Below are 57,534 nucleotides of genomic sequence, written 5' to 3'. Positions count from 1 at the left end.
CCAGCGCTACGCTCAGCCAGCCGATGGCCAGCAGCCCGTAACGCAACATCAGGGAGCGGTTGCCTATGGGGTTGTCCATAGGCAAAACCTTAGTGGTGACGTGGCTTGAGGATCGCCGGTTTTTCGTCTGGCGCGTTGCACAGCAGGTACAGCGCGGTCAGGGCTTCCGGGATCTGCACGATCATGTCGTCCATCAGGTTGGCGTCGGCGGCGATGTCGGAGAACTCAGGCTGTTCATCGAACAGACCCGAACCGACCATGATCGGCAGCAGCATTTCGCTGACTTCGTCTTCGGCTGTTTCGAACCAGGCCGCTTCGCGCAGGAACACGCCTTCCATGAAGCCGATGCACCAGCCACGCAGGTCGGAATCGTCCGGGTCTTCGCCAAGGTCCAGTTCGCACGGCAGCTCGAACTCTTCATCGGACGCCAGTTGGCGGGCGATGTGAGCCTTGAGGGCCAGCAGGGTGGATTCGATGGCTTCACGCTCGGTGTCGTCGGCGTAATGCGGCTCTTCGGCGAAGAGGGCGTCGATCCATTCACGGTCGGGAACGCTTTCGGAACAGATCGACAGCGCGGTGAGGTAGCCGTGGGCGGCCACGTAGTCCAGCGCCTCGTCATGCAGTTCATCGGCGTCGAGGAAGACTTGCAGGCGGGTTAGTTGCTCAGCGAAGGACATTAAAGGGCTACCTTGGGAATTAACAGATGCGGGAATTCTAGGCCTTCTTGAGCACTCAGGCCAGCCGCGCGGCATATTTGCACAGAACACCGCATTCCTTGTAGGAGCGAGACCGGCTTGCCGGCGATGGCGGCCTGACAGCCGACCATTTTCGTTCAGGTGTACATATCCGTTGCTGCGGTCACGGCGGCTATTGGTTTCGCCCTTACGGCGAGTCACTTGGAAGAGCCCCAAGTAACCAAGGGCTCTTTCCCCTTTCGTTCGGTGGCTCGCTAATGCTCGCCATGCCCTCGCTCCGGTCCTGCTCCGTGGGCCCGCCGCCATCGGCCATCCATGGCCGGGGGCGGCTAACCCGGCATCCATGCCGGGTTGCCCACTGCGCAGAACCTGCGCTCGGCCTCTCGAGGGGGCGCTCAGATCAAAAGCGGAAGGCGAGCTAACGCTCGGCCTGATGAGTGGTGGAAATCAAAAGCAAACGCGATTCCCTGTAGGAGCGAGGCTTGCCCGCGAAAAACGACCGGACAACGCGTTCATTCAGACAGCCCGCGTTATCGTTGGCGTCCATCGCCGGCAAGCCAGCTCCTACAATTTTTAATCGTGTGAACCCAATCCTCGTGTAGGAGCCGGCTTGCTGGCGATAGCGGTGTGTCAGTCGACGCATTTATCGCTTGAACAGACGCTATCGCCAGCAAGCCGGCTCCTACAGGGGATTGGTGTACATGTCCGGAATGAGTGAACACAGCAGAGAAGGACAACGGGGACAACTGAAGAGCCAGGTCGGCCCGCAGGCCGCCTCGGCGGCTGTGGCGGTGGTCGCCCCCTCGAGAGGCCGAGTGGAGGTTCTGCGCAGTGGGCAACCCGGCATGGATGCCGGGTTAGCCGCCCCCGGCCAGGGATGGCCGATGGCGGCGGGCCCACGGAGCAGGACCGGAGCGAGGGGACCCTGAGCTTTAGCGAAGGGCCGAACGAAAGGGGCAAGAGCGCTTGGTTACTTGGCGCTTTTCCAAGTGACTCGCCGTAAGGGCGAAACCAATAGCAGCCGTTACCGCAGAAACGGATATGTACACAACCCAATACCCCGAGCCTGAAAACCCCGGATCGCGGTGCAACATGAAATATCCCACGGACTTTACATCGTGATCCTCTTCTAAGCGGCGCCCTTTGCAAGGAAGCCCTCGGGTATACTCCCGCGTTTTGTGATGCCCTGCTGGCGTCGCGGCTGAAATGTGAAGCGTCATGCAATGCGCACTTACGATTTGTCAGTGCAGCCTGCGTGGTTCTGAACCAGCCTTGCAGGGATGTTTCGGTGATTTTTGGAGTTTTTATGCTCGAACAGGCTCAACGCGTCCTCAAGGACATCTTCGGCTACGACAGTTTCCGTGGCCGTCAGGGTGCAATCATTGAGCGCGTGGCCAGTGGCGGCGACGCCCTGGTGCTGATGCCTACCGGTGGCGGTAAATCCCTGTGCTTCCAGGTGCCGGCGCTGTTGCGCGAAGGGCTGGCGGTGGTGGTGTCGCCGCTGATCGCGCTGATGGACGACCAGGTCGCAACCCTCGAAGAACTGGGCGTCGCCGCCGCTGCGTTGAACTCCACGCTAAGCGCCGAGCAGCAGCGGGATCTCGCCGCGCGGATCAAGCGCGGTGAAGTGAAGATGCTCTACCTCGCGCCGGAACGCTTGGTCCAGCCACGCATGCTGGCCTTCCTGCAAAGCCTTGAAATTGCCCTGTTCGCCATCGACGAAGCCCACTGCGTGTCCCAATGGGGCCACGACTTCCGCCGCGAGTATCTGCAACTGGGCCAGTTGGCGGAACTGTTTCCCAATGTTCCACGCATCGCCCTGACCGCGACGGCGGACAAGCGTACACGCGAAGAAATTGTCGATCGTTTGCACTTGCAGGATGCCGAGCGCTTCCTCTCCAGTTTCGACCGCCCGAACATTTTTTACCGCATCGTGCCCAAGGAACAGCCGCGCAAGCAGTTGTTGGCGTTCCTCGCGGAGCGACGCAGCGATGCCGGCATTGTCTATTGCCTGTCACGCAAGAAAGTCGACGAAGTGGCGGTGTTCCTCAGCGAGCAGGGTTTCCCGGCGCTGCCGTACCACGCCGGCCTGCCTAACGAAACACGAGCGCTGCATCAGAAGCGCTTCCTCAACGAGGAAGGCCTGATCATGGTTGCCACCGTGGCGTTCGGCATGGGCATCGACAAACCCAACGTACGTTTTGTTGCTCACCTCGATTTGCCGAAATCCCTTGAGGCTTACTATCAGGAAACCGGTCGCGGTGGCCGTGACGGTCTGCCGGCGGATGCCTGGATGGCTTACGGCCTGCAAGACGTAGTGATGCTCAAGCAGATGTTGCAGAACTCCGAAGGTGACGAGCGCCACAAGCGTCTGGAGCAGCACAAGCTCGACGCCATGCTCTCGCTCTGCGAAGAAACCCGCTGCCGTCGTCAAACCTTGCTGGCCTACTTCGACGAAGACATGCCCGAGCCCTGCGGTCACTGCGACAACTGCGTTGACGGCGTGCAGACCTGGGACGCTACCGAACCGGCCCGTCAGGCGCTCTCGGCGATTTATCGCACCGGCCAGCGTTACGGCGTCGGGCATCTGGTGGATGTGTTGCTGGGCAAGGACAACGAAAAGGTCCGCAGCTTCGGCCATCAGCACTTGTCGGTATACGGTGTCGGCAAGGCGATGGGCGAGAGTGAGTGGCGCTCCCTGTTTCGCCAATTGGTGGCTCGCGGTCTGGCCGACATCGATCTCGAAGGCTATGGCGGCCTGCGCCTGAGTGACACCTGCCGACCGCTACTCAAGGGCGAAGTGACCCTGGAACTGCGTCGCGACCTCAAGCCGCAAACCACGGCGAAAAGCAGCAAGAGCCAAGCGAGCCAACTGGTTCGCGGCGAAGAACGCGAACAGTGGGAAGCCTTGCGCGCCTTGCGCCGCAAGCTCGCCGAGGAGCATGGGGTGCCGCCGTACGTCATCTTCCCCGACTCGACCTTGCTGGAAATGCTCCGCAGCCAGCCGACCTCGCTGTCGGAAATGGCCACGGTCAGCGGTGTCGGTGCGCGCAAACTGGAGCGTTATGGCGAGGCCTTCCTCGAAGTCCTCGGCGGCCAGGTCGAGGCACCAAAAGTGGTGGCCGACGTTCGCCACGAATTGATAACGCTCGCGCGGGCCGGCATGACGCCGCTGCAAATCGCCGGTCAGCTGCAGTGTTCGGAAAAGAATGTCTACACCATGCTCGCCGAGGCCATTGGCAAGCAGCAGTTGTCGCTGGAACAGGCGCTGGATCTGCCCGAAGACTTGATGGGGGAAGTGCAGGACGCGTTCCTCGACGGCGAGGGTGAGTTGCCGCCGGTGGCGGAGATTGCTGCGCTGTTCGCCGGTCGTGTGCCGGAAGGTGTTTTGTACTGCGTACGTGCCGCACTGCAATCGGAATTCGAGATCTGACGCTCAAATCCTGAAACGGTTGTATTGATGTAACGATTCAGTACAGAGCAAACCTTGCCTCCAGCCGAGGGTCATGCTTAGCTGACTAATAATTAGTATTTCTCTATTTCAGTCTAACCATGAGTGTTTTATGCCGTTAACCGATCAACACCGCTTTGGCATGCAATTGGCCCAGATGTCGCGCGGCTGGCGTGCCGAACTGGACCGCCGTCTGGCCGGCCTGGGTTTGTCTCAGGCGCGCTGGCTGGTGCTGTTGCACCTCGCACGTTTTGACGACGCCCCGACCCAACGTGAATTGGCGCAAAGCGTCGGCGTCGAAGGGCCTACCTTGGCACGACTGCTCGACAGCCTGGAAAGCCAGGGCCTGGTTCAGCGCCAGGCAGTGCTGGAAGATCGCCGGGCAAAAAAAATCGTCCTCTGTGCACCGGCCCTTCCCCTGATCGAACAAATTGAAACCATTGCCACTCAACTGCGCCACGAGTTGTTCGACGGCGTCGATGAGGCGGATTTGAAGGTCTGCATGCGAGTTCACGGGCACATTCTGGCCAACCTGGAAAAATCTTGAGGCATAAGCAAGCGCCGGCTTTTTGAGATACCCCGTTGGGCAGACTATAAAGAACTACCAGGCAATATCGTGTTCGTAACGGATGTGCGAACACGCACTGGTTGGTTCTGGTTATCTAAGGGATGCTCATGCTCGAGAGTTGGCACGTTGTATTGCGGTGTTTCGCCAGGCTGCTGCTGGCCGGTGGGGCTGTCACCTACTCGGCATGGGCGCCTGCACTGGGCCTGGGTGAGATCACCCTGCATTCGGCGCTCAATCAACCATTGCGTGCCGACATCGCCCTGGTGGATGCCGCCGGTCTGGAGGAGGGCGAGCTGTCGGTCAGCCTGGCGACGGCAGACGAGTTCAGCCGTGCCGGTGTCGAACGGCTTTTCTTTCTCAATGACCTGAAGTTCACACCGATCCTGCGGGGCAACCGCAGCCTGATCCGGGTGAGCTCCAACAAAGCGGTCAACGAACCCTTCCTGAATTTTCTCGTGCAGCTGAATCAGCCGAACGGCCGTGTGCTGCGCGAATACACCGTGCTGATCGATCCTCCGGGAACGCCGGGGATTACTCCGGTCACTGACGAACCCGCTGCCAGTTCACCGAACTCTCCATTCCCGAGCGTTACACCTGCCGTTGCGCCTCCACCCGCGACGAAGAAAACCGCCCAGACGAAGGTTGAGCCACCGGCCGCTGTACCGGTGATTGATCCTGTCGCAGAACAGCTGGCTGCCAGCGTGCTGCAAAATCAGCAGCTGCAAAAAACCGTCGATGAGTTGAATGCGAAGCTGCAGGCTCAGGACGAACAGATCGCCGGCCAAAAAAAACAGATCATCGAATTGCAAACCCGCCTGGCGGAGGTCCAGCAAGCGCCGCCGGTCACGCCGCAAGCCGTGGCGCCCGCCCCGGTCGTGGCACAAGAGCCCGAGGCGTTCAACTGGCCGCTGATTATCGGGTTGCTGGTGCTGCTGGGGCTGGTGCTGGGGCTGATAGTTCGTCGGCAACGACAGCAGATTCAGGCATTGCCCGAAGATCTCCCGGTTTTACCGTCACGGCATGAGCCGGTGCTTGATCGAGCCGTAGCGCCGGTTGTGAAGGCCACCCCTGTCCATCATGAAGAAACGCCATCTGGCGATGTGCTGGAGGGTGTGGGCATTTACCTGACGTATGGCCGTTTTTCCGAAGCGGCGGCGTTGTTGCGAGAAGCCCTGGTCAAGGAACCACAACGAACGGATCTGGCGGTGCAACTGCTGGAAGTCCTCGGTAAGCAAGGGGATGTGCCAGCCTATGATGTGCAGGAGAGCAGCTTGCGAGACGCCGGGTTCGATTCCCGGCAACTTCAGGAAATCCGTTCCCGCTACCCGAAGCTGAACAGCGCGGTGCCCGAGGCTGCGACCAGCGTTATCACGACACCGGTAAAATCCGAAGAAGCGCCGGGCGATGAGTTCCAGTTGAACCTGGATGACCTGTCGATGGATTCGAGTTGGGACCTGGTCAGTCCATTCGAAAACCCTAAGCCCTCGGACGAATCGCCCAAACCCGAAGAACCGATCCTGGGCGAGCCCGAGCTGGAATGGATCGCCGAACCGGACTCACAGTCTCTGGACGACGATTTTCTCAACGAATTCGCTGATGCAGGTCAATCGCTTGAGCTTGAACCGCTGAGACCGGAACCGGGGGCACCGACCAACGCAGGCAAACTGGAACAGGCTCAGACCTGCATCGATGATGGCGATCTGGACAGCGCCATCGAACTGCTGAACGAGTTGCTCAAGGACGGTGATGAGCCACTCAAACAGACTGCGCGGACGTTGTTGGCCGGTATCCGCTGAGGCTCTATCATGGCGGTGCCCCTTGGCTCAGGAGTTTCGCCCGTCATGACAGCGCTTAAACCGGAAATCGTCATCACTTACTGCACGCAATGCCAATGGCTGTTGCGTGCGGCGTGGTTGGCGCAAGAACTGCTCAGTACCTTTGGCGACGATTTGGGCAAGGTGTCGCTGGTGCCTGGCACCGGTGGCGTGTTCCACATTTTCTGTAACGATGTACAGATCTGGGAGCGCAAGGCTGACGGCGGTTTTCCGGAGGCCAAGGTACTCAAGCAGCGGGTCCGCGATCAGATTGATCCGGACCGCGACCTGGGACACAACGACCGCACTCAGTGAGACGCGGCTTCGGCAGCGACCGCTTTCTTGCTTGAACCGCCGGAGAGCCTGCTGGATACGACAATCGCGACGATGATCAACGCGCCGCCGATCAGCATGCGCAGCGTCGGGTTTTCATTGAACAACAACCACGCCATGGTGATGCCGTACACCGGCTCCAGCGCAAATACCACGGCGGCGGTTCGTGCCTTGATCACCGCGAGGCTGGCGACGAACAGACTGTGAGCGACGCCGGTGCAGAATATCCCCAGCAGGCCGATCCACAGCCAGTCAATGGTGCGCACTTCGCTCAGTTGCGGTGCCGCCACCGGTAGCAAACACAACGCGACCACTACGTTCTGACACAGCGCAGCCTGCACCGGCGGGATTCGTCCGGAACTGGCGCGGTTGGTCAGCGACAGCAACGCGAACAGCAGGCCTGAACCTACCGCCCACAACAGTCCGGTGGTGGCGCCGCTGGCCAGGTCGAAGTCTGGCGTGACCAGCACCAGCCCGACACTCACCAGCACCACCAGCAGGATCTCGTTGGCGCGAATCCGCTCGCGGAAGATCAACCCTTCCAGGATCACGGTGAACGCCGGGAAACTGGCGAAACCGAGGGTCGCGATCGCCACGCCCGCCACCTTCACCGCAATGAAGAAACTCACCCAGTGCCCGGCCAGCAACAAACCGCTGAGCAGCAGTCGGCGCCAGTCCACGGCGTCGAGTTTTTGCCAGCGGGTGTGGCTGGCGAATCGCGCGAAAAGGGCCAGGGCGAGCACGGCAAAGGCCGCACGACCGAAGACGATAACGGCGGGGGAGGCGGCGGCGAGTTTGCCGAACACACCGGTCAGGCCAAACATCAATGCGCCGATATGCAGTGCGCCCAGGGCGGTACGGGGAGTCATTGCGATCCTTGATAAACATAACCAACAGAGGTGCAGTCTAGAGGGCTGTCGGCGTGCCTGTCTGTCGTCAGGCTCGCATCATTTGTCGCCAGCCTCGCGCCGCAATTTGCCGGGTGAGACACCAAACTCCCGCAGCACCGCCGCTGAAAATGCACTTTGAGAGCTGTAGCCGACCCGACTCGCAATCTCGCCAACGGGCAATGCTGAATCGCGCAACATACTCACGGCCATGTGCAAGCGACGGCTACGGATGTAGTCCATCGGCGTCTGCCCGCATTCAGCGACAAATCGCGCATGCAACCGAGCGCTGGACAGCCCTGCAATGCGCGCCAGATCGGCCACTTGCAACGGATAGGCCGCGTATTGATCGATGTGCGCATTCAATGCGGCGTACGGCAGACGCCGACCGCCCACCACTTCGCTTTTGGCATTGTTGAGGCTGGCCAGCAACAGCACCGCGCCTTGTTGCGCGATCAGCGGGTCGCTGACCTGACTGCCCGCCAGCCAACTGACCAATTGGCTTTGTCCGGCATCCAGCGGCAGGCGCCCGGCGTTGTCGAGCAAGCGGCGGCTGGCATCGGCGTGCTCGCCAAGGGACTGAACCACCCATTGATCGCTCGGCACATCCAGCACCAGGCAGCGGCTGCCATTGGCGCTGCCGCACGCATGATGGAAGCCGGACGGGACGACCACGAAACTCTGCTGAACCACCTGGCTGCCATGCCCGTCGACCTCGAAATCCAGCGCACCCGACAACCCGAACACCAGTTGCGCGTGGTCGTGGCTGTGGACGATCAGGTCGTGAGTGTATTGGCGGAGCGTGAGGATCGGTCTCATCGCAGGTCTCCCGATTAAGGCCGCCAGTTTACACCGCGGGCACTCATGTGCGTTGTCACAGGACTGACTTGTCCCTGTCATGGGCAATTAACCCGACCGGCGCAAGCTTGCGCAAACAATCGCAGAGGGTTGCCCATGACCAGCGCCGAACTCGCCAAACCCAGTCGTAAGCAACGTGTTCGGACCTTGTGGATTTCCGATGTGCATCTGGGCACCCGGGATTGCCAGGCCGAGCACTTGTCGCAGTTTCTCAAGGGCTACCACGCGGACAAGATCTACCTGGTCGGCGACATCATCGATGGCTGGAAGCTGCGCGGCGGCATGTACTGGCCTCAGGCACACACCAACGTGATCCGTCGTCTGTTGACCATGAGCAAGCGCGGTACCGAGGTGATTTATGTCACCGGCAACCACGACGAATTCCTGCGCCGTTACTCGAAGCTGATTCTGGGCAACATTCAGTTGGTGGATGAAGCCGTGCACGTGACCGCCGACGGCCGTCATTTGCTGGTGATTCACGGCGACCAGTTTGACGTGATCACCCGCTATCACCGCTGGCTGGCGTTCCTCGGCGACTCGGCCTACGAATTCACCCTGACCCTCAACCGCTGGCTCAACCATTGGCGCGCCCGGTATGGCTACGGCTACTGGTCACTGTCGGCGTACCTCAAGCACAAAGTGAAAACCGCGGTCAGCTTCATCAGCGACTTCGAAGAAGCCATCGCCCACGAATGCGTCAAACGCGAATTGCACGGCGTGGTGTGCGGGCACATTCACCATGCCGAGATTCGCAAGGTCGGCGAGGTGGATTACCTCAATTGCGGGGATTGGGTGGAGTCGTGTACGGCGCTGATCGAACATTGGGATGGCTCGATCGAGTTGTATCGATTGGCGGATGCCCAGGCGCGGGAGGCGGAGTTGAAGGCAATTAAAGTCGCGGAGCCCGCGTAGGCAGGTCAGACACCTTCGCGGGCAAGCCTCGCTCCTACAGGTTTGCGCGAACCTTGTAGGAGCGAGGCTTGCCCGCGAAGGGGCCAGTCCTGACACCGCAGATCTGTCAGGCCGGCGCGTGCTCTTCCATCGCCGCCCTGTAAATCGAGTTCTTCGGATGAGCAAACAATCGCTCCATCATCGGTTCGAAGAAACTCAGCGGTAACGTCTCGTAAGCCGGATCAAACGCCGCCGCATCATACTTCGCGCAAAACTCGATGGTCGCCTGATACTGCGGATGCCCGCTGAATTGCTCGCGTAAATGCCGGTCCATCCCCAAGTGATGGAAAAAGTAGTACCCCTGGAAAATCCCGTGTTTCTCCACAATCCACACATTCTCGGCGCTGACAAATGGCTTGAGGATCGCGGCCGCGATGTCCGGGTGGTTGTAGGAGCCCAACGTGTCACCGATGTCGTGAAGCAGCGCGCACACCACGTATTCCTCGTCACGGCCATCGCGCCAGGCGCGGCTGGCGGTTTGCAGGGAGTGGGTCAAGCGATCCACCGGGAAGCCGCCAAAATCACCCTCCAGCAGTTTCAGGTGCGCCATGATCCGTTTCGGTAATTGCCTCGCGTAGGCACTGAAGTCGGCGGCGATGATCGCCCAGTCTTCCTGCGTGCCGTCCTGCATGTGGGTGAAGCGGGCATTGGCATTCATCGGCTAGTCTCTCTTTGCTTTTCTATAGCGGCTGCGCCTAGAACGGTACGCGGCCCAGAATCATGTCGCGAAACATCACAAAATCGCCGAGCAGGCTGTAAAACGGATGTTGAAAGGTTGCAGGACGATTCTTTTCAAAGAAGAAATGCCCGACCCAGGCGAAGCTGTAGCCCGCCAGCGGAATGGCCAGCAGCATCGACCAGGCACCTTTGCCGATGGTCAGCGCCAGAATACAAATAACCAGCGTCGTGCCAATGAAGTGCAATCGTCGGCAGGTACTGTTGCTGTGTTCGCTGAGGTAATACGGGTAAAACTCAGCGAAGCTGTTGAAACGTCTGATATTTTCCACGACTGCGATCTCTGTGGTTATTGTTCTGACTGCAAGTTGTTCTGCGGGTAGCTTATTTGAGTCTAGAGTGATCATTGGCATCAGCCAGTGACAATGGGCGCCACTTTAGTATCCTTCGGAAATTGGCCGTAGCATGCGGCTCATCATGTAAGTAAACGCCATGAGCGAACGAACGACTTCTGCAAGCTGGGCGATGGGGATTGTCAAAGCACTGGAGATGGACGGCCTGGATTGCCGGGTTCTGTTCAAGCAGCTGGGGCTCGACTACGCGTCACTGGACGATCCGGATGCGCGCTTCCCGCAAGATTCCATGACACGCCTGTGGCAGCGCGCGGTCGAGCTGTCCGGCAACCCGGCGATTGGCCTGAACATGGGCAAGGTCGTGCGACCGGCGTCATTCCACGTGGCTGGGTATGCCTTGATGTCCAGTCAGACCCTGGCCGAAGGCTTCCAACGGCTGGTGCGTTATCAGCGGATCATCGCCGAAAGTGCCGACCTGAGTTTCCGTCTGCTGGATGAAGGGTATGCCCTGATTCTGACGGTCCACGGCGACCATCTGCCGCCGACCCGACAAAGTGCCGAAGCCTCGCTGGCCTGCGCGCTGGCGCTGTGCGGCTGGCTGACCGGGCGCACCCTGCAACCGCGCAAGGTGTTGGTGCAGGGCGAACAGCCCGTCGATCTCGAACCGTATAAACAAGCCTTCCATGCGCCGCTGGTGTTCAACGCAGCTTATGACGCGCTGATTTTCGAGCGCGCCGACATGGAAGCACCGCTGCCAACCGCCAATGAGGCCATGGCGCTGCTGCATGACCGCTTTGCCGGGGAATACCTGGCGCGGTTTTCCGAAAGCCGCGTGACCCACAAGGCCCGTCAGGTGTTGTGCCGTTTACTGCCTCAGGGCGAGCCCAAGCGCGATACCGTGGCGCAGACGCTGCACTTGTCGCAACGGACGTTGCAGCGGCGCTTGCAGGAAGAGGGCACGAGTTTTCAGACGCTGCTCGACGACACGCGGCGCGAACTCGCCGAGCAGTATCTGGCACAACCGAGCATGACCCTGCTGGAAATTGCCTACCTGTTGGGGTTCGCCGATCCGAGCAATTTCTTCCGCGCCTTCCGACGCTGGTTCGATGCCACCCCCGGCGAGTACCGGGTGCGGTTGATGGATGCGCCGAACCAGGTCAGTGACGCCAGAACGCCGGAATACACAGAACAAACACCGTAATGATCTCCAGTCGGCCGAGCAGCATGCCGAACGACAGAATCCACTTGGCGGCATCCGGAAGGGTGGCGAAGTTGCCCGCCGGGCCAATGGTTTCGCCCAGTCCCGGGCCGACACCGGAAACGGTACTGGCGGCACCGGTCAGCGCCGTCATCCAGTCGACGCCGAGCAGCGACAGCAGCAGGGCGATGACACAGATGGTAATGGCGAAGAAGAACGAAAAGGTCAGGATCGAACGCACGATCTCTTCGTCGAGACGATGGCCGTTGTACTTCTGCTTGATCACCGCGCGCGGGTGAATCAACTGGTTAAGGTTGGCCTTGAGCAGAATGTAGGCGACCTGGAAACGGAAAATCTTGATACCGCCTGCAGTCGATCCCGAGCAACCGCCGACGAACCCCAGATAAAAGAACAGCATCAGCGAGAAATTGCCCCACAGGCTGTAGTCCCCGAGTGCGAAACCCGTGGTGGTCACCACCGACGTCACGTTCAGCGCCACATGCCGTAGCGCGTCCAGCCAATGCAACTGAGTGGTCCACCAGTACCAGGTGGTGAGCACCAGCCACGTTACCAGCAACATGCCGAGCAAACCTTGAACCTGTTCATCCTTGATCAGCGCCTTGCGGTTGCCACGCAACGTTGCCACGTACAGGGTGAACGGCAAGCTGCCGAGAATCATGATGACGATCGCCACCCAGTGCACCGCCGGTTGCGTCCACTTGGCCAGTGACTGGTCGGAGGTGGAGAAACCTCCGGTGGAAATCGCCGACATCGCGTGGTTGATCGCATCGAACGGACTCATCCCGGCCCACCAGAACGCCAGGCTGCCGAAAATGGTGATGCCGACGTAGGCCGCCACGATCAAACGCGCCACCATGTGCGAACGGGGCATGACTTTTTCGGAACGGTCCGACGACTCGGTCTGAAACAGCCGCATGCCACCGATACGCAGCAACGGCAGAATCGCGACGGCCATGCCGATAAAGCCGATGCCACCGATCCAGTGCAGCAACGAGCGCCACATCAGGATGCCGGGGGACATGTCATCGAGATGATTGAGCACCGTTGAGCCGGTGGCCGTGATCCCGGACATGCTTTCGAAGAATGAGTCGGTGTAGCTGATGTGCTGGGTCAACAGGAATGGCAACGCCGCGAAGATGCACACCACCAGCCAGCTGCTGACGGTCAGCAGGTACATGTCCCGCGGGCGCAAGTGCACGTGCTCGGGGCGGCCGGGGATCACCAGCGCCAGGCCGGCGACAAAGGTGATCATGCTGGCCCAGAGGAACGACGGCAGGTCGCCGGTGCGATCGAAAATCACCAGGGTGGCCATGGGCACGACCATGGAGATAGCCAGCGTGATCAGGAAGAGGCCGATGATGAAACCAATGAGACGTAAAGTCGGCAACGCCATGAAGTCCGCTCGGGCTGAAAGTAGGAAGGGCGCCATTCTACCCGTGGGGCAGGGCATGTAAACCGGCATCCCCGAGGCACTTGCAGCTAGAATAGCTGGACATTTTTTTCAGGAGGTGGCCGATGCAGGCTCTCGACGCTTTGCTCAACCGTGTTTCCGTTCCACGACTGATCGACCCGGCCCCTACCGCCGAGCAGCGCGAAGTGCTGTTTAACGCCGCGATGCGTGCGCCGGACCACGGCCACTTGCAGCCTTGGCGCTTCCTGACAGTCGAAGGCGCAGCGCGCGAGCAAATGGGCGAGTTGCTGGCCGAAGCCGCGAAACTGCAGGACAGCGAAGCGTCCGAAGCGGTGCTGGACAAGGCCCGCAATGGTCCGCTGCGCGCACCGTTGGTGGTCGTGGTGATCGCGCGGTTGCAGGATCACGTCAAGTATCCGAAGTCCGAGCAGTTGCTGGCGGCTGGCTGCGCGGCGCACGGGATTCTGCTGGCAGCCTATGCGCAAGGTATTGGCGCGGTCTGGCGCACCGGTGACCTGGCGTATTCGGCGCATGTGGCCAAGGGCTTGGGGTTGGCTGAAGGGGAAGAGGTGATTGCTTTCCTGTACCTGGGAACGCCGCTGAAAGAACCGCGCGTGGCGGAGAAAGCAGACCTCGCTGAATTCGTCAGCGCGTGGCCCGGCAAAGCCTGACACCACAAATCAAATGTGGGAGCGGGCTTGCTCGCGAAAGCGGTCTGTCAGCCAACATCTTAGTTGTCTGACAGACCGCTTTCGCGAGCAAGCCCGCTCCCACAGGGGATTACGGTTGGACCAGGGCTCCGGGTACCAATGGTAATTCCAGGCTGGCAATGAACCCGCCATCTGGATGATTAGCCAGCACCAGACTCCCGCCATGCCGCTCCGCCGCTCTGCGTGCAATGGCCAATCCCAAACCATGCCCGGCGGCTGTTTGCCCCGGCGCCCGATAAAACGGCTCACCCAACTGGCTCAAATGCTCGGCGTCGACCCCCGGCCCATGGTCACGCACGCTCACCACAATCCGCTCACCCTGACGCACAGCCTGCATTTCAATCGATTGCCCCACCGGGTTGAAGCGCTGGGCGTTGCGCAGCAGATTGTCCAGGGCGCGCTCGATCATCGTCGGCCAGCCTTTGAGATTCAGTTGCAGTTCCGCATCGAGGCGAACGTTCTGCTCCGGCGAACCCAGTTGCGCATCCTTTTGCAGCGAGTTGAGTAGCGCATTCAGATCAACGTCTTCTGCGCTGGCGTTATCGGCATCGACCCGCGCCAGCACGAGGATTTCGCTGATCAGCGCTTCGAGTCGGTCGCACTCGCGGGTCAGGCGTGGCCAGAGTTTTTCCCGTTCCTCTGGGTTGGCTCGTTCGGCCAGTGCCAACGCAATGCGCAACCGGGCAAGCGGTGAGCGCAACTCGTGGGACACATCGCGCAGCAATTGGCGCTGACTGCCGATCAGGCTTTGCAGCCGTGAGCCCATGCGGTTGAAATCGTTGGCCAGCACGCCGAACTCATCGCGACGGTTGGCCAGTTTCACCAGGCTGTTCTGCTGATAGGTGGTTTGCCCCAGGTCATGCACCGCGCCGCGCAAACGGCTTAGCGGTCGGGTGATGGACAGGGTCACGAACAGGCTGAACAGGGTCAGCACCACGAGCGCGATGCCCAGCGCACTCAGTGGCCAGAGCAGGCTTTCGCGGTGCCATGAGTCCAGCTCCGGGTGCGGAATACGATAAATCAGCAGGTAGGTGTCGCCGGTTTTTTCACTGGTGTACTCGGCGGTCAGACGCCGCCACGGCAGGCGTCGGTCATCGTTGTTCTGACGCGCTTCGAAGGCCGCCGCGCGGCGCGGAAAGGTACCGCGAACGACCGGGTCACCGCTTTCGTTGAGCACCTGAACGTCGATGTGATACTGGCGTTTGCGCTGTTCGAGAATGTCCTGGGCGGCTTCTTCGCCCTGGGATTCGTAGGTTTGCGTCCATTCTTCGGGCAAGGTGTTGAGGCCCGGGTGGCGACTGAGAATCCACGCGTCCTGGTTGAGCATGTGCCCGAGCAGAATCGACAGCCCTGCCACCAGAGCGATGGCCAGCCAGAAGCTGGCCAGGATACGCCAGAACAATGAGCGCACAGAAAATCCTCAAGCTGACTGAATTCCATGTGGGAGCGAGCCTGCTCGCGAAAGCGGTGTGTCAGTCAAAGTAACTTGGTCTGATACACCGCTTTCGCGAGCAGGCTCGCTCCCACATTGAACAGGGTGGTATCAGACCCAACGGGGTTAGCCGCTGGGTCCGGGGTCAGCGCATTATTGCGCTTTTTGCGGTTGTTGCGCTTTCCACGCCTTGAACTCGGCCCATTCGGCGCGGCGCTCAGCCTGTTTTTTCTGGATCTCGTCGAATTGCTTCTGTTGATCCGGTTTCAGCAGGGCGCGCACATCGGCCTCGGCTTTCTTGTGGTTGGCGGCCATTTCATCTTTCATGGCTTTCTGGTCGGCTGGCGAGAGTTTTTCCAGGTATTTGTCGACCACTTGCTTACGCTCGTGCATCTGCTCGCCCATGATCTTGCGGATCTGCTCGCGCTGTTCGCGGCTCAGGTCCAGTTGGCTGTACGGGCCCTTGCCGTGCATGCCGTGCATCTGACCGCCGTGGCGCGAGCCGTCCATCGAACCACCCATCGGGCCGGCGCCTTCAGGCATGGCCATGGCAACGGTTGGCAGGGCGGCAGCGAACATCAGAGCGATAAGAGTCTTGCGCATGGTGAATCTCCTTGTCTCGTTCCCGGTACGTTCCGGATGAGTACAGATTACGCAGATCAAGGTCAGCGGCGGTCAGCGGAGCGTAAAGCTTGGGTAAAGACGATTTTGTATTCACCTGACACAACATCAAACCTGTAGGAGCCGGCTTGCTGGCGATCCATACGACGCGGTGTGTCAGGTAAGCCGCCATCGCCGGCAAGCCAGCTCCTACAGGGGTTTGTATTCACCTGACACAACACCGAACCCGTAGGAGCCAGCTTGCTGGCGATGCAGACGACGCGGTCATCGTTGGGGATCAGAGGCTGTAGTAATAGCCACGGCTGCGCAGGGCGACGATGCGAGGGCGGCCGTCGGGGTGGGGGCCGATCTTTTTGCGCAGGTTACTGACGTGCATGTCCAGGCTGCGGTCGTACAGGGTGAGCTTGCGACCGAGGGCGATCTGCGCCAGTTCCTGTTTGTCCAGCGGTTCGCCTGGCTGCTTGAGCAAGGCTTCGAGCAAGCGGCTTTCGGAGACGGTGAGGGTGAATTCCTGTTCATCGATGCTGACCACGCCCCGCACCGGGCTGAAACACAGATCGCCCAGTTCAAGCTGGCTGGACACCGCCGCCGGATGACTGCGGCGCAAGACGGCGCGCAGGCGGGCGGTCAGTTCCCGTGGATCGCACGGTTTGGCCAGGTAATCGTCAGCGCCGAGTTCCAGGCCCAGGATGCGGTCCAGAGGCTCGCCGCGTGCCGAGAGCATCAGCACCGGCAATTCCGGATGGTCGCTGCGCAATTGCTTGAGCAGTTCCAGGCCGCTGCCGTCCGGCAGCATCACATCCAGCACCACGGCCGCCGGTGACGTTTCGGCCAGCGCGCGACGAGCACTCTGACCGTCGTGGCAAGCCCGGACCTGAAAGCCTTCCTGGCTCAGCCAACTGACCAGCAGCTCACACAGCTCCTGATCGTCATCAATTAATAACAGCTCGCTCATGACTCACTCAATTTAGCCATTGTCGACGTTTTCGACTTGCACCACTGGCGAAGATACCGCAGAGCAGGGCCAATAGCGCAACTCCTGCGCCGATCACGAACCATTGCTGCTGGTCTGTCAAAAAGCGCGGCAGCGGACTGCTGGCCTGGGCTTCCTTGAGTTGCAGTTTCAGACGCTGATTCTCCTGGCGCAACCGGCTCAGCTGAGCGCTTTCGCGTTCGGCATCTGCACTCTGCAGTTGTTTGCTCAGTTCTTCTCGTTGCTGTTCGCTCACCTTCAAGCGTTGCTGCAACTCGCTGATCTGGCTCCCGGCGCTCAAGGACAGAGGCGTCGAATTACCACCGGCGGCACTTTCTTCACCGTGGGCGGGCGCCACGATCGACAACGTGACCAACATCAGACACAACGGACCTTTGCGCATCGGAGCTCCTGAATCCAATCGATTATTGGGCAGGTTGTCGGCAGGCAAACGAGAATAATGAGCGATTGAGAGCGCGATGAACCAAGAAGGTTCATCGCACGGGGGACGTTTACGGAAGGACTTGCTTGAACGGCTTGACCGAAACGTTGGCGTAGACGCCTGCAGCGATGTACGGATCGGCGTCGGCCCAGGCCTGGGCGGCGCTCAGGGAATCGAATTCGGCGACGATCAGGCTGCCGGTGAAACCCGCAGCGCCCGGATCATTGCTGTCGACTGCCGGGTTTGGGCCGGCCAATACGATACGACCTTCGCCTTTGAGCACTTGCAGGCGCTCAAGGTGTGCAGGCCGTGCGGCCAGGCGGGCTTCCAGGGAGTTGGCGACGTCTGTGGCAATGATTGCGTAAAGCATGTCAGTCCTCGGTTTTTGGCGTAGTGGTATCGGCGTCGTGCAGGTGGCGGGACAGGTAAATACCCTGAGCGACCAGGAACAACAGCGTCATGCCCAGGCTGCCGAAGACTTTGAAGTCGACCCAGTATTCCTGAAACGTGAACGCGACAAACAGGTTGGCGGCACCGCAGAACAGGAAAAATGCGATCCAGGCGATGTTCAGGCGAGTCCAGACCAGGTCCGGCAGGGTCAGTGCGTGGCCCATGATGCGCTTGATCAGCAACTGGTCACCGATGAAGTGGCTGCCGATGAACGCCAGGGCAAACAGCCAGTTGACCACCGGGGCTTTCCATTTCAGGAAGGTCTCGCTGTGGAACGCCAGCGTCAGGCTACCGAAGACCAGGCAGGCGATGAGCGTCAGCCATTGGCTTTTTTCCAGCTTGCGCTGCTTGATGAAGAGCGTGCCGTACACCACCAGGGAACTGATGATCAGCATTGCCGTGGCGCTGTAAATACCGCCTACAGTGACTGGGTGACCGGCGATGTCGACGACCCGTGGATCGATTTTGAATACGATGAAAAACAGCAGGAGCGGGATGAAATCGATGAATTGTTTCACAGTGGCAGCCAGAAGCAGGATGTGGCGGCATAATAACAAACATATGGGCGCGCGATAGCGCCAGCTGATTTGAGGTTACACATCCCTGTGAATGTTGATTTGCACTGCCATAGCACGGCCTCCGATGGCGCCCTGGCGCCTGCGGTTCTGGTTGCGCGTGCGTTCGAGAAAGGCGTGCGAGTCCTGGCCTTGACCGATCACGACACCCTTGAAGGCCTCGATGAGGCCCGTAGCGCCGCAACAGCGCTGGGGATGCAACTGGTCAACGGCGTCGAGTTGTCCTGCACCTGGGGCGGCGCAACCATTCATGTGCTGGGCTACGGATTTGATGTCAATGCAGCGCCGTTGGTCGATGCCATTGCCAAGTTGCACGATGGCCGTTGGCTACGTTCCGAAGAGATAAGCCGCAAACTGGCGTTGAAGGGCATGCCGGGTGCGCTGGAAGGCGCCCGGGCGATTCAACAGGAACTGGGCGACAGCGGCAACGCGCCGGCCCGCCCGCACTTCGCTGACTGGATGGTGCGCGAAGGTTTCGTCAAGGATCGCGCCGAAGCGTTCCGCAAATGGCTGGGCGCCGGCAAGCTGGGGGACGTCAAGCAACACTGGCCGACCCTGGAAGAGACCGTCGAAACCCTGCGCGCCGCAAAAGCCTGGGTGAGCCTGGCGCATCCCTGGCACTACGATTTCACTCGCAGCAAGCGTCGCCGCCTGATTTCTGACTATATTCAAGCTGGGGGCCACGCTATCGAAGTGGTCAATGGCCATCAGCCCGCCGAGCAAGTGGGCAGCCTGGCGATTCTCGCCCGTGAGTTCGGTCTGCTGGTCAGCGCCGGCAGTGATTTTCATGGCCCTGGAGGCTGGTCCGAGATCGGTGAATACCGCCCGCTCCCGGAGGATCTGCCACCACTGTGGTGTCGATTCAAACATGACCCAATTATTGCCGCCGTCTGAACAGGTAGAGAATGTGAGTCAATTTTTCCAGATACATCCGGAAAACCCGCAAGCGCGCCTGATCAAACAGGCTGTCGAGATCATCCGCAACGGCGGGGTGGTGATTTATCCCACAGACTCTTCCTACGCCATTGGTTGCCAGATCGGCGACAAGAATGCCGTGGAGCGCGTGCGCCGGTTGCGTCAACTGGACGAGAAGCACAACTTCGCGCTGATTTGCAGCGACCTGTCGCAACTCGGGCTGTTTGCCAAGATCGACACCGGCACCTTCCGCGTGCTCAAGGCGCACCTGCCGGGGCCTTACACCTTCATTCTCAACGCCACCCGTGAAGTCCCGCGGCTGTTGTTGCACCCGAAAAAGCGCACCATCGGCTTGCGTGTGCCAAGCCATCCGATTGCCCTGGCGCTGCTGGAAGAACTCGGCGAACCGCTGATGAGCGTGACGCTGATCATGCCCGGCGACACTGACCCGCTGAGCGATCCTTACGAAATGCGCCAATTGCTCGAGCATCAAGTGGACCTGATCATCGACGGCGGTTTCGGCGGCATCAAGGCATCCACGGTGATCAACCTCGCCGATGGCGAGCCGGAAGTGATCCGCGTCGGTTGCGGCGACCCGACGCCGTTCATGGCCGAGGCGTAAATGTCTGCAGTAGAACCCGTTATTGACAGTCAGGCCGGCGCCCAGCAAGAACTGCCTTTCGCCATGGTCTATGGCCAGGCGGTGCTGGAAATGCCGCTGGACCTGTACATTCCGCCGGATGCACTCGAGGTCTTTCTCGAAGCCTTCGAAGGCCCCCTCGACCTGCTGCTGTACCTGATCCGCAAACAGAACATCAACATCCTCGACATCCCGGTGGCGGAAATCACCCGCCAGTACATGGGCTATGTCGAGTTGATGCAGTCGGTGCGCCTGGAGCTGGCCGCCGAGTACCTGGTGATGGCCGCGATGCTGGCCGAAATCAAATCGCGGATGCTGTTGCCTCGCGCCGAAACCATCGAAGACGAAGAAGACGACCCGCGCGCCGAACTTATCCGTCGCTTGCAGGAATACGAGCGCTTCAAGGCAGCCGCGGAAGGCATTGATGGCCTGAGCCGCGTCGGTCGTGATGTGGTGGTGCCCAAACTGGATGCCCCGGAAGCACGGGCGCGCAAGCTGTTGCCGGATGTGAGTCTGTCGGAGTTGTTGATGTCCATGGCCGAGGTGCTGCGCCGTGGCGACATGTTCGAAAGCCACCAGGTCAGCCGCGAGGCGCTGTCCACGCGCGAACGCATGAGTGACGTGCTGGAGCGGCTAAAGGGGGGCGGTTTCGTGCCCTTTGTCGAGCTGTTCACCGCTGAAGAAGGACGTCTGGGGGTGGTGGTGACCTTTATGGCGATCCTCGAACTGGTCAAGGAATCTTTGGTCGAGCTGGTGCAGAATGAGCCGTTCGCGGCGATCCACGTGCGAGCCCGAGCCGAATAACGAGTTGAATCATGAACCTGACTGAACCCCGCGAGCTGGCGCCATTGCTTGAAGCCTTTCTGTTGGCCTCGGGAAAACCGCAATCGCTTGAACGCCTGTTCGAACTCTTTGAGGAGGGCGAGCGACCAGAGCCGCCGGTCTTCAAGAAAGCCCTGACGATTCTGGCCAAGTCCTGCGATGGCCGTTCGTTCGAGCTGAAGGAAGTCGCCTCCGGCTATCGCCTGCAGATCCGCGAAAAATTCTCGCCATGGGTCGGGCGTTTGTGGGAGGAGCGCCCGCAGCGGTATTCCCGCGCCATGCTCGAAACCATGGCCCTGATCGCCTATCGCCAGCCGATCACCCGGGGCGAGATCGAGGACGTGCGGGGCGTGGCGGTGAACAGTCACATCGTCAAGACGTTGCTGGAGCGGGAGTGGATTCGCATCGTCGGTTATCGCGACGTGCCCGGTAAACCGGCGATGTTTGCGACGACGAAGGCGTTTCTCGATCATTTCAACCTGAAGAATCTTGACGATTTGCCGCCGCTCGCGGAACTGCGCGAGCTGGAGCCTGACCCGGTGCTCGACTTCGACGACGCACCCGTGCCGGCCGGATTGCAGGAACTGGCGGACGCCAGCGCCGAGCCGGAAGAGCCGAAGGAAGAAACCAGTTTCCATACGTTGCTGCTGGAGCTGGACACCATGGAGGAGGGGCTCAAGACCGACTTCGATGACATTTTGCGTGATAGCGAGATGAGCGTAACCGAAGAGGTTTTGGCGCAGCCGGAAGCGGTCATTGAGGCTGAACTTCAAGTCGAACCAGAGGCCACCGTCGAAGAAGAACGGGAAGATGATGTGCTCGGTGTGGCTGAGGCGCGCGAAAAGCTCCTGGCCGCCGTCGCCGCGCTCGAACAGCCGAAACCCGAGCCCGAACCCGAGTTGTCCGATGAAGAAGCCGAAGCCCGGGCCCTGGCCGAAGCCATCGAAGCCGAACGCCGCGAATTCGAAGACTGACCTCCGACCTCGCAGGCGATGAAATCCACTGTAGGAGCCGGCTTGCTGGCGATAGCGGTGCGTCAGTCGACACATTTAGTGCCTGACAGGACGCCATCGCCGGCAAGCCGGCTCCTACAGGATTGGTGTTCAACCAAAGCCCCCAGCATCAGCATCTGCCCAGTCCTCACCGAAGCGGCGCTGCGTCTGATCAAACTCGGTGCCACCGGTCGGCGGAAATCCAGGTAACTGGCCATTCATCAGCTAGTCTCTGATGCGCAAACGCCGACATGAGCGTATGATTCGCGACCCTTCGGCGATCCCTTCGCCCAAGTACAAGCTTTCAACTCTTCAGGCAAAGCCTGAACAGACCACACCGGGAGGTGCCCAGATGAGTATCAACGACCAGAAAGACGACCAGGAAATCGGCCCAGCAGGCGAGAAACTGCAGAAAGTCCTCGCCCGTATCGGCGTCGGCTCGCGCCGTGACGTAGAAGCCTGGATCAGCCACGGCCGCATCAAGGTCAACGGCAAAGACGCCACCCTCGGGCAGCGCGTCGACATGCACGACGCCATCACCATCGATGGCAAGGTGATCAAGCGCGAAGAAGCCGCCGAGTCGGTACGCCGCGTGATCATGTACAACAAGCCCGACGGTGAAATCTGCACCCGCCTTGACCCGGAAGGCCGCCCAACTGTTTTCGACAAGATGCCACGGCCCAAAGAAGGTCGCTGGATCAACATCGGTCGTCTGGACATCAACACCACCGGTCTGCTGATGTTCACCACCGACGGTGAACTGGCCAACCGCCTGATGCACCCTTCCTACGAAATGGACCGTGAATACGCGGTACGTGTGCGTGGCGAAGTCGATGACGAGATGATCGAGCGTCTGAAGGCAGGCGTTGTCCTTGAAGACGGCCCGGCCAAGTTCACCGACATCAAGCAAGCACCAGGTGGCGAAGGTTTCAACCACTGGTACCACTGCGTGGTGATGGAAGGTCGCAACCGCGAAGTTCGTCGTCTGTGGGAATCCCAGGGTCTGGTGGTCAGCCGTCTGAAGCGCGTGCGTTTCGGTCCGGTGTTCCTCAACTCCGACCTGCCGATGGGTCGCTGGCGCGAAATGAGCCAGTACGAAGTCGACATTCTGAGTGCGGAAGTGGGCCTGACGCCTGTGGCCATGCCGCAGATGAACGCCAAGAGCAAAGACAAGCTCGACCGTATGCAGCGTAAATCGTCGCGTCCGATGGGCAAGACCGAGCGCGTGCGTTCGTTGCGTCCTGCTATCGGTAACCAGTCCGCTGCTACACCGCGCGATACCCGTGAACCGCATATCGAAGGCGAGCGTCCAGCCCGCAAACCAGCAGCGCCACGCGCTGATGGCGAGCGCGGTCCACGCACGCCGCGTCCGGCCAACGGTCGCACTGAACGTGGCGAAGGCCGCGGTGCCCCTGCTGGTCGTGGAGAGTCAGGCCGCGGTACGCCAGTGGCCGATCGTCCTTCGGACACCAAGCGCCCGGCCAAGCCAGCGCCAAAACGTCCGGGGATCAAGCTGGTCGAGGGTGACAAACCTTCGGGCAAGCGCCGCGGCGCGCCAGCCGGTTCGGGCCAGCGTCCGGGCTTCGGTCGTCGCAAGCCTGAGTAAGGGCTAAGCGGCAGATGAAAAACGCCAACCTTCGGGTTGGCGTTTTTTTTTGCCCGGTTTTTGCCCGGCGTTGTTTTTGAGGGCCTCTTCGCGGGCAAGCCTCGCTCCTACAGGTATCGCGGCTCGCGGAAACGGCACCGAACCTGTAGGAGCGAGGCTTGCCCGCGAAGGCGTCAGTGGGAGCACTGCCAAAGTCGGGGTGGAAAATAGGTGTTACGCCTCGTAAAGAAAACCTGACGATTTCTGCCGATTGGCCTCGAGAAACCACCCTCCGGCGATAACCGTAAGAAATTTCTTCCGCTCTATGAGCCTTTAGACCTTTTTCAGCACTCTGGCCCGCTTGTTTCACCGTCCCATGCAAGGTGAGATGCGCCCCATGCCTGTCGTGCAGGTGCATAACAAAAAGGAGGCGCAATGTACGCCGTGACTCATCTCCACCTCTCCCCGTGGGGCGGTTTTCCTATCGCTCACGCCGACGACCTGCAAAGGTCTGACTCTCTTTTTGCAGTCGCCCGAAACCCTCGGGGCGGACACGGGCAATCCCGGCAACCGACACGCTGATCCAGCAGTGTCTGGCAGCAGGGGGTTAGCGGTGTACAATGCGCCGCGTTTTACCTGTGACCTCCTGCGCACCTGCGCAAACCTCAAGGCTATCCGCCTTGTTCACTCCGCCGCGTCACGAGCGTGTCGGGTTCGATTTCGTCACAGATAAAAACAAACAGGTGACGCATGACCGTTGTAAATACGCTGAACTCCTGGTGCCTGCGCTGGGGTTTGATCGGCGCTGCTTAAAGTCGCAACCGAGCAGCAACGTCTATTGAACATCATCAAACCTTGCGTGAGACCCTTTTCATGAGTGGACAAAACTCGCATTCAGGCGAGCTGAAACGCGGCCTGAAGAATCGTCATATTCAACTGATCGCCCTCGGTGGCGCGATTGGTACCGGCCTGTTCCTCGGCTCGGCCGGTGTACTGAAATCCGCTGGCCCGTCGATGATCCTCGGCTACGCCATCTGCGGCTTCATTGCCTTCATGATCATGCGCCAGCTCGGCGAAATGATTGTCGAAGAGCCGGTGGCCGGTTCCTTCAGCCACTTCGCGCACAAATACTGGGGCGGTTTCGCCGGTTTCCTGTCGGGCTGGAACTGCTGGATCCTGTACATTCTGGTGGGCATGTCAGAGCTGACCGCCGTCGGCAAGTACATCCACTACTGGGCGCCGGACATCCCGACCTGGGTCTCGGCAGCCGGGTTCTTCGTGCTGATCAACCTCATTAACCTGGCCAACGTCAAAGTCTTCGGTGAGGCCGAGTTCTGGTTCGCGATCATCAAGGTCGTCGCGATCGTCGGCATGATTGCCCTGGGCAGCTACTTGCTGGTCAGCGGGCACGGCGGACCGGAAGCGTCGGTGACCAACCTGTGGTCCCACGGTGGTTTCTTCCCGAATGGCGTCAGTGGTCTGGTGATGGCCATGGCGATCATCATGTTCAGCTTCGGCGGCCTGGAAATGCTCGGCTTCACCGCAGCAGAAGCGGACAAGCCGAAAACCGTGATCCCGAAAGCGATCAACCAGGTGATCTACCGGATCCTGATTTTCTACATCGGCGCATTGGTCATCCTGTTGTCGCTGACGCCATGGGACAGCCTGCTGGCGACCCTGAACGCCTCCGGCGATTCCTACAGCGGCAGCCCGTTCGTGCAAGTGTTCTCGATGCTCGGCAGCAACACCGCCGCGCACATCCTCAACTTCGTGGTGCTGACCGCGGCGTTGTCGGTGTACAACAGCGGCACCTACTGCAACAGCCGCATGCTGCTGGGCATGGCCGAGCAGGGCGATGCGCCGAAAGCCCTGGCGAAGATCGACAAGCGCGGCGTGCCGGTGCGTTCGATCCTCGCTTCGGCGGCGGTGACGCTGATTGCGGTGCTGTTGAACTACCTGATCCCGCAAAACGCGCTGGAACTGTTGATGTCGCTGGTGGTGGCCACGTTGGTGATCAACTGGGCGATGATCAGCTATTCGCACTTCAAGTTCCGCCAGCACATGAACAAGACCAAGCAGACGCCGCTGTTCAAGGCCCTGTGGTATCCGTACGGAAACTACATCTGCCTGGCGTTCGTGGTGTTCATCCTTGGCGTGATGCTGTTGATCCCGGGCATTCAGGTTTCGGTGTACGCGATTCCGGTGTGGGTCGTGTTCATGTGGGTTTGCTACGGCATCAAGAACAAGCGCAGTGCTCAGCACGCACTGCACGCTGCCGCGAAGTAACGCAACGCGTAGAAACAACAAACCCGGCCAATGTGCCGGGTTTTTTGTAAGCGACGCTAAACCTGTAGGAGCGAGGCTTGCCCGCGAAGAAGACGCCGCGATTCATCAGGCAAATCGCGCAATCGTTCTTCGCGGGCAAGCCTCGCTCCTACAGGGTATTCTGGCGGTCCTGATATCGGACGCTTTTCCATGCTGGTGATTTCCAACAACGTGCATCTGCCGGATGCCGAGATCGAATTGACGGCCATCCGCGCCCAGGGCGCCGGTGGGCAGAACGTCAACAAGGTCTCCAGCGCCGTGCACCTGCGCTTCGACATTCCGGCCTCGTCCTTGCCCGAGTTCTACAAGGAGCGGCTGCTGGCGCTACGTGACAGCCGCATCACCAGCGACGGCGTGTTGATCATCAAGGCCCAGCAATACCGCACGCAGGAAGCCAACCGCGCCGATGCGCTGGAGCGGCTGACCGAGTTGATCCTCAGCGCCACCAAGGTCGAAAAGAAACGCCGTCCGACCAAACCGACCCTCGGTTCGAAAAAGCGACGACTCGAATCCAAGACCAAGCGCGGCAGCATCAAGGCTGGGCGCGGCAAGGTCGACTTCTAACGCGCGTCTCGCTCTTCACGATACTTGGGCGCTTGCCTGTACAGGTAAACGCTCAGTACCAAACCGCTCAAAGCGGCGATTGCGGCGAACAGGAAGATCGAAGCAAAACCAAATCCGGCGGCAATCGCGCCCGCCAACGGTCCGGTAATCCCCAGCGACAAATCGATGAACAGCGAATACGCGCCAACCGCAGCGCCACGGCTGGACGCTGGCACCAGATTGACCGCTTCCACGCCCAGCGCCGGGAACACCAGGGAAAAACCGAAACCGCTCAGCGCCGCGCCGGCCAAGGCCCAATGAGCATCTGGCGCGAGCCACAGCAGCAACAGCCCCAGGGTTTCCACCGACAGGCAGGCAATCGCCACGCGAAAACCACCGAGGCGGTTGATCAGGTTGCCGAACAACAGCCGCGCGCCGATGAAGCTCGCGCCAAACAGGCTCAGGCACAACACCGCGTTGTCCCAGTGCTGCGTGGCGTAATACAGGGTGATGAAGGTGGCGATGGTGCCGAAGCCGATCGACCCCAGCGCCAGGCCGCAACCGTGCGGCAGCACTCGACCCAACACATGCATGAACGGCAATCGTTCCCCGGCCACGATGGGCGCGGCGGTTTTCGGCCAGGCCAACGCCAGGCCCAGCACGGCGAGCAACACGATGCTCACGCCCATGCTCCACAAGCCCAACTGACTGACCAGCAGCACGCCAAGCGGTGCACCGACGGCCAGTGCGCCATAACTGGCGATGCCGTTCCACGAGATCACTTTGGCGGTGTTCGCCGCGCCGACCCGGCCGATGCCCCAGCCGATCGAACCTGAGCCCACCAGGCTTTCCGCGCTGCCGAGCACCAGGCGGCCGATCAACAGGCTGATCAGGCTCAGCATCGGCAGGCTTTGGGTCCAGGCCGAAATCAGCATGAATACGCCGCTCAGACCGCAACCGGCGAGGCCATACATGACCGCCAGTTTGCTGCCCTTGTTATCAATGATTTTCCCGGCGTATGGACGGCTTAGCAGGGTGGCCAGGTATTGCACGCTGATCACCAGGCCGGCGACTACGGCACCGAAACCCAGATCGCTGTGGACGTAGCCGGGCAATACGGCCAGGGGAATGCCGATGTTGAGGTAGCCGATAAAAGTGAACAGGACGATGGAAACGACTTGCAGCGTGACCGCCAGGGGGCGCTGGTTTTCAGACATGGGTAAAGGTCCACGGGAAAGCAGGATAGATAGGCTGCTTATGATAGCGGCGCGAGAGGCCGCAGGGCGTGGAAAAGTAAAACTATTTGCCGGGTGGGGGCGAATCAGGGTTTGGCGGGGGCGACCAATTGCGTCGTGACCAAGGCGGCCAGGGCATTTTCTTCGCTGCCGAAACGGGCGAGCAATGCCGCTTGTTTCTCGGGGGACAGGCGATTCCAAATCTCGATCATCTTCTCGGCGGTGCCGATCAGGACGCTGGCCTGGGTCTCGCTAAAGTCATCGGTCATGGATAAGTGGCTCGGTTTCAGGCGGTGTGGAAAGCGCATGTTAGCGCTTTCCACACGGTCTGGCATTGCGGGTGTTTCAGTCTTCGCTGTCGGCCTGGCGGCGTTCAGTGGCTTCTTTCGGCTCGGGCTGTTGGGCGCCGGCTTGCTGCGTGGGTGTCTGCTCAGTTTCGTGCAGGCTTGGGAAGGGGAGATTAGGGATCTCGTGCATGTTTCGCGCTCCTCGCAAAGTCTGTTGATAGATCTGGTAGATCCGCGCTTTTACAAAGCCTGGGCAGGATACAGCAGGAGAAATGACAATCAGACTTTTATATCCAATTGTTACGACGGATGGGCTTGTCTAGACAGGTGTGGAAGAGGGCGCGACACGAAACAAATGTGGGAGCGAGCCTGCTCGCGATAGCGATGTGTCAGTCAACATCTATGTTGAATGTCAGACCGCCTTCGCGAGCAGGCTCGCTCCCACAGGGGATATAGGTGCTTGAGGTTATTTGCAGACTTTCGCGATAGCTTCGGCCAGCAGATCAAGACGCGTCGCATCAATCCCCGCCACGTTCGCCCGGCCGGTACCGACCATGTAAACGCTGTGATGATCACGCAACTGTTTAACCTGGTCAGGCGTCAGTCCGGTGTAGGAAAACATCCCGCGTTGCACACCAATGTGCGCAAAGCGCTCGCGCAAACCATGAGGCTCCAGCGCCTCGACCAGGCCGCTGCGCAGTTGGGCGATACGCAAACGCATGGCTTCCACTTCGTCGGCCCAGAGGCTTTTCAGCTCTGGATCGCCGAGGATCGTTGCCACGACGGCGGCGCCGTGATCCGGTGGAGTCGACCACAGGTTACGGGCGATATTGGCCAGTTGGCTGCGGATATCCACCAGTTTGTCAGCCGTCTTCGCGCAGACAATCAGCGCACCCGTGCGGTCGCGGTACAGGCCGAAGTTCTTCGAGCAGGAGCTGGTGATCAGCACTTCCGGCAGTTCGGCAGCGAACAACCGGGTCGACCACGCATCCTGCTCCAGCCCGTCGCCGAAACCCTGATAGGCGAAGTCGATCAGCGGCACCAGATTGCGACTGCGCACCACTTCCAGCACCCGGCGCCAGTCGTCATGGGACAGATCGAAACCGGTCGGGTTGTGGCAGCAAGCGTGCAGCAAAACCACATCGCCCTCAGGCGCTTCGTTGAGCGATGCCAGCATCGCTTCAACATCGAGGCGGTTGTCGCTGCCGACATAAGGGTAGTGATTAACCTTGACACCGGCCGTGGCGAAAATGGTTTCGTGAATCGGCCAGGTCGGGTTGCTCAACCACACGCCACGGCCCGGCAGGCACTGGGCGATGAAGTCCGCGCTCAAGCGCAGCGCACCAGTGCCGCCCGGCGTCTGGGTGGCACCGGCCCGTTGTTCGGCGATCAGCGCAGAATCGGCGCCGAGCACCAACTCGTTGATGGCTTTGCCGAACGCCGGTTCGCCGTGACCGCCGATGTAGGTCTTGGTGGTCTGGCGATCCACCAGGCGCTGCTCCGCAAGCTTCACGGCCTGTGGAATCGGCGTCAGGCCAAAGGCGTCTTTATAGACGCCCACGCCAAGGTCGAATTTGCGCGGGTTGGGGTCCTGCGCATAGGCCTCCATCAGGCCGAGAATCGGGTCGCCGGGTACTCGACCTATGGCGTCGAAATGCATTATTTGCGGCCCTCGGCGTCCTTGGCCACTTCGTCAGTGCGCGCGGCCATGATGAAATCGTTGCGGTGCAGGCCTTTGATGGAGTGGCTCCACCAGGTCACGGTGACTTTGCCCCATTCGGTCAGCAGGCCCGGGTGGTGACCTTCGGCCTCGGAGATTTCCCCGACTGCGTTGGTGAACGCCAGCGCGTGCTTGAAGTTCTTGAACAGGAAAACCTTTTCCAGCTGCATGACGCTGTCGCGGACTTCGATGTTCCAGTCTGGGATTTGCTTGATCAGTACCGGCAGCTCTTCGTCGCTGACCTGAGGGGCGTCGGCGCGGCAGGCTTCGCAATGGGCTTGGTTCAATGTGGACATGATGTGTTCCTGAATTCGAATGATTGGAAATCGGCCGTCAGTGCAACCACGCTAAACCAAAGCGTCGATTCCTGACAGGCTCACTTGATTCTAAAAGCTGCGGATCACGCGGCTTTTTTTTGGCGGAAATTTAGGCGCGTGCAAACCCAGCTGCATGCCTTGCTTGACCATGCCCATGATGTCTTCATGAGCCAGGTCGAACAGGCGCTTGAGGTTCGGCAAGACGAAATACAACGGTTGCAGGATGTCGATGCGGTAAGGGGTGCGCATGCATTCCAGTGGATCGAAGGCCTGATGCTCAGGTTCGTCCGACAGGCTGTAAACGGTTTCTTTCGGCGAGGAGAGAATGCCGCCGCCGTAAATGCGCTGGCCTTCGGGTGTATCGACCAGACCGAACTCGATGGTCATCCAATACAAGCGCGCCAGGTACACGCGTTCTTCCTTGGAAGCCTTCAGGCCGAGTTTGCCGTAGGTGTGGGTGAATTCGGCGAACCAAGGGTTGGTCAGCAGCGGGCAGTGGCCAAAGATCTCGTGGAAAATGTCCGGCTCTTGCAGGTAATCCAGCTCTTCGCGGCTACGAATAAACGTCGCCACCGGAAACTGCTTGTTCGCCAGTAATTCAAAGAAAGTCTGGAAAGGAATCAGCGCGGGTACTCGGGCAACCTGCCAGCCGGTGGTTTCACCGAGGACTTTGTTGATTTCGCCGAGTTGCGGAATGCGGTCGTGGGGCAGACCGAGTTTTTCGATACCGTCCAGGTATTCCTGGCACGCACGCCCTTCGATCACTTTCAGTTGGCGAGTGATCAGCGTGTTCCACACCGCGTGTTCTTCGGCGGGGTAGTCGATAAAACCTTGCGCATCGGGCTCGCGAGCCACGTACTGCGTCTGCTTCATGCTGCTCTCCTGCTAGGGGATTTCGTTCTTGTTATGTCCTGCTATGGACTTAGAAATACCTCAGGAATTGCGATGTTGCAGCACGTGTAAGCCGTCGCATGTAGGAATATTCGTCGGTTTTCGTAAACTTTTCGTTACGGATTGACTGCTGTGGTGCTGCGCATGAGTTTTTCGGGTTTGAAATGGCTCACAGGTGTCACATAATCTTGACGACTATCTGAGCGTGCCCAGAGAAATATTTCCTGGTGGGCCTCGATTGATTGGTAAGCCGCTGTATTTAGGAGCCGGCTTGCCTGCGATAGCGTTCTCAAGGACCCCATCGCCGGCAAGCCAGCTCCTACAGGAAGCGATCCATCGCCTTAATTTACCTTCGGGCCTTATATGCGTATCAAAGTCCACTGCCAGAACCGCATCGGCATCCTGCGCGACATTCTCAATTTGCTGGTCGAGTACGGGATCAACGTCGCTCGCGGTGAAGTGGGTGGCGAGCATGGCAACGCGATCTACCTGCATTGCCCGAACCTGATCAATATTCAGTTCCAGGCGTTGCGTCCGAAATTCGAGTCGATTGCCGGGGTCTTTGGCGTCAAGCGTGTAGGCCTCATGCCGAGTGAACGTCGGCACATGGAGCTTAATGCTTTGCTCGGCGCCCTGGAATTTCCGGTGTTGTCGATCGACATGGGCGGCTCGATTGTCGCGGCTAACCGCGCGGCGGCGCAGTTGCTCGGCGTGCGTGTCGATGAGGTGCCGGGGATTCCCTTGTCGCGTTACGCCGAGGATTTCGATTTGCCGGAACTGGTGCGCGCCAACAAGTCGCGGATCAACGGGCTGCGGGTCAAGGTCAAGGGCGACGTGTTTCTGGCCGACATCGCGCCGCTGCAATCGGAGCATGACGACAGCGAGGCCATGGCCGGTGCGGTGCTGACCCTGCATCGAGCCGACCGGGTAGGGGAGCGCATCTACAACGTGCGCAAACAGGAGCTGCGCGGGTTCGACAGCATCTTCCAAAGCTCGAAAGTGATGGCGGCGGTGGTACGTGAAGCCCGGCGCATGGCGCCGCTGGATGCGCCGCTATTGATAGAAGGCGAAACCGGCACCGGCAAGGAATTGCTGGCGCGTGCCTGCCACTTGGCGAGCCCGCGGGGACAGTCGCCACTGATGGCGCTTAATTGCGCCGGCCTGCCGGAGTCCATGGCCGAGACTGAACTGTTCGGTTACGGCCCCGGTGCGTTCGAAGGCGCCCGTGCCGAAGGCAAGCTCGGGCTGTTGGAGCTGACGGCGGGCGGTACGCTGTTTCTCGATGGCGTGGGTGAAATGAGCCCGCGCTTGCAGGTGAAATTACTCAGATTCCTGCAGGACGGTTGCTTCCGTCGTGTAGGCAGTGATGAAGAGGTTTACCTCGATGTGCGAGTGATCTGTGCCACGCAGGTCGACCTGTCGGAGTTGTGCGCTCGTGGCGAGTTTCGCCAGGATTTGTATCACCGCTTGAACGTGCTTTCGCTGCATATCCCGCCACTGCGCGAATGCCTGGATGGTTTGACGCCGTTGGTGGAGCACTTCCTTGATCAGGCCAGCCGGCAGATCGGTTGTGCGCTGCCGAAACTGGCGCCGGCGGCCATGGAGCGGCTCAGTCACTACCATTGGCCGGGCAACGTCCGGCAGTTGGAAAACGTGTTGTTCCAGGCGGTTTCGTTGTGCGAAGGCGGGACGGTCAAGGCTGAACATATTCGCCTGCCGGATTATGGCGTGCGTCAGCCGCTTGGCGATTTCTCGCTTGAGGGCGGGCTGGATGACATTGTCGGGCGGTTCGAGAAAGCGGTGCTGGAGCGTTTGTATTCGGAGCACCCGAGCAGTCGGCAGTTGGGCAAGCGGCTCGGTGTATCTCACACCACCATTGCCAACAAGTTGCGGGAGTATGAAGTCGGCAAGACCGAGTCCTAGCTGACTTTTGCGGTGTTTGTGCCTGCCTCTTCGCGAGCAGGCTCACTCCTACAGGGGATTGCATTCCAAATGTAGGAGTGAGCCTGCTCGCGATGAGGCCTGCGCAGCCAGCGCCGAGGTCAAGCCTTGCCACTTACCGGCATAACACCGCCGGTTTTTCGTCTTTGACACATTCCCTGATTTCCCCCTGAACGCCCCAAGTCCTTTGTTTGCCGGGCTCCGCGCCGCCAGAAAAAAGTTGGTCTGCAAATTGCTTATCGCTCAGCAGTACAGCGGTGGGCGGCAAACGTCCGGCATGCAGAGGAAAGAGTGTGGACAAGTACCTTTATGTGGCAATGACCGGCGCCAGCCAGAATGCACTGGCGCAGAAGGCTCATGCGAACAACCTGGCGAACATCTCCACCAACGGCTTCCAGAAAGACCTGGAGCAGGCGCGTTCGATGCCGGTGTTCGGTGACAGCTTTCCGGCGCGTGCGTTTGCGATGTCCGAACGTCCGGCCACCGACTTCTCCTCGGGCTCTCTGGTACAAACCGGTCGCGACCTCGACGTCGCGGTACAGGGCAACGGCTGGATCGCGGTGCAGAACCCCGACGGCGGTGAAAGCTACGTGCGCACCGGCAGCCTGAACGTTGACGCCCTGGGCGTGTTGCGGGCCGGCAACGGCATGCCGGTGATGGGCAATGGCGGGCCGATTTCCGTGCCGCCCGAGCAGCAAATCGAAGTGGGTGAAGACGGCACCGTCAGCATTCGTGCGATGGGCGAAGGCCCTCGTGTGATGGCTGAAGTCGACCGCATCAAGCTGGTCAACCCGGATTTCAAGAACATGACCAAAGGCCTGGACGGTTCGATCCACACCAAGGACGGCAAGCCGGCGCAAGCCGATGCCAACGTCAAGCTGGTGTCCGGGTTCCTGGAGTCGAGCAACGTCAATGCCGTGGAAGAGATGACCTCGGTACTGGCGCTGGCCAAGCAGTTCGAGCTGCACATCAAGATGATGAACACCGCCAAAGACGACGACCAGGCCATGGCTCGGGTCTTGCAGATCAGCTAATTATCAGAACGTCGCGCCGTAAAACAGGCGCACGAGGAGAATCGAATGCTTCCGGCTCTATGGGTTGCCAAAACAGGTCTGTCCGCCCAGGACACCAACCTGACCACCATTTCCAACAACCTGGCGAACGTGTCGACCACGGGTTTCAAACGTGATCGCGCCGAGTTCCAGGACCTGCTGTACCAGATCAAACGCCAGCCAGGCGCCCAGTCGACCCAGGACAGCGAACTGCCGTCGGGTCTGCAAATTGGTACCGGTGTGCGCATTGTCGGCACTCAGAAAAACTTCAACGCCGGTAGCCTGCAAACCACCGAGCAGCCGTTGGACATGGCCATCGACGGTCGCGGTTTCTTCCAGATTCTGCAGCCGGACGGCACCACGTCCTACACCCGTGACGGTACGTTCCACCTCGATTCCAACGGTCAGATCGTCAACGCCAGTGGTTTCGCCCTGGAGCCGGCCATTGTCATCCCGAACGATGCCCAGACCTTCACGGTCGGTCGTGACGGCACCGTGTCCATCACCATTGCCGGCAACCCGGCATCCCAGGTGATCGGCAACCTGCAAACCGCCGACTTCATCAACCCGGCCGGCCTGCAAGCCGTGGGTAACAACCTGTTCCTGGAAACCGCCGCCAGCGGCGCGCCGCAAGTTGGCACGCCAGGCCTGGCCGGTTTCGGTACCACGCTGCAGAACACCCTGGAAACCTCCAACGTCAGCACCGTTGAGGAGATGGTCAACATGATCACCACCCAGCGCGCTTACGAGATGAACTCCAAGGTGATCTCCACCGCCGACCAGATGCTCTCGTTCGTAACGCAGAATCTGTAATCAAGTCTATGAGGCGGTCATGAGGCCGCCTGCAACACCGTGAGGTAGGGTCATGAATCGCTTTGTATCTGTCCTGGCACTGATTGGCGTCGCCGCGCTGGCGGGTTGCGTCGGTCCGACGCCCAAGCCCAATGACCCTTACTACGCCCCGGTGTTGCCGCGTACGCCATTGCCGGCTGCCGCGAACAACGGCTCGATCTACCAGGCCGGTTTCGAACAGAACCTGTACAGCGACCGCAAGGCGTTCCGGGTCGGTGACATCATCACCATCACCCTGAACGAAAAAACCCAGGCCAGTAAAAACGCCAACTCGCAAGTGGCCAAGAACAGCAAGGCCGGCATCGGTCTGACGTCGCTGTTCGGTGTGGTGCCCAACACTAACAGCCCATTCAGTGACAATGATCTGTCACTGAATGCGAGTTACAGCGGCGACCGCGCGACCAAGGGCGACAGCAAGGCCGGGCAGGGCAACAGCCTGACCGGTTCGATCACCGTGACCGTCGCCGACGTTTTGCCCAACGGCATCATTGCCGTGCGCGGCGAGAAGTGGATGACCCTCAATACCGGTGATGAACTGGTACGGATCGCCGGCCTGGTCCGGGCCGATGACATCGCGACCGACAACACGGTTTCGTCAACGCGCATCGCCGATGCACGCATCACCTATTCGGGCACCGGTTCGTTTGCCGATGCGAGTCAGCCAGGCTGGTTCGACCGTTTCTTCCTCAGCCCGCTGTTCCCTTTCTAGGTGGTCACGTTGAATTTCAAACACCTGATGGTGGCTGCGTTCCTGATGTCCGCAGCCTTTGGTGCTCAGGCCGAGCGGCTGAAGGATATCGCCAGTATTTCCGGCGTACGTTCCAACCAATTGATCGGCTACGGCCTGGTGGTCGGGCTTAACGGTACCGGCGACCAGACGACGCAGACACCGTTCACCCTGCAAACCTTCAACAACATGCTCTCGCAGTTCGGCATCAAGGTGCCGGCCGGTTCGGGCAACGTGCAGTTGAAGAACGTCGCGGCGGTATCGATCAGTGCCGACTTGCCTGCCTTCGCCAAACCGGGTCAGCAGGTGGACATTACCGTGTCCTCCATCGGTAACTCCAAGAGCCTGCGTGGCGGCACCTTGCTGCTGACGCCGCTCAAGGGTATCGACGGCAACGTTTATGCAGTCGCCCAGGGCAACCTGGTGGTCGGCGGTTTTGATGCTGAAGGTCGCGACGGTTCGAAGATCACCGTCAACGTTCCGTCGGCCGGTCGCATCCCTGGTGGTGCGTCGGTCGAGCGTTCGGTGCCGAGCGGTTTCAATCAGGGCAACAGCCTGACGTTGAACCTCAACCGTTCCGACTTCACCACCGCCAAGCGCATCGTCGACAAGATCAACGACATGCTCGGCCCTGGCGTTGCCCAGGCCATCGACGGCGGTTCGATTCGCGTCAGTGCGCCGCTGGATCCGAGCCAGCGCGTCGACTATCTGTCGATCATCGAGAACCTTGAAGTCGATCCGGGTCAGGCGGTGGCGAAAGTCATCATCAACTCCCGCACCGGCACCATCGTGATCGGCCAGAACGTCAAAGTGTCCCCGGCCGCCGTGACTCACGGCAGCCTGACCGTGACCATCACCGAAGACCCGATCGTCAGCCAGCCCGGCCCTCTGTCCAATGGTCAGACCGCTGTTGTGCCGCGCTCGCGGGTCAACGCCCAGCAGGAAGCCAAGCCGATGTTCAAGTTCGGCCCGGGCACCACTCTCGACGAGATCGTGCGTGCGGTGAACCAGGTCGGCGCGGCGCCAGGTGACTTGATGGCAATCCTTGAAGCACTGAAACAGGCCGGCGCGTTGCAAGCCGACCTGATCGTGATCTGAGGCCGGCGACCATGGATATGCACAAGAGTGGTCTGGTCAGCAGCGCCGATTCGGGGTCCTATTCGGACCTCAATCGCCTGAACCAGCTCAAGGTCGGCGACAAGAACAGTGATCAAAACTTGCGCAAAGTGGCGCAGGAATTCGAGTCGCTGTTCCTCGGTGAAATGCTCAAGTCCATGCGCAAGGCGACCGACACGCTGGCTGAGGGCAATCCGCTCAACACGCCGGCGGCCAAGCAGTACCAGGAAATGTACGACCAGCAGTTGGCCGTTTCCATGTCCCGCGAGGGTGGCGGTATTGGTCTGGCGGACGTGCTGATGCGCCAGATGTCGAAGAACAAGCCACTGGCGCCGGGCGAAGCGGCAACGCTGTCGGCGGCCAAGCAGGAAGCGGCAAAAGCGGCGGCGCAGACGCCGGTGGCGGCGGGCACGGTCGGGACCAACGGGCCGCTGTCGCGAGTCAATGGCCAGCGTCCGTTGTGGGCTTCGCGCTCGATCAGCGCTCCACAGGCGGCAGGCGAGGGCGCACATCGCAACGACATGGCGCTGATCAATCAGCGGCGCCTGGCGTTGCCACCGAAACTGGCTGACCGCTTGCTGGCGGGCCTGGTGCCTTCGGCGACGACGGCCGCCGCGCCGCTCAATAACACTCGATTGGCAGAGCGCAACACACCGACCGGTTCGGGGCCTTTGTTCAACGGAGACTGGCTGGCGACTGCGCAAGCATCAGCGAATGGCGGCTTGCAGATTCATGGTCGTGCCATTGCTCAGATACCGTTGGCACCGGCGAAAAAAGCCTTCAGTTCTGCCGACCAGTTCGTCAACACCATGTTGCCGATGGCCAAGGAAGCCGCCGAGCGCATCGGCGTCGATCCGCGTTACCTGGTGGCCCAGGCGGCGCTGGAAACCGGCTGGGGCAAATCGGTCATGCGCGCGCAGGATGGCAGCAGTAGCCACAACCTGTTCGGCATCAAGGCCGGCAGCAGCTGGAAGGGCGATTCGGCGCGGGCGATCACCAGCGAATTCAGAAATGGTGCGATGGTCAAGGAGACGGCCGAGTTCCGTTCCTACGACTCTTACAAGGACAGCTTCCATGACCTTGTGACTTTGTTGCAAACCAACAATCGCTATCAAGATGTCGTGAAGTCGGCCGATAACCCAGAACAGTTTGTACGCGAGTTGCAAAAGGCCGGTTACGCAACCGACCCGGACTACGCGAGCAAGATTTCGCAGATAGCCAAGCAGATGACGAGTTACCAGAACTACGCTGCGGCGGGCGTTTCCACCACGCCTTTATAGGCACAAGGATTAAGGTCGAACCATGAGTTTGCTCAATATCGGGATGTCGGGTCTGGCCGCTGGCCAATCCTCGTTGATGACCACCGGCAACAACATTGCCAACGTCGACACCGCCGGGTACTCGCGCCAGCAAACAGTGCAGGGCACCAAGGCCTCGCAGCAGTTCGGCAACGTCTACATCGGCACCGGCACGACCCTGGCCGATGTGCGTCGCGTGTACAACAGCTACCTCGATGCGCAGTTGCAGACCACCACCTCGCTCAACAGCGATTCGGCCGCCTACCTGAATCAGGTCACGCCGCTGGACAAATTGCTCTCCGACACCAGCACCGGCCTGAACGGCGCACTGACCAAGTTTTTTGCCTCGGTGCAGAACGTCAACGCCAAGCCGGGTGACGACGCGTCCCGTCAGTTGCTGCTCAGCGATGCTCAGGCCTTGAGCAACCGTTTCAACTCGGTCTCCACGCAGTTGACCCAGCAGAATGCCAATATCAACGGCAACCTGACGAACATGGCGGATCAGGTCAACAAGCTGGCCGCTACCGTGGCGCAGTTGAACCAGAAGATCTCCGACGTTTCCAGTTCCGGCGGCATGCCGAACGAGCTGCTCGACGCCCGTAACGAAACCGTGCGCCAGCTGGCGACCTTCACCGGTGCGCAGGTGGTGGAGCGTGAAGGCAATCTCGACATTTACCTGGGCAGCGGTCAGCCGCTGGTCATGGGTAATACGGTCAACAAACTTGAAGTGGTACCGGGCAAAGACGATCCGGGCCGCTTGTCGCTGCAACTCAATCGCGGTTCGAGCACCATTGATATCACCTCGATCATGACCGGCGGCGAAATCGGCGGGTTGCTGCGTTATCGCAGCACCGTGCTGGACCCGGCCATGAACGAATTGGGTCGTGTGGCCCTGGTCGTCGCCGACCAGATGAACAGCCTTCAGGCCCAGGGCATCGACAAGAACGGCGCCTTCGGTTCGAACCTGTTCAATAACATCAACTCGGCCAAGCTGATCTCTGAACGCAGCGTCGCCAGCCTGAACAACGTGGGCACCGGTAACTTTGATGTGAGCATCAAGGACACTGGCAAGCTGACCATCAACGATTACAAGGTCACGTTCACCACCGCGACCGATTACACCGTTCAGCGCCTGCCGGACAACACGCCGATGGGCTCCTTCAGCACGGTAGCGCCGGCAACGGCACCGGTCATCGACGGCGTCGAGATGAAGTTCAACGCGGCTTCTGCCACGGCGGGCGACACCTTCAGGATCACCCCGACCCGCGATGCTGCGGCGAACATCAAGACCGAGATGACCGACTCCAAGCGTCTGGCCATCGCGGCACCGCTGGGCGCCGCGATTGCAGCGAGCGGCAGTGGTAGCGGCACCCTGACGATCCCGGCCAGCGGTCAACCGACCCTGACCACCAAGTTCGATATCTACGACGCGGCGACCACCACCGCGATGCAGAACGGCCTGAAAAACTCCACGCCGACCAAGGTGGTATTTGGTGCGGTGTCCGCCTCAGGCACCAGCCAGACCTACCAGTTTCTGGATGCCAAGGGTGGGGTGATCAGCAGCGGTACCATCAAGCCGGGTGAGACCAACACCCTGAACCTGAGCATTCCGCTCACGGATGCCGCGGGTGCACCGATCCCGGCTCCGCCCGCGACTCAGTACGCCGCGGCCTTCAGCATGACCATCGCCGGTGCCCCAAGCAGCGGCGCGGCGATCAACGTCTCGCTCACTCAGCCGGGCAGCCTGGACAACCGTAACGGCACCGCACTGGCCGGTTTGCAGACCGCGCAGACCGTGGACACCGGTTCGGCCAGCAAAGGCATTTCCCTGAACGACGCTTACGGCAAACTGGTCGAGGGCGTGGGTTCCAAAGCTGCACAGGGCAAGCTCGACAGCGCGGCGACCGGCGCCATTCTGGCAAATGCCAAGGGCGCGCGCGACTCGCTCTCGGGTGTCGACCTCGATGAGGAAACCGGCAACCTGGTCAAGTATCAGCAGTACTACACCGCGTCTTCGCAGATCATCAAGGCTGCGCAGGAAATCTTCAGCACACTGATCAACAGTCTTTAAGGAGTCGTAGCCCATGCGCATTTCTACCGCCCAGTTTTACGAGTCCTCGGCTGCCAACTATTCGAAGAACTTCGCCAACGTGGTCAAGAGCAGCGAAGAGGCGAGCAGCCTGGTTCGCGTCAACACCGCCGCCGATGATCCGGTCGGCGCCTCGCGCCTGCTGCAATTAGGCCAGCAGGCTTCGATGCTCGATCAGTTCAACAACAACATGACGACGATCAAGGCCACGCTTGGCCAGACTGAAGCCGTCATGACCAGTATCGGCAACGTGCTGCAACGCGCCAAGGAACTGGCCCTGGGTGCCGGCAACGCCGGTTATACCGATTCCGACCGCCAGGCCAACGCTTCGGAGCTCAGCCAGATCGAAGAGCAGCTGTTGAGCCTGATGAACACCAAGGACGAAAACGGCAAATACATTTTCGCCGGCTCCAAGGGCGATACCGTTCCGTTCTCGCGTAATACCGACGGCACCTACAGCTATAACGGTGATCAGGTCACGCTGGACCTGCCGATTGGCGACACCCAGTCGATGGCCACCAACAGCACCGGTTGGGCTGTGTTCCAGCAAGCCATCAACACCAGTCGCACACAGTCCACCATGACCACGCCGACGCCGGCCGTCGATGGCGGTCGTGTGGTGCTGTCCAATGGTCAGGTGAATTCGGACGTGACCTACAACGCCAAATTCCGTGGTGGCGAGCCCTACACCGTGAATTTCCTCAGCCCTACGCAGCTGGAAATCCGCGATTCGCTGGGTAATGACGTCACGGCCGAAGCTTCTGGCAATGGCGTGTTCAGCTCCTCCGGTGGTGCCGCTACACAGACGATCAACTTCCGTGGCGTTGACCTGAAGTTGAACATCAACATGAAGACTGGCGACGTTCCGGCGACCGTGTTTCCGGCGCCTCCGGCCCCCAATGCCTATAGCTTCACCCTGGCGGCCAAGCCGGACAGCTTCAATGCGACCCGTGCCCCAGGCAACCTGTCCAGCGACGTCGTCACCAATACGAGCATCTCCAACAGTGCCGCCTACCACGCCAGCTTTCCGGAAGGCGGGGCCGTTCTCAAGTTCACCAGCGCCACGGCTTTCGACTTGTATGCAGCGCCTCTGACCGCGAGCAGCAAGCCGGTTTCCAGCGGTGTTCTGGCGGGCAACGTCGCCACCGCGTCGGGTGTCGACTTTACGCTGAGCGGCGCACCGTCGATGCAGGCTGGTGACCAGTTCTCCGTCACGGTCAACACTCACCAGACGCAGAACGTTCTGGACACCGTCAATCAGCTGAAAACCGCGCTGTCGACACCGACCAACAACAATCCGCAGGCCATTCAAGCACTCAACGCGGCCATTGGTTCCGGTATCGGTAACCTGACCAGTGGCATTGACCAGTTGACCTCGGGTCTTAGCTCCGTGGGTGGTCGCGGTGCGTCGCTGACGACTCAGACCGATATCAATCAGAGCCTGGTGCTGGCCAACACGCAGACCCAGGGCGCGATCCGTGATTCGGACCCGGCCACGGTGATGACCCGCCTGACCTTGCAGCAAACCATGCTGCAGGCCTCGCAACTGGCGTTCAGCAAAATCGCTCAGTTGGGGTTGTTCAATAAAGTCTGAGTCAAGGCCTTCGCGCCATAGGCGCGAAGGTTCAATACACCCGAGTGCAAACCGTCATTTTTCAGCGGTTCAGGGCTGCTCCACTCGTTCCAGAGTGAGCGCCCACCGCTCGCGAGTTCCCCTGCCGTGAAACCAGCTCCTCTTGTCAGCATCGCCATTCCCGCCTACAACCCGCTGTACTTTAAGGCAGCGCTGCAAAGTGCTCTGAACCAGACCTATGCGTCGCTTGAAGTGATCGTGTGTGACGACAGCGACAGCGATGAAATCCATGAGCTGGTCCAGGCCTGCACAGTGCCGCAAACCGTGACATTGCGTTATGTGCGCAATGAACAACGCCTGGGGTTCAAGGGGAATCTGATGGCCTGCGCCGAGCAGGCAACCGGGGAGTACCTCAAGCTTCTCTGTGATGACGATCAACTGCTGCCTGAGAGCATTACCCGTCAGGTGCAGGGTTTCATTGACCATGACGACGTGAATCTGGTGATTGCCCTGCGTCAGTATTGCGACGGCGATTACCTTCTGCTTCCCGAGCGTCTGGAGAACTCCAGCTTTGTCTCGGGGGATACGCTGTTCAAGGGCGAAGACCTGCTGGATGTGCTGGAAAGCTCGGCCCTGAACTTTCTCAGCAATTTGAGTGGCGCGCTGATGCGCACTCATCAGGTGCTGGAGTATCTGCCCGCGTTGACCCAGGTCGGCGAAGGGTTTGTCGCCCGTCTCGATTTCGCCTTGTTTGTCTGCCTGTTGCGTCGTGGCAATCTGGCGGTTATCGCACAGGTGCTCAGCTTTGAACGCTTGCATCCGGCGCGCCTGAGCAATCAACTGGAGGTCGAGCAGGCTGTGGCGGTCGAGCTCGGTTGGCTGACCCAAATGCTGTCGGTGCGCAGCGGCGAGCCGGCACCTGCGCCGGGGCATGTTCGCTTTATCGATCTGGCCAGCGCCGCCCTCGGTGAGCCGTATGACTGGGAAGAAATGGCGCTGGGTCGTTCTCTGGGTTTTACCTCGACGTTGATCCGTTCGCGGGTGGGTGAAAACTGTGACTGCTTTGCTGATGTGTACCAGCAATGGCTGGCGTGTCGCACCCTGAACCCGGCCCAGCAGCGCCTGTTGCCTACGCGCCTTGCCTCGTGGGCATGGCAGCCGCGAATTGTGCCGGTGGTGATGGATGCCGACGCTGACGATGCGGCACTGGGCGTCACACTGGAGAGCATCGAACGGCAGGTCTATGGCGCCGAAAGGGTGTTGGTGCTCTCAGGTGAAAATCGCACCAGTGCCCTTGCGGGCAACGTGATTCGTGTGGCCTTGCTAGGCGACGGGCTTGAGCAACTCAATGGCCTGATGCAGGCCGACAGTGCGGACTGGTTCTATCTTCTGCGGGCCGGTGATCGCCTGAATGAACTGGCCTTGCTGCTTTTGGCCGAGCGGATGGTCGAGAGTGCCGACGCGCTGTGTATCTATACCGATGAAGGCGGCTTGCGCAATGACGTTTCGGTCGAGCCGATCCTCAAGCCCGATTTCAATCTGGACCTGCTGCGCAGTTATCCCTATGTCGGGCGGACAATGGCCATCCAGCGTCAAGGCTTTGTAGCCGCGGGTGGTTTCACCCCGGACTTCGCTGAGCTCAGCCCTCATGACCTGGTCTGGCGCCTTGTCGAAAACCACGGCCCGCATGTCGTGGAGCATGTCGCCCAAGTGCTGGTCGAATCCTCGTTCGGCCTGTCGCAATGGCTCGCTCTGCCGCAGGTTATCGAGCAGAACTCCCGCGTACTGACTGCGCACCTTGATCGTATCGGTGCGGCACACGAGGTGCGGCCGGGCAACGTGCCGCTCATCAATCGAATTGACTACCAGCATGGCGTTCAGCCGCTGGTGTCCATTGTGGTAGTGGCCCAGGATCAGCTCGGTCGGCTTGAGCGTTGTATCGAAAGTGTCCTGGAGCACACGGCCTATGCTCACTACGAATTGTTGATCGTCGACAACGCAAGTACCTCGATCGAGGCGCGTGACTGGTTGGCCGCGATGTCGCAAATGGGCGGCGAGAAACTGCGCGTGCTGCATTGCGATTACCCCGATAACCCGGCAGCGGCGCAGAACTTCGCCGTTGCTCAGGCGCGCGGCGAGTATGTGCTGTTGCTCAGCCCGGACAGCCTGATCGTCAATCGTGACTGGCTTGGTGAGCTGCTGAATCACGGCTTGCGTCCTGAGGTGGGCGTCGTCGGTGGCCGAATGGTCAACCCTCAGGGGCGTATCGAAGGTTCGGCCCTGGTGCTGGGGATGCGCGGCCCTGTCGGCGTGCCTTGGCGCGGGGAGGTGATGACCGCTCCTGGGTATATGCAGCGCCAGCAGGCGGTGCAGAATATGAGTGCTGTGAGAGCCGAGTGCCTGCTGGTCCGCAAGCAGGTGTTCGATGAGCTTCAGGGGTTTGACGATCAGGCCTTTTCCCAGAGACTCGGCGGCCCTGACTTCTGCCTGCGTGTCAGGCAGAAGGGCTATCTGGTGGTCTGGACGCCATATGCCGAGTCGGTCCACGTGGCTGCCGAGGCGGAGAGCGGGCCGGTGGTATCAGACCTGCTGGCTGAGCAGAAGCGGTTTTATCAGCGCTGGCTGCCGATCATCGCAAGAGATCCGGCGTACAACGTCAACCTGAGTCTGAGCACCAATAATTTCAGCCTTGAGCCGGGTTACAAGGGCGACTGGAATCCGTTCGCCCGTCACATGCTGCCACGGGTGCTGGCGATCCCGATCAACGAGACCGCCGTAGGCCATTACCGTGTCACCCAGCCGTTTCTGGAGCTGGAAGCCGCGGGTCAAGTGCTCGGCAATCTTTCTTACCATACGCCTTCGGACATTGAGCTGGAGCGCCAGTCGCCGGACGTCATCATCCTGCAAGGGCGCTACAGTGAGGGCGCGGTGAATGAAGTGGAGCGGGTCAAAAACAGCTCCAAGGCATTCCGGATCTTCGAGCTCGATGACTATGTCATCGATGTTCCGAAGAAAAACGCTCACGTGCGCAAGGCCATGGTTGGCGTTGAGCAAATCGTGCGGCGTGCAGTAGGGTTGTGCGACCGGGTGGTGGTGTCGACCCAACCGCTGGCCGATACCCTCAAAGGCATGCATGACGATATTCGCGTGGTGCCGAACATGCTCGCTCCGTATCTGTGGACCGGTCTGAGCAGCCAGCGACGTACGTCGCGCAAGCCGAGGGTCGGTTGGGGCGGGGGGACCAGTCACGATGGGGATCTGGCGATCATTGCCGATGTCGTTCGCCTGCTGGCGGATGAAGTGGAGTGGGTGTTCTTCGGCATGTGCCCGCCGGCGCTCAAGCCTTTTGTGCATGAGTTCCATCCCGCCGTTGGCCTGCAGGCTTACCCTGCCAAACTGGCGAGCCTGAACCTTGATCTGGCTTTGGCGCCGTTGGAGTTTCACATCTTCAACGACTGCAAGAGCAACTTGCGCCTGCTGGAGTATGGCGCGTGCGGTTATCCGGTGATCTGTACGGACACTGAGGCTTATCGCGGTTATCTGCCGTGTACCAAGGTGGTGAGTAACAGCACCGAGGAATGGCTTGAGGCAATTCGTATGCACCTGGCTGACCCGGATGCGAGTTACCGCATGGGTGATGCGCTGCGTGAGGAAGTGCTGCGCGACTATATGCTGCAGGGTAGCAACCTGAATTATTGGGCTGAGGCTTGGTTGCCGGGTTGATTCGGGGTTTTGTGATTGGGGGCATATCCATTTTTCGGTTGTGGCGGCTGACGGTTTCGCCCTTACGGCGAGTCACTTGGAGAAGCGCCAAGTAACCAAGCGCTTTTGCCCCTTTCGTTCGGAGCCTCGCCATGGCTCGGCATTCCCTCGCTCCGGTCCTGCTCCGTGGGCCCGCCGCGATCGGCCATCCCTGGCCGTGCGCGGCTAACCCGGCATCCATGCCGGGTTGCCCACTGCGCAGAACCTGCGCTCAGCCTCTCGAGGGGGCGACTACCGCCACAGCCGCCGAGGCGGCCTGAAAGCCGACCTGGCTCTTTCGATGTCCGCGTTGTCCTTCTCTGATGCGTTCACTCATTCCGGACATGTACACCAATCCCCTGTAGGAGCCGGCTTGCTGGCGATAGCGTCGGTCCAGCCAATACATACGTTGACTGACCCACCGCCATCGTCGGAACGCCGCCCGCAGCAAGTCGGCTCCTACAGTTGATCGTATTTGTCCAAACACATCTGCATTTCCCCTGTAGGAGCCAGCTTGCTGGCGATGGCGTCCTTTCCGGCGATAAATGCGTCGACTGACCCACCGCCATCGCCGGCAAGCCGGCTCCTACAGGGAATCGCGTACGCTTTTGATTTCCACCACTCATCAGGCCGAGCGTTAGCTCGCCTTCCGCTTTTGATCTGAGCGCCCCCTCGAGAGGCCGAGCGCAGGTTCTGCGCAGTGGGCAACCCGGCATGGATGCCGGGTTAGCCGCCCCCGGCCATGGATGGCCGATGGCGGCGGGCCCACGGAGCAGGACCGGAGCGAGGGAATGCCGAGCCACAGCGAGGCACCGAACGAAAGGGGCAAGAGCGCTTTGGTTACTTTCGCGCTTTTCGAAAGTGACTCGCCGTAAGGGCGAAACCAATAGCCGCCGTAACCACAAAAACGGATATACACCCAAGGCCCAGAGCCCACCCACCACAGCGAAAGAGCTGGCGCGTTTCCTGCAAGCCCCCCCGATATCGCCATAAAACGAGCACTTCCGGTGAATCCAGAAGCGCCCTGAGCGGCATTGAAGGTTTTATCCAGAAGGCCTGCAAAAGCTTGATACAGCTTGGCTGAGCCCTGTGACGAACAAGAGGGGAGACGATGAAGGCAGTTATTTTGGCGGGCGGCCTGGGCACGCGCATCAGTGAGGAGTCGCACCTCAAACCCAAGCCGATGATTGAAATCGGCGGCAAGCCAATTCTCTGGCACATCATGAAGCAGTACTCCGCTCACGGGATCCATGACTTCGTGATTTGCCTGGGCTACAAGGGCTACGCGATCAAGGACTTCTTCGCCAACTACTTCCTGCACACCTCTGACGTCACGTTCGACATGTGCAACAACCGCATGGACGTTCACCAGAACTACAGCGAGCCATGGCGCGTCACGCTCATCGATACCGGTGAAGACACCATGACCGGCGGGCGCTTGCGTCGGGCCAGCCGCTACCTGGAAAACGAAGACGCGTTCTGCTTCACCTACGGCGACGGCGTGTCCGATTTGAACATCGGTGCCCTGGTGGACTTCCACCTGTCCCACGGCAAGCTCGCCACGGTCACGGCCGTTCAGCCGCCTGGCCGTTACGGCGCCCTGGAGCGCGACGGTCACCTGGTCCGCGGTTTTACTGAAAAGCCGCGCGGTGACGGAGGCTGGATCAATGGTGGCTTCTTTGTGCTGTCGCCCAAGGTCTTGCCGCTGATTACCGCCGACGAGACGGTTTGGGAATCCGAGCCTTTGGTCGGCCTGGCCAGCAGCGGTCAACTGGCTGCCTACCAGCACGATGGTTTCTGGCACCCGATGGACACCCTGCGCGATAAAAACCATCTGGAGCAGTTGTGGCAGAGCGGGGAGGCCCCATGGAAGCAATGGGACTGAGCCCGGAATTCTGGCGCGGCAAGCGGGTTCTGCTGACCGGCCACACCGGTTTCAAAGGCAGTTGGCTGACGTTGTGGCTGCAAAGCCTCGGCGCGAAAGTCAGCGGGTTTTCCCTCGATCCGTCCACCGAGCCGAGCCTGTTCGAACTGGCGCGTGTTCACGAAGGCATCAATGATCAGCGCGGCGACCTGCGTGACCTGGGGGCCCTGCTTGAACTGATCGCCGACACCCAGCCGGAAATCGTCCTGCACCTGGCGGCCCAGCCGCTGGTGCGTGAGGGTTATCGCGATCCGCTGGGGACTTACTCCAGCAACGTCATGGGCACTCTGAATCTGCTTGAAGCGATCCGTCAGGTTGGCGGCGTGCGCGCCTGCGTGCTGGTGACCACCGACAAGGTCTACGCCAATCAGGAATGGTTGTGGCCGTACCGTGAAAACGAAGCCCTCGGCGGCCACGATCCTTACAGCAGCAGCAAAGCCTGCTGCGAGTTGCTGGCGCAGTCGTATGCGGCATCGTTTTTCCCTGCCGAGAAGTATGCTGAACACGGTCTGGCCCTGGCCACGGCCCGAGCCGGCAACGTGTTGGGCGGCGGTGATTTTGCGCCTGAGCGTTTGATTCCCGATGTCCTGAAAGCCTGGTCCGCCGACGAGCCGGTGACCCTGCGCTACCCGCAAGCTGTCCGCCCGTGGCAACACGCGCTGGAGCCGCTGGCCGGTTACCTGCAACTGGCCGCCGGTCTTTACGAGCGAGGCCCCGAGTTCGCCGGTGCGTGGAACTTCGGCCCGAGCGAAGCGGACATGTGCAGTGTCGGCGAAGTGGTCGAACTGCTCGCCAGCCGCTGGCCACAAGCGCGCGGATTGCGTATCGAACCGAGTGAACTGCATGAAGCAGGCCTGTTGCGCCTGGACAGCAGCCGCGCCCGCCAACTGTTGGCCTGGCAGCCGCGCTGGTCGTTGCAACAATGCCTGACCCAGACCCTCGACTGGCATCTGGCCTGGCAAAACGGCGATGACATGCGTGGCATCACGTTGGGTCAGTTGAACCTGTACCGAGGCGCGTTGTGAGCGAATTTTCGTTGAAAGCGCTGCCGCTGACGGGCTTGTTCAGCGTGCAGCACAAACGCTTCGAAGACGATCGCGGGCACTTCGCCCGGTTGTTCTGCGAGGGTAGCCTGAGCGCCTTCGGCCAAGCGTTTTCCATTCGCCAGATCAACCATTCCTGCACCCGCGCACGCGCGAGTGTGCGTGGCTTGCATTACCAGAATGCCAACGCGCCGGAAGCCAAGCTGATCACCTGCCTGCGCGGTGAAGTCTGGGATGTGGCGGTGGACTTGCGGCCCGACTCCGCAACGTTCCTGCACTGGCACGCCGAACACCTGCGGGCCGGCGACGGTCGCAGCCTGCTCATACCTGCCGGGTTTGCCCACGGCTTCCAGACCCTGACCGACGATGCCGAATTGCTTTATCTGCACAGCGCCGATTATGCGCCGGAGCACGAAGGCGGCTTGTCGGTGAACGATCCACGGCTGGCGATTGCCTGGCCGTTGCCTGTCAATAATCTGTCAGCCAGGGACGCCAGCCATCCCTTGCTCGATGAACGTTTCGCTGGAGTGCGTCTATGAACTGCCGTGGTTGCGGTACTCCTTTGGCCTTGCCGCTGATCGACCTCGGCACCTCGCCGCCGTCGAACGCCTACGTTCGTGCCGATCAGCTGGAACAGGCTGAACAGTGGGTGCCACTCAAGGTTGCGGTATGTCAGCAGTGCTGGTTGGTGCAAACCGAGGATTACACCAGTGCCGACAGTCTGTTCGACGCTGAGTATGCGTATTTCAGTTCGTTCTCCAGCACCTGGCTGGCGCATGCCGATCGCTACGTCGCCGAGATGGTCGAGCGCTTCGGCTTGACCTCCGACAGCCGCGTGGTGGAAATCGCTGCCAACGACGGTTACCTGTTGCAGTACGTCGCCGGTCGCGGCATTCCTTGCCTGGGCGTTGAGCCAACCCGCAGTACCGCGCAAGCGGCGCGGGAAAAAGGCCTGGAGATCCGCGAGTTGTTCTTCGGTCGTCACACCGCTGCGCAATTGGTCAGCGAAGGCTGGTCCGCGGACCTGATGGCTGCCAACAACGTGTTGGCCCACGTGCCGGACATCAATGATTTCCTCGGCGGCTTTGCAACCTTGCTCAAGCCGACCGGCGTGGCGACGTTCGAGTTTCCGCAACTGCTGACGCTGATGGCCGGGCAACAGTTCGACACGCTGTATCACGAGCACTATTCCTATCTGTCCCTGACCGCCGTGCAGACATTGTGCGAACGCAACGGCCTGGAAGTGTTCGACGTCAGTCAGCTGTCGACCCATGGCGGTTCGCTCCGGGTTTTCGTCCAGCGTGCCGATGGCGTTCGTCGTGACGTGCAGCCTGCGGTTGCTCAGCAACTGCAAGCCGAAATCGCCGCCGGGGTGAAAACTCCCGAGTACTACGCAACCCTCGCGCCAGCCGCCGAGGGCATCAAGCACCAATTGCTGCGCTTCCTGTTGCAGGCGAAAGCCGATGGCAAACGAGTGGTCGGTTACGGCGCCGCCGCCAAAGGCAACACGTTGCTCAACTACGCCGGGGTCAAGCCTGATCTGTTGGCCTGGGTCGCCGACGCCAATCCGCACAAACAGGGCAAGTTCTTGCCTGGCAGCCGGATTCCGGTGGTGTCGCCCGAGCGTATCGCCCTTGAACAACCCGACTACATCCTGGTTCTGCCATGGAACCTGTTGCTTGAAATCACCCAGCAATTCGCCTCGGTCAAAGAGTGGGGCGCACAGTTTGTCGTTGCCGTTCCGGAGTTGAGTATTCAATGAGCAGAATTCACTACACCAAACCGAGTGTCGGCGAACTGGAAGCCCGGTATGCCCTGGATGCCGTGCAGAACGGTTGGGGCGCGCGTTGCTACGAGTACCTGACGCGTTTCGAGCACGGGTTTGCCGAGCACCTTGGTGCGACCTATGCCATCGCGACGTCGAGCTGCACCGGCGCGCTGCACATGGGGATGGCGGCGCTGGGCATCGGCGCGGGTGATGAAGTGATCCTGGCCAACACCAACTGGATCGCTTCGGCGGCACCGATCACCTACCTGGGCGCTACGCCGGTGTTTGTCGATGTTCTGCCGGATAGCTGGTGCCTGGATCCGGAGCTCGTCAGGCAGGCAATTACCCCGAAGACCAAAGCCATTCTCGCGGTTCATCTTTACGGCAACCTGTGTGATATGGACGCATTGCTGGCGATCGGTCGCGAACACGGCATCCCGGTCATCGAAGACGCCGCCGAAGCCATCGGCTCGCAGTGGCGCGGCAAGGCTGCCGGCTCGATGGGAGCGTTCGGTGCGTTTTCATTCCATGGCACCAAAACCATGACCACCGGCGAGGGCGGCATTTTCGTCACCTCGGATAAAGCCTTGTATGAGCGCGTCCTGACGTTGTCCAACCATGGTCGTGTCGCGGGCAGCACCAAGCAATTCTGGCCAGAGTTCATTGGCTTCAAATACAAGATGAGCAACTTGCAGGCGGCCGTCGGCTGCGCTCAGGTCGAGCGGATCGAAGAGCTGATCGAACGCAAGCGGACGATATTCGCCAATTACGCCCGCGCGCTGTCATCGCTGCCGGGGGTTTCGCTGAACCCCGAACCTGCCCATGCCCGCAACGGTTACTGGATGCCCACGGTGGTATTCGATGCCGGGACCGGGATCCATCGCGACGAAATGATCGCCGCGTTCCAGGCCGCCGATATCGACGCCCGCGTGTTCTTCTGGCCACTGTCGTCGCTGCCCATGTTCAGCGAGCACGTAGTCGATACGCCGGTTTCGTTTGCCTTGCCGGAGCGTGCGTTCAACCTGCCGAGTTATCACGACATGACTGACGCCGATCAGGCTCGGGTGGTGGATGTGGTGCGTACACTGCTGGCAAAAAGGCAATCGCTGTGAAGATGTACTTGCTGGGCGCGGCCAACCCGGAAGCGGTGCGCATGCTGCACGCGGTGAAGCGCAGCACGCCGAACGTCGAGTTTGCGTTTCTGGACAATGACCCGAACAAACACGGGACACCGTTTTTTGGTGTTCCGGTCATTGGCGGTTCGGCGTTGGTCAGTGAGCTCAAGGGGCCGGACGTACGTTTCGTCAACCTGATCACCGGCAGCACCCGACTGCGCTACGAGACCACCCGCCAGCTGGTCGAGGCCGGTGCGACGCTGGGCCAATTCATCCACCCCGGCATTGACCTGACCATGATTCGCATGGGGCAGGGCAGTTACTTGCAGGAAGGCGTACTCATGCAGGCCGAGGTGACGCTGGGCGACAACACCAGCATCAGCGCCGGCAGTGTGGTGGGGCATGAAGGGCAAATCGGCCACTCGGTGTTCATGGCGCCCGGCGTGTGCATCGCCGGTTGCGTGGAGATCGGCGACGGCACGTTCATCGGCACCAACGCCACCATTCTTCCGCGCTTGCGTATCGGACGCTGGGTGACCATCGGCGCCGGCGCCGTCGTCACCAAAGATGTCCCGGATTATTCAGTCGTGGCGGGCAATCCCGCCAGGATCATCAAGACCAACGTGGTGCCTTACCCCGACGGTAAGGTCTTCAACTAACCCGTTTGCCTATTTTTTTTGGAGCGTTTCAATGAATCCCCATGAGCAGTTTCGCGAAGAAGTAAAAGACAACATCGAAGGCCTGAAGAATGACAAGGCGCTGCAAGCCGAGTCGCTGGGCTGGGTTGGCACCACGGCCAAACACAAGTACACCTACAACTTCAGCTGGATGGGCCGGCCGATCATTCAGTTCCCGCAGGACATGGTCGCCATGCAGGAAATCATCTGGAACCTGCGTCCGGACGTGATCGTTGAAACCGGCATCGCCCACGGCGGTTCGCTGGTGTTTTACGCCTCGATCCTGGAACTGATGGGCCATGGCGAAGTGCTGGGTGTCGACATCGATATCCGCCAGCACAACCGCGAAGCGATCGAAGCTCACCCGATGAGCAAGCGCATCCAGATGATCCAGGGTTCGAGCATCGACACGGCCATCGTCGACCAGGTGCGCGAGCGCATCCAGGGCAAGAAAGTGCTGGTGGTCCTGGACTCCAATCACACCCACGAACACGTGCTCGAAGAGCTGCGCCTGTATGCACCGATGGTCTCGGTGGGCAGCTATTGCGTGGTCATGGACACCGTGGTCGAAGACATGCCGGAAGATGCGTTCCCGGACCGTCCATGGGGCAAGGGTGACAACCCGAAAACTGCGGTCTGGGCCTACCTGGAAGAGAACCGTGATTTCGAGATCGACCAGGCCATTCACAGCAAGCTGCTGATCACTGTCGCGCCGGATGGCTACCTGCGCCGAGTACGTTAAGCGACATCTCTATTCAAGCGTTAATCAGGCAATCGGTCTGTGGTGGGGAAGGATATGCAAGGCATTTACGGTTCTGAAAACATGCAGCCCTTGAGTGAACTGTTCACTCTGGTGCTGATTACACACAATCGCCCGACGTTCCTGCGCAGGGCATTGCAGTACTACAGCACGTTGCCTTGCAAGATCCTGGTTCTCGATTCATCGGCCATCGCACTCGAGGGCGCGGCAACGGTTGCGGACACCATCGACTATCGGCATTTGCCGCAATTTGGCTACTGGGGAATCCAGGCCAAACTGGTGTACGGCGTCGAGCAGGTCACCACGCCTTACATGGTCTTCGCCTCCGACGATGATTTCCTGTTGCACGGTGCCCTCACCGAGTCGGTGAACTTCCTCGAAGCCAACCCCGACTACGGTCTGTGCCATGGCTATTGCCTGATGTACCTGACCCACTCCAACTATGTGCAGTACTACCTTCGTGACAAGAAAGTAAACGAGGACTACAACGCCGAGCTCGGTCAGGATCGTGTACTCGATTACGTGAGCCAGTACATTCCGCCGTTCTATGGGGTCCATCGGACTTCGCTGCTGCGTGACTGGTATGACGCGATGCCTGAAGGAACGATCTTCCAGTGGCAGGAGATCGGGCATGTCTACTACATGCTGGCCCGGGCCAAGGCGCGGATTCTTCCAATTCCTTACGTGGTGCGTGAGGTCAACTATGGCCGCTCGGATCACAACACCGAGATCATGACGACCCTGGCCTTCAAGGACGCCCGGTCTGTCGCCGACCGTGAGCGTTTTGCCGGCTTCCTGGCATCGCTGCCGACCGGCATCAAAGGTCTGGATGAACACCAGACCGCGCAGGTCGCGCTGCAAAGTTTTGCCGCCCTCGCCGAGAGCCTGACAAAACGCAACGCGCTGACCATCGAGCCGATTTTCGAGTCTTACTGGACGGATCCGACGATAGGGCCGAAGCGGGTCTTCGGCCCTCAGCAATACGTTGAAATGCCGTTCTATAACAGTGCCTTCTTCGACCAACTGACGCAGTGCGAATTCCTGCTTCATTCGATGCCGGCGGGACGCCTGCAACTCGAAGAAATGGAAGGCGCGTTGCTCAAGCAGGAAGCGTTGCAGCGCACCTATTCCAATGACACTCCGGCGACCATCCAGACCCGTCTGATTGAAGCCGTTGGCCTGGGAGCGTTCAACCGTCGGGTGATGCAGAAACTGGCGCAGCAGCTGCTGGATATGGATGAAGCCGCTGATGCCCGGATACTGACCGATTGGGTTCAGCGCCTGGACAGCGTGCCAACCTTCGACAGCCGTCAGTTGCTCGACACAATGCCGTCGGGACGTCTGCAAAACTGGCTGCAGGCCCGGCAACCGAACGACACCGCGGTGCGCAAAATCAACCAGCACCTGGCGGCCAACGAAGGGGGCCCTCAGTTCGGCATTCTGCTGCTCGATCTGGACGCAGACATGGACAAGCTTCAGGTCACTCTGGACAGCCTCATGGAAAGTGCGTTCCGGGCGTTCAAGGTGGTGATCTTCACCACGGGCGACTTGCCGGCCGTCACCACGGCACAAAACACCCTGCACTTCGTCAAGGTCACGACGGCCAATTACGTCGACAAGCTGAACCAGATCGTTCGTCAGTCGACTTCGGACTGGTTGCTGCTGGCCGAGGCGGGTGACGAGTTCACCGCCGCCGGCTTCTTGCGTGCCAGCCTCGAGTTGCAAGACGCCGAGGGTTGCCGTGCGGTGGCGATGGACGAAATTCATCGCCAGGAGAATGGCACGCTGGTCGATGTGTTCCGGCCAGCCTTCAACCTCGACCTGTTGCAGAGCCTGCCGTCACTCATCGCGCGGCACTGGCTGATTCGCCGCGAAGCGCTGGTGGAAGTCGGCGGTTTTGCCCGCGAGTTCGCCTCGGCGCTCGAGTTCGACCTGCTGCTGCGCCTGATCGAAACCGGTGGCCTGGCCGGCCTTGCCCATTTGGCCGAGCCGTTGCTGATCACCGCCGCTCCTGAGTCGACAGCCAACGAACACGAGCGTCAGACGTTGGTCCGTCATCTGGTGACCCGCGGTTATCAAGCCCAGGTCAGTGCCGAAGCATCGGCTGGTTTGCGTATCGAATACCGCCATGCGGGGCGTCCGAAGGTATCGGTCATCATCCACAGCCAGGACAACCTGGAGCACTTGCAGCGCTGCCTGGTCAGTGTCTTGCAGCGCACGCGCTATCAAAACAACGAAGTTATCATTGCCGATAACCACAGCCAGTCCGCCGAGCTTCACACCTGGCTAGACAGCCTGGAACGAAACGGGCGGGGCCGGATTCGTCTGGTCAAGGCTGAACAGCGACTCAGTACGTCGGCCCTGATCAACCTCGCAGCCGGCGAGGCTCAAGGCGAATACCTGGTGTTGCTGGCGGCGGACGCCGAAGTGGTCAACGCCAACTGGATCGAGGCGCTACTCAATCAGGCACAGCGTCCCGAAGTCGGCGTGGTCGGTGCCAAGCTGGTGGACCGCGAGGGCAGCGTGACCGGTGCCGGGCTGATTCTGGGGCTCAACGGCGGGATTGCTTCACCTTTCATCGGTGAGAAAAAAGACGCGTCGGGCTACATGCGCAGATTGCTCGTCGAGCAGAATTACGCGGCCGTCAGCGGTGCATGCCTGATGATTCGCAAGGAAGTATTCGACGCACTCGGCGGTCTGGATCGGGAGCATTTCGATGACGTGTACGCCGATGTCGATCTGTGCCTGAAAGTTGCCGACGCCGGGTTGCTCACGGTGTGGACGCCGCAAGTGCAAGTTACCCATCCGGGCACCTTGCCGGACGCTCCTCAGGCAGTGGCGGCCCTGCGCGACAAGTGGCAGGCGCGTTTCGCGCACGACGAGGCTTACAACAACAACCTGGCCTTGACCGGCAAGGGCTTTGCCCTGAGTGAACCGGCCCCGGTGAACTGGGCGCAGTTGCTCGCATAAGCCTGACTGACAGGTACAAGGACTCAAGGCATGTTCAACGGTAAATCGATTTTCATCTCTGGCGGCACCGGCTCGTTCGGGCGCAATTTCATCCGCCGGCTGCTGGAGCAATATCAGCCGAAGCGGGTGGTGGTGTTCTCGCGCGATGAGCTCAAACAGTACGAGATGCAGCAGACGTTCAACGCGCCATGCATGCGTTACTTCCTCGGTGATGTGCGCGACGCTGATCGTCTGCGTCAGGCCATGCGCGGCATCGATTACGTGGTGCATGCCGCGGCACTGAAACAAGTGCCGGCGGCGGAATACAACCCGACCGAATGCATCCGCACCAACGTCAACGGCGCGGAAAACATCATTGCCGCGGCCATCGACAACGGCGTGAAAAAAGTCGTCGCACTGTCCACCGACAAGGCTGCCAGCCCGATCAACCTGTACGGCGCGACCAAGCTGCTGTCGGACAAGTTGTTCGTTGCCGCGAACAATATCGCCGGCGACCAGAACACCCGTTTTTCGGTGGTCCGTTACGGCAACGTTGCCGGTTCGCGAGGCTCGGTGGTGCCGTTTTTCAGCAAGCTGATCGCCGAGGGCGCCACGGAGCTGCCGATCACCGATGAGCGCATGACGCGTTTCTGGATCACCCTCGATCACGGTGTGCAGTTTGTGCTCGACAGCTTCGCCCGCATGCACGGTGGTGAAGTGTTTGTGCCGAAGATCCCGTCGATTCGTATCGTCGATCTGGCACTGGGCATGGCTGAACATTTGCCGCACAAGAACGTCGGCATTCGTCCGGGAGAAAAACTCCATGAGTTGATGGTGCCGCTGGACGACGCGCGGATGACGCTGGAGTTCGCCGATCACTACACCATTCAACCCTCGATTCGTTTCACCAGCGTCGACGTGGATTTTTCCGTCGACAAACTGGGCGAGCGGGGCAGGCCTGTCAGTGAAGACTTCGAGTACCGTTCCGACACCAATCCGCACTACCTGTCGGTTGGCCAGATTGCTGATCTGCACGCGAAACTGCCGGCATGATTCCCTACGGTCGGCAGAGCCTCGATCAGGCAGATATTGATGCGGTGGTCGCCGTGTTGCAGTCGGACTGGCTCACTCAAGGGCCGACCATCGAACGCTTCGAACAGGCATTGGCGCAACGTTGCCAGGCTGATTTCGCAGTGGCGGTGTGCAATGCCACGGCGGCGTTGCACATTGCCTGCCTCGCGGCCGGACTCGGCCCGGGTGATCGGCTATGGACTACGCCGAATACGTTTCTGGCTTCGGCCAACTGTGGTCGCTATTGCGGCGCCGAGGTGGATTTTGTCGACATCGATCCACTGACGTGGAATCTCGACGCTTACGCGCTGGCGTCGAAGCTTGAGGCCGCCGAGCGCGATGGTACGCTGCCGAAGGTGCTGGTGGCCGTGGCGTTTTCCGGGCAGAGCTGCGACATGCGCATGATCGCCGGGCTGGCCGAACGTTACGGTTTTACGGTGATCGAGGATGCGTCCCACGCGGTCGGTGCTTCCTATGCCGGACGTCCGGTGGGCTGCGGCGAATTTGCGGCGATGACGGTGTTCAGTTTTCACCCGGTGAAAATCATCACCAGCGCCGAAGGCGGCATGGTGTTGACCAACCGCCCTGAACTGGCCGAGCGCTTACAGCGTCTGCGCAGCCACGGCATGACCCGCGATCCGCAACAGATGACCGAAGCCAGTCACGGCCCCTGGTACTACCAGCAGGTGGAACTGGGCTTCAATTACCGGATCACCGATCTGCAGGCGGCACTCGGTCTGTCGCAGCTGGACAAGCTCGATGGCTTCATCGCGCGCCGCCGTGAACTGGCGGCGCGTTATGAGCGGTCGCTGGCGTACTTGCCGCTGACCTTGCCTGGCGCGCAGCCGGAGGCCGAATCGGCGTGGCATCTGTACGTGGTGCGGTTGCACACCGACCGGATCAACCTCAGTCATCGCCAGGTGTTCGAAGGCTTGCGAGCGGCCGGTGTCGGTGTGAACCTGCACTACATACCGGTGCATTTGCAGCCGTACTATCGCGACCTGGGGTTTGCCGAAGGTGACTTCCCGCAGGCTGAACGTTATTACGCCGAAGCCATCAGCCTGCCGATGTTTCCTTTGCTGAGCGATGAGCAGCAGGACTATGTGGTGGCGCAATTGCGGCGCCTGGTTCTTGAGGAGTAGTGTCTT

At 60.3% G+C, this 57,534-nt stretch carries 53 protein-coding genes (2 of these 53 only partly in view); 34 read left to right on the top strand and 19 right to left on the bottom strand.

Features of this window, described 5'->3' with window-relative positions:
* Both ACYZUC_RS12480 and ACYZUC_RS12475 read right to left on the bottom strand, forming a co-directional pair.
* Positions 1 to 79: the beginning of a YbaN family protein gene (locus tag ACYZUC_RS12480; protein ID WP_008040608.1), read on the bottom strand. Its footprint begins 308 nt before the window's first position; 79 of the gene's 387 nt are visible here — the first part of the coding sequence; its start codon is at positions 77 to 79; its stop codon lies beyond the left edge, outside the window.
* Positions 80 to 89: 10 nt separating this feature from the next.
* A complete protein-coding gene (locus ACYZUC_RS12475) occupies positions 90 to 677 on the bottom strand; it encodes a UPF0149 family protein (RefSeq protein WP_008040607.1) in 588 nt (195 codons plus the stop codon).
* Between the two features lie 1,324 nt (positions 678 to 2,001).
* On the opposite strand from ACYZUC_RS12475, the gene recQ reads away from it, so the two are divergent.
* From recQ to ACYZUC_RS12455, 4 genes are all read left to right on the top strand, one after another.
* A complete protein-coding gene (gene recQ, locus ACYZUC_RS12470) occupies positions 2,002 to 4,128 on the top strand; it encodes a DNA helicase RecQ (protein ID WP_461996008.1) in 2,127 nt (708 codons plus the stop codon).
* 130 nt (positions 4,129 to 4,258) lie between these two features.
* Entirely contained in the window at positions 4,259 to 4,693 is a 435-nt protein-coding gene (locus tag ACYZUC_RS12465; RefSeq protein ID WP_008030423.1) for a MarR family transcriptional regulator, read from the top strand.
* A gap of 128 nt (positions 4,694 to 4,821) precedes the next feature.
* Complete coding sequence (locus ACYZUC_RS12460) at positions 4,822 to 6,510, top strand: FimV/HubP family polar landmark protein (protein ID WP_461996006.1); 1,689 nt, start codon at positions 4,822 to 4,824, stop codon at positions 6,508 to 6,510.
* 45 nt (positions 6,511 to 6,555) lie between these two features.
* On the top strand, positions 6,556 to 6,843 hold the full coding sequence (locus tag ACYZUC_RS12455) for an Rdx family protein (RefSeq protein WP_461996004.1): 288 nt from the start codon (positions 6,556 to 6,558) through the stop codon (positions 6,841 to 6,843).
* Here ACYZUC_RS12455 and ACYZUC_RS12450 read toward each other — a convergent pair.
* Together ACYZUC_RS12450 and ACYZUC_RS12445 are read right to left on the bottom strand one after the other, a co-directional pair.
* Complete coding sequence (locus ACYZUC_RS12450) at positions 6,837 to 7,730, bottom strand: DMT family transporter (protein WP_008043640.1); 894 nt, start codon at positions 7,728 to 7,730, stop codon at positions 6,837 to 6,839. The genes ACYZUC_RS12455 and ACYZUC_RS12450 overlap by 7 nt on opposite strands.
* A gap of 78 nt (positions 7,731 to 7,808) precedes the next feature.
* On the bottom strand, positions 7,809 to 8,567 hold the full coding sequence (locus ACYZUC_RS12445) for a helix-turn-helix transcriptional regulator (RefSeq protein WP_461996001.1): 759 nt from the start codon (positions 8,565 to 8,567) through the stop codon (positions 7,809 to 7,811).
* Between the two features lie 135 nt (positions 8,568 to 8,702).
* Between ACYZUC_RS12445 and ACYZUC_RS12440 the strand changes: the two genes are divergently transcribed.
* Complete coding sequence (locus tag ACYZUC_RS12440) at positions 8,703 to 9,518, top strand: UDP-2,3-diacylglucosamine diphosphatase (RefSeq protein WP_008030433.1); 816 nt, start codon at positions 8,703 to 8,705, stop codon at positions 9,516 to 9,518.
* Positions 9,519 to 9,624: 106 nt separating this feature from the next.
* On the opposite strand, the gene ACYZUC_RS12435 is transcribed toward ACYZUC_RS12440, so the two are convergent.
* Both ACYZUC_RS12435 and ACYZUC_RS12430 read right to left on the bottom strand, forming a co-directional pair.
* On the bottom strand, positions 9,625 to 10,215 hold the full coding sequence (locus tag ACYZUC_RS12435; RefSeq protein ID WP_461995999.1) for an HD domain-containing protein: 591 nt from the start codon (positions 10,213 to 10,215) through the stop codon (positions 9,625 to 9,627).
* Positions 10,216 to 10,252: 37 nt separating this feature from the next.
* Complete coding sequence (locus ACYZUC_RS12430) at positions 10,253 to 10,564, bottom strand: Mpo1-like protein (protein WP_008030437.1); 312 nt, start codon at positions 10,562 to 10,564, stop codon at positions 10,253 to 10,255.
* 160 nt (positions 10,565 to 10,724) lie between these two features.
* Between ACYZUC_RS12430 and ACYZUC_RS12425 the strand changes: the two genes are divergently transcribed.
* A complete protein-coding gene (locus ACYZUC_RS12425) occupies positions 10,725 to 11,786 on the top strand; it encodes an AraC family transcriptional regulator (protein ID WP_461995996.1) in 1,062 nt (353 codons plus the stop codon).
* On the opposite strand, the gene ACYZUC_RS12420 is transcribed toward ACYZUC_RS12425, so the two are convergent.
* Positions 11,743 to 13,197 carry a TrkH family potassium uptake protein gene (locus ACYZUC_RS12420; protein ID WP_461995994.1) on the bottom strand — a complete coding sequence of 485 codons (1,455 nt, stop codon included), beginning with the start codon at positions 13,195 to 13,197 and terminating at the stop codon, positions 11,743 to 11,745. The two genes, ACYZUC_RS12425 and ACYZUC_RS12420, sit on opposite strands and share 44 nt — an antisense overlap.
* A gap of 122 nt (positions 13,198 to 13,319) precedes the next feature.
* Here ACYZUC_RS12420 and ACYZUC_RS12415 point away from each other — a divergent pair, with 122 nt between their 5' ends.
* Entirely contained in the window at positions 13,320 to 13,886 is a 567-nt protein-coding gene (locus ACYZUC_RS12415; protein ID WP_461995993.1) for an NAD(P)H nitroreductase, read from the top strand.
* Between the two features lie 109 nt (positions 13,887 to 13,995).
* On the opposite strand, the gene ACYZUC_RS12410 is transcribed toward ACYZUC_RS12415, so the two are convergent.
* The 6 genes from ACYZUC_RS12410 to ACYZUC_RS12385 all read right to left on the bottom strand — a co-directional run bounded on the left by ACYZUC_RS12410 (position 13,996) and on the right by ACYZUC_RS12385 (position 18,361).
* On the bottom strand, positions 13,996 to 15,336 hold the full coding sequence (locus ACYZUC_RS12410; RefSeq protein WP_461995992.1) for a sensor histidine kinase: 1,341 nt from the start codon (positions 15,334 to 15,336) through the stop codon (positions 13,996 to 13,998).
* 174 nt (positions 15,337 to 15,510) lie between these two features.
* A complete protein-coding gene (locus tag ACYZUC_RS12405; protein WP_008030449.1) occupies positions 15,511 to 15,960 on the bottom strand; it encodes a hypothetical protein in 450 nt (149 codons plus the stop codon).
* 295 nt (positions 15,961 to 16,255) lie between these two features.
* Entirely contained in the window at positions 16,256 to 16,933 is a 678-nt protein-coding gene (locus ACYZUC_RS12400) for a response regulator transcription factor (RefSeq protein WP_407010996.1), read from the bottom strand.
* A 7-nt stretch (positions 16,934 to 16,940) separates the two neighbouring features.
* Complete coding sequence (locus ACYZUC_RS12395; RefSeq protein WP_461995990.1) at positions 16,941 to 17,354, bottom strand: translation initiation factor 2; 414 nt, start codon at positions 17,352 to 17,354, stop codon at positions 16,941 to 16,943.
* Between the two features lie 109 nt (positions 17,355 to 17,463).
* A complete protein-coding gene (locus ACYZUC_RS12390) occupies positions 17,464 to 17,763 on the bottom strand; it encodes a YciI family protein (RefSeq protein WP_059407602.1) in 300 nt (99 codons plus the stop codon).
* Between the two features lies 1 nt (position 17,764).
* Complete coding sequence (locus ACYZUC_RS12385; RefSeq protein ID WP_223413871.1) at positions 17,765 to 18,361, bottom strand: septation protein A; 597 nt, start codon at positions 18,359 to 18,361, stop codon at positions 17,765 to 17,767.
* Between the two features lie 87 nt (positions 18,362 to 18,448).
* On the opposite strand from ACYZUC_RS12385, the gene ACYZUC_RS12380 reads away from it, so the two are divergent.
* The 7 genes from ACYZUC_RS12380 (at position 18,449) to arfB (ending at position 26,261) form a co-directional block, all read left to right on the top strand.
* The gene (locus ACYZUC_RS12380) at positions 18,449 to 19,312 is read left to right on the top strand and encodes a PHP domain-containing protein (protein ID WP_008030458.1); all 864 of its coding nucleotides are present in this window, start codon (positions 18,449 to 18,451) and stop codon (positions 19,310 to 19,312) included.
* 13 nt (positions 19,313 to 19,325) lie between these two features.
* Positions 19,326 to 19,955, top strand: a complete 630-nt coding sequence (locus ACYZUC_RS12375) for an L-threonylcarbamoyladenylate synthase (RefSeq protein WP_461995987.1) — start codon at positions 19,326 to 19,328, stop codon at positions 19,953 to 19,955.
* 63 nt (positions 19,956 to 20,018) lie between these two features.
* A complete protein-coding gene (locus ACYZUC_RS12370) occupies positions 20,019 to 20,777 on the top strand; it encodes a segregation and condensation protein A (protein ID WP_404943248.1) in 759 nt (252 codons plus the stop codon).
* A gap of 11 nt (positions 20,778 to 20,788) precedes the next feature.
* Complete coding sequence (gene scpB, locus ACYZUC_RS12365; RefSeq protein ID WP_461995985.1) at positions 20,789 to 21,769, top strand: SMC-Scp complex subunit ScpB; 981 nt, start codon at positions 20,789 to 20,791, stop codon at positions 21,767 to 21,769.
* 370 nt (positions 21,770 to 22,139) lie between these two features.
* Entirely contained in the window at positions 22,140 to 23,393 is a 1,254-nt protein-coding gene (rluB, locus tag ACYZUC_RS12360; RefSeq protein WP_008030465.1) for a 23S rRNA pseudouridine(2605) synthase RluB, read from the top strand.
* 852 nt (positions 23,394 to 24,245) lie between these two features.
* Positions 24,246 to 25,658 carry an amino acid permease gene (locus ACYZUC_RS12355; protein ID WP_461995982.1) on the top strand — a complete coding sequence of 471 codons (1,413 nt, stop codon included), beginning with the start codon at positions 24,246 to 24,248 and terminating at the stop codon, positions 25,656 to 25,658.
* Between the two features lie 189 nt (positions 25,659 to 25,847).
* Positions 25,848 to 26,261: an alternative ribosome rescue aminoacyl-tRNA hydrolase ArfB gene (gene arfB, locus ACYZUC_RS12350; RefSeq protein WP_003222786.1), complete on the top strand. Its 414-nt coding sequence runs from the start codon at positions 25,848 to 25,850 to the stop codon at positions 26,259 to 26,261.
* On the opposite strand, the gene ACYZUC_RS12345 is transcribed toward arfB, so the two are convergent.
* The 6 genes from ACYZUC_RS12345 to phhA form a co-directional block, all read right to left on the bottom strand.
* Complete coding sequence (locus ACYZUC_RS12345; RefSeq protein WP_008042686.1) at positions 26,258 to 27,457, bottom strand: MFS transporter; 1,200 nt, start codon at positions 27,455 to 27,457, stop codon at positions 26,258 to 26,260. The genes arfB and ACYZUC_RS12345 overlap by 4 nt on opposite strands.
* A gap of 104 nt (positions 27,458 to 27,561) precedes the next feature.
* Complete coding sequence (locus tag ACYZUC_RS12340) at positions 27,562 to 27,744, bottom strand: hypothetical protein (RefSeq protein WP_008030471.1); 183 nt, start codon at positions 27,742 to 27,744, stop codon at positions 27,562 to 27,564.
* A gap of 76 nt (positions 27,745 to 27,820) precedes the next feature.
* Positions 27,821 to 27,952, bottom strand: coding sequence for a hypothetical protein (locus tag ACYZUC_RS12335; protein WP_008030474.1), 132 nt, complete (start codon positions 27,950 to 27,952; stop codon positions 27,821 to 27,823).
* 276 nt (positions 27,953 to 28,228) lie between these two features.
* Positions 28,229 to 29,422 carry an amino acid aminotransferase gene (locus tag ACYZUC_RS12330; RefSeq protein ID WP_263290620.1) on the bottom strand — a complete coding sequence of 398 codons (1,194 nt, stop codon included), beginning with the start codon at positions 29,420 to 29,422 and terminating at the stop codon, positions 28,229 to 28,231.
* On the bottom strand, positions 29,422 to 29,778 hold the full coding sequence (locus ACYZUC_RS12325; RefSeq protein ID WP_008030478.1) for a 4a-hydroxytetrahydrobiopterin dehydratase: 357 nt from the start codon (positions 29,776 to 29,778) through the stop codon (positions 29,422 to 29,424). The genes ACYZUC_RS12330 and ACYZUC_RS12325 overlap by 1 nt, the downstream gene beginning before the upstream one ends.
* 90 nt (positions 29,779 to 29,868) lie before the next feature.
* Positions 29,869 to 30,672: a phenylalanine 4-monooxygenase gene (gene phhA, locus ACYZUC_RS12320; RefSeq protein ID WP_461995979.1), complete on the bottom strand. Its 804-nt coding sequence runs from the start codon at positions 30,670 to 30,672 to the stop codon at positions 29,869 to 29,871.
* A 381-nt stretch (positions 30,673 to 31,053) separates the two neighbouring features.
* On the opposite strand from phhA, the gene ACYZUC_RS12315 reads away from it, so the two are divergent.
* From ACYZUC_RS12315 to pseF, 20 genes are all read left to right on the top strand, one after another.
* On the top strand, positions 31,054 to 32,613 hold the full coding sequence (locus ACYZUC_RS12315) for a sigma-54-dependent transcriptional regulator (protein ID WP_461995977.1): 1,560 nt from the start codon (positions 31,054 to 31,056) through the stop codon (positions 32,611 to 32,613).
* 311 nt (positions 32,614 to 32,924) lie between these two features.
* Positions 32,925 to 33,665, top strand: coding sequence for a flagellar basal body rod protein FlgF (locus tag ACYZUC_RS12310; RefSeq protein ID WP_461995975.1), 741 nt, complete (start codon positions 32,925 to 32,927; stop codon positions 33,663 to 33,665).
* Positions 33,666 to 33,710: 45 nt separating this feature from the next.
* Positions 33,711 to 34,496, top strand: a complete 786-nt coding sequence (gene flgG / locus ACYZUC_RS12305) for a flagellar basal-body rod protein FlgG (RefSeq protein WP_214381474.1) — start codon at positions 33,711 to 33,713, stop codon at positions 34,494 to 34,496.
* Positions 34,497 to 34,548: 52 nt separating this feature from the next.
* Complete coding sequence (flgH, locus tag ACYZUC_RS12300) at positions 34,549 to 35,244, top strand: flagellar basal body L-ring protein FlgH (RefSeq protein ID WP_461995973.1); 696 nt, start codon at positions 34,549 to 34,551, stop codon at positions 35,242 to 35,244.
* Positions 35,245 to 35,271: 27 nt separating this feature from the next.
* Complete coding sequence (locus tag ACYZUC_RS12295; protein WP_050550358.1) at positions 35,272 to 36,360, top strand: flagellar basal body P-ring protein FlgI; 1,089 nt, start codon at positions 35,272 to 35,274, stop codon at positions 36,358 to 36,360.
* Positions 36,361 to 36,371: 11 nt separating this feature from the next.
* Entirely contained in the window at positions 36,372 to 37,658 is a 1,287-nt protein-coding gene (flgJ, locus tag ACYZUC_RS12290; RefSeq protein WP_461995971.1) for a flagellar assembly peptidoglycan hydrolase FlgJ, read from the top strand.
* A 22-nt stretch (positions 37,659 to 37,680) separates the two neighbouring features.
* Positions 37,681 to 39,747, top strand: coding sequence for a flagellar hook-associated protein FlgK (flgK, locus tag ACYZUC_RS12285; protein WP_461995969.1), 2,067 nt, complete (start codon positions 37,681 to 37,683; stop codon positions 39,745 to 39,747).
* A 13-nt stretch (positions 39,748 to 39,760) separates the two neighbouring features.
* Entirely contained in the window at positions 39,761 to 41,359 is a 1,599-nt protein-coding gene (locus ACYZUC_RS12280) for a flagellar hook-associated protein 3 (protein ID WP_461995967.1), read from the top strand.
* Between the two features lie 126 nt (positions 41,360 to 41,485).
* Positions 41,486 to 45,061, top strand: coding sequence for a glycosyltransferase (locus ACYZUC_RS12275; protein WP_461995966.1), 3,576 nt, complete (start codon positions 41,486 to 41,488; stop codon positions 45,059 to 45,061).
* A gap of 1,129 nt (positions 45,062 to 46,190) precedes the next feature.
* Complete coding sequence (gene rfbF / locus ACYZUC_RS12270) at positions 46,191 to 46,964, top strand: glucose-1-phosphate cytidylyltransferase (RefSeq protein ID WP_192419584.1); 774 nt, start codon at positions 46,191 to 46,193, stop codon at positions 46,962 to 46,964.
* Entirely contained in the window at positions 46,946 to 48,028 is a 1,083-nt protein-coding gene (gene rfbG, locus ACYZUC_RS12265; RefSeq protein ID WP_461995964.1) for a CDP-glucose 4,6-dehydratase, read from the top strand. Before rfbF ends, rfbG begins: the two co-directional genes overlap by 19 nt.
* Entirely contained in the window at positions 48,025 to 48,585 is a 561-nt protein-coding gene (locus ACYZUC_RS12260) for a dTDP-4-dehydrorhamnose 3,5-epimerase family protein (RefSeq protein WP_192226012.1), read from the top strand. Before rfbG ends, ACYZUC_RS12260 begins: the two co-directional genes overlap by 4 nt.
* On the top strand, positions 48,582 to 49,808 hold the full coding sequence (locus tag ACYZUC_RS12255) for a methyltransferase domain-containing protein (RefSeq protein WP_461995962.1): 1,227 nt from the start codon (positions 48,582 to 48,584) through the stop codon (positions 49,806 to 49,808). Before ACYZUC_RS12260 ends, ACYZUC_RS12255 begins: the two co-directional genes overlap by 4 nt.
* Positions 49,805 to 50,926 carry a DegT/DnrJ/EryC1/StrS family aminotransferase gene (locus ACYZUC_RS12250; RefSeq protein WP_461995960.1) on the top strand — a complete coding sequence of 374 codons (1,122 nt, stop codon included), beginning with the start codon at positions 49,805 to 49,807 and terminating at the stop codon, positions 50,924 to 50,926. The genes ACYZUC_RS12255 and ACYZUC_RS12250 overlap by 4 nt, the downstream gene beginning before the upstream one ends.
* Positions 50,923 to 51,588, top strand: a complete 666-nt coding sequence (locus ACYZUC_RS12245; RefSeq protein WP_461995958.1) for an acetyltransferase — start codon at positions 50,923 to 50,925, stop codon at positions 51,586 to 51,588. The genes ACYZUC_RS12250 and ACYZUC_RS12245 overlap by 4 nt, the downstream gene beginning before the upstream one ends.
* Positions 51,589 to 51,619: 31 nt before the next feature.
* Positions 51,620 to 52,348, top strand: coding sequence for a cephalosporin hydroxylase family protein (locus ACYZUC_RS12240; RefSeq protein WP_461995956.1), 729 nt, complete (start codon positions 51,620 to 51,622; stop codon positions 52,346 to 52,348).
* A 54-nt stretch (positions 52,349 to 52,402) separates the two neighbouring features.
* Positions 52,403 to 55,336 (top strand): glycosyltransferase family 2 protein, encoded by a 2,934-nt coding sequence (locus ACYZUC_RS12235; protein ID WP_461995955.1) that lies wholly within the window; start codon positions 52,403 to 52,405, stop codon positions 55,334 to 55,336.
* Between the two features lie 30 nt (positions 55,337 to 55,366).
* A complete protein-coding gene (gene pseB / locus ACYZUC_RS12230) occupies positions 55,367 to 56,368 on the top strand; it encodes a UDP-N-acetylglucosamine 4,6-dehydratase (inverting) (protein ID WP_461995953.1) in 1,002 nt (333 codons plus the stop codon).
* Positions 56,365 to 57,528, top strand: a complete 1,164-nt coding sequence (gene pseC, locus ACYZUC_RS12225; protein ID WP_223480765.1) for a UDP-4-amino-4,6-dideoxy-N-acetyl-beta-L-altrosamine transaminase — start codon at positions 56,365 to 56,367, stop codon at positions 57,526 to 57,528. Before pseB ends, pseC begins: the two co-directional genes overlap by 4 nt.
* 4 nt (positions 57,529 to 57,532) lie before the next feature.
* Positions 57,533 to 57,534, top strand: partial view of a pseudaminic acid cytidylyltransferase gene (gene pseF / locus ACYZUC_RS12220; protein ID WP_461995951.1) — a 2-nt sliver only. Its footprint extends 694 nt past the window's final position; just 2 of its 696 coding nucleotides fall inside the window; the start codon is cut by the window's right edge — 2 of its three bases fall inside, at positions 57,533 to 57,534; its stop codon lies beyond the right edge, outside the window.

The organism is Pseudomonas sp. GT1P32 (assembly GCF_054897805.1).
Note: the sequence above shows the minus strand (reverse complement) of the source record. Positions and strands in the feature narration are given on the sequence as shown.

Excerpts from the sequence above, each read along its gene's own strand:
- ACYZUC_RS12475 (WP_008040607.1), bottom strand. The coding sequence starts at position 677 with ATGTCCTTCGCTGAGCAACTAACCCGCCTGCAAGTCTTCCTCGACGCC.
- recQ (WP_461996008.1), top strand. The coding sequence starts at position 2,002 with ATGCTCGAACAGGCTCAACGCGTCCTCAAGGACATCTTCGGCTACGAC.
- ACYZUC_RS12465 (WP_008030423.1), top strand. The coding sequence starts at position 4,259 with ATGCCGTTAACCGATCAACACCGCTTTGGCATGCAATTGGCCCAGATG.
- ACYZUC_RS12460 (WP_461996006.1), top strand. The coding sequence starts at position 4,822 with ATGCTCGAGAGTTGGCACGTTGTATTGCGGTGTTTCGCCAGGCTGCTG.
- ACYZUC_RS12455 (WP_461996004.1), top strand. The coding sequence starts at position 6,556 with ATGACAGCGCTTAAACCGGAAATCGTCATCACTTACTGCACGCAATGC.
- ACYZUC_RS12450 (WP_008043640.1), bottom strand. The coding sequence starts at position 7,730 with ATGACTCCCCGTACCGCCCTGGGCGCACTGCATATCGGCGCATTGATG.
- ACYZUC_RS12445 (WP_461996001.1), bottom strand. The coding sequence starts at position 8,567 with ATGAGACCGATCCTCACGCTCCGCCAATACACTCACGACCTGATCGTC.
- ACYZUC_RS12440 (WP_008030433.1), top strand. The coding sequence starts at position 8,703 with ATGACCAGCGCCGAACTCGCCAAACCCAGTCGTAAGCAACGTGTTCGG.
- ACYZUC_RS12435 (WP_461995999.1), bottom strand. The coding sequence starts at position 10,215 with ATGAATGCCAATGCCCGCTTCACCCACATGCAGGACGGCACGCAGGAA.
- ACYZUC_RS12425 (WP_461995996.1), top strand. The coding sequence starts at position 10,725 with ATGAGCGAACGAACGACTTCTGCAAGCTGGGCGATGGGGATTGTCAAA.
- ACYZUC_RS12420 (WP_461995994.1), bottom strand. The coding sequence starts at position 13,197 with ATGGCGTTGCCGACTTTACGTCTCATTGGTTTCATCATCGGCCTCTTC.
- ACYZUC_RS12415 (WP_461995993.1), top strand. The coding sequence starts at position 13,320 with ATGCAGGCTCTCGACGCTTTGCTCAACCGTGTTTCCGTTCCACGACTG.
- ACYZUC_RS12405 (WP_008030449.1), bottom strand. The coding sequence starts at position 15,960 with ATGCGCAAGACTCTTATCGCTCTGATGTTCGCTGCCGCCCTGCCAACC.
- ACYZUC_RS12400 (WP_407010996.1), bottom strand. The coding sequence starts at position 16,933 with ATGAGCGAGCTGTTATTAATTGATGACGATCAGGAGCTGTGTGAGCTG.
- ACYZUC_RS12395 (WP_461995990.1), bottom strand. The coding sequence starts at position 17,354 with ATGCGCAAAGGTCCGTTGTGTCTGATGTTGGTCACGTTGTCGATCGTG.
- ACYZUC_RS12390 (WP_059407602.1), bottom strand. The coding sequence starts at position 17,763 with ATGCTTTACGCAATCATTGCCACAGACGTCGCCAACTCCCTGGAAGCC.
- ACYZUC_RS12370 (WP_404943248.1), top strand. The coding sequence starts at position 20,019 with ATGGTCTATGGCCAGGCGGTGCTGGAAATGCCGCTGGACCTGTACATT.
- scpB (WP_461995985.1), top strand. The coding sequence starts at position 20,789 with ATGAACCTGACTGAACCCCGCGAGCTGGCGCCATTGCTTGAAGCCTTT.
- rluB (WP_008030465.1), top strand. The coding sequence starts at position 22,140 with ATGAGTATCAACGACCAGAAAGACGACCAGGAAATCGGCCCAGCAGGC.
- ACYZUC_RS12355 (WP_461995982.1), top strand. The coding sequence starts at position 24,246 with ATGAGTGGACAAAACTCGCATTCAGGCGAGCTGAAACGCGGCCTGAAG.
- arfB (WP_003222786.1), top strand. The coding sequence starts at position 25,848 with ATGCTGGTGATTTCCAACAACGTGCATCTGCCGGATGCCGAGATCGAA.
- ACYZUC_RS12345 (WP_008042686.1), bottom strand. The coding sequence starts at position 27,457 with ATGTCTGAAAACCAGCGCCCCCTGGCGGTCACGCTGCAAGTCGTTTCC.
- ACYZUC_RS12340 (WP_008030471.1), bottom strand. The coding sequence starts at position 27,744 with ATGACCGATGACTTTAGCGAGACCCAGGCCAGCGTCCTGATCGGCACC.
- ACYZUC_RS12335 (WP_008030474.1), bottom strand. The coding sequence starts at position 27,952 with ATGCACGAGATCCCTAATCTCCCCTTCCCAAGCCTGCACGAAACTGAG.
- ACYZUC_RS12330 (WP_263290620.1), bottom strand. The coding sequence starts at position 29,422 with ATGCATTTCGACGCCATAGGTCGAGTACCCGGCGACCCGATTCTCGGC.
- ACYZUC_RS12325 (WP_008030478.1), bottom strand. The coding sequence starts at position 29,778 with ATGTCCACATTGAACCAAGCCCATTGCGAAGCCTGCCGCGCCGACGCC.
- phhA (WP_461995979.1), bottom strand. The coding sequence starts at position 30,672 with ATGAAGCAGACGCAGTACGTGGCTCGCGAGCCCGATGCGCAAGGTTTT.
- ACYZUC_RS12315 (WP_461995977.1), top strand. The coding sequence starts at position 31,054 with ATGCGTATCAAAGTCCACTGCCAGAACCGCATCGGCATCCTGCGCGAC.
- flgG (WP_214381474.1), top strand. The coding sequence starts at position 33,711 with ATGCTTCCGGCTCTATGGGTTGCCAAAACAGGTCTGTCCGCCCAGGAC.
- flgH (WP_461995973.1), top strand. The coding sequence starts at position 34,549 with ATGAATCGCTTTGTATCTGTCCTGGCACTGATTGGCGTCGCCGCGCTG.
- ACYZUC_RS12295 (WP_050550358.1), top strand. The coding sequence starts at position 35,272 with ATGGTGGCTGCGTTCCTGATGTCCGCAGCCTTTGGTGCTCAGGCCGAG.
- flgJ (WP_461995971.1), top strand. The coding sequence starts at position 36,372 with ATGGATATGCACAAGAGTGGTCTGGTCAGCAGCGCCGATTCGGGGTCC.
- flgK (WP_461995969.1), top strand. The coding sequence starts at position 37,681 with ATGAGTTTGCTCAATATCGGGATGTCGGGTCTGGCCGCTGGCCAATCC.
- ACYZUC_RS12280 (WP_461995967.1), top strand. The coding sequence starts at position 39,761 with ATGCGCATTTCTACCGCCCAGTTTTACGAGTCCTCGGCTGCCAACTAT.
- rfbF (WP_192419584.1), top strand. The coding sequence starts at position 46,191 with ATGAAGGCAGTTATTTTGGCGGGCGGCCTGGGCACGCGCATCAGTGAG.
- rfbG (WP_461995964.1), top strand. The coding sequence starts at position 46,946 with ATGGAAGCAATGGGACTGAGCCCGGAATTCTGGCGCGGCAAGCGGGTT.
- ACYZUC_RS12255 (WP_461995962.1), top strand. The coding sequence starts at position 48,582 with ATGAACTGCCGTGGTTGCGGTACTCCTTTGGCCTTGCCGCTGATCGAC.
- ACYZUC_RS12250 (WP_461995960.1), top strand. The coding sequence starts at position 49,805 with ATGAGCAGAATTCACTACACCAAACCGAGTGTCGGCGAACTGGAAGCC.
- ACYZUC_RS12240 (WP_461995956.1), top strand. The coding sequence starts at position 51,620 with ATGAATCCCCATGAGCAGTTTCGCGAAGAAGTAAAAGACAACATCGAA.
- ACYZUC_RS12235 (WP_461995955.1), top strand. The coding sequence starts at position 52,403 with ATGCAAGGCATTTACGGTTCTGAAAACATGCAGCCCTTGAGTGAACTG.
- pseB (WP_461995953.1), top strand. The coding sequence starts at position 55,367 with ATGTTCAACGGTAAATCGATTTTCATCTCTGGCGGCACCGGCTCGTTC.
- pseC (WP_223480765.1), top strand. The coding sequence starts at position 56,365 with ATGATTCCCTACGGTCGGCAGAGCCTCGATCAGGCAGATATTGATGCG.